This window comes from Dechloromonas sp. ZY10 (genome assembly GCF_041378895.1).
GTDB classification, from domain to species: Bacteria; Pseudomonadota; Gammaproteobacteria; order Burkholderiales; family Rhodocyclaceae; genus Azonexus; species Azonexus aquae.
In genome coordinates, this window is sequence record NZ_CP144212.1 from 671111 (window position 1) to 728781 (window position 57671).

General features: G+C 62.4%; 49 protein-coding genes, 1 tRNA gene and 1 riboswitch (2 of these 51 running past the window's edge). Of the genes, 28 read left to right on the top strand and 22 right to left on the bottom strand.

The window, feature by feature from the left end; translation table 11 throughout:
- Together VX159_RS03095 and VX159_RS03100 are read left to right on the top strand one after the other, a co-directional pair.
- Positions 1-1112, top strand: partial view of a PEP/pyruvate-binding domain-containing protein gene (locus VX159_RS03095; protein WP_371324529.1) — the end only. 1645 nt of this gene lie to the left of the window's left edge; only the last 1112 of its 2757 coding nucleotides appear in the window; its start codon lies off the left edge, out of view; its stop codon occupies positions 1110-1112.
- Positions 1113-1138: 26 nt separating this feature from the next.
- Complete coding sequence (locus VX159_RS03100) at positions 1139-2074, top strand: helix-turn-helix domain-containing protein (RefSeq protein ID WP_371324530.1); 936 nt, start codon at positions 1139-1141, stop codon at positions 2072-2074.
- 369 nt (positions 2075-2443) lie between these two features.
- On the opposite strand, the gene VX159_RS03105 is transcribed toward VX159_RS03100, so the two are convergent.
- Positions 2444-3091 (bottom strand): HNH endonuclease, encoded by a 648-nt coding sequence (locus VX159_RS03105; RefSeq protein ID WP_371324531.1) that lies wholly within the window; start codon positions 3089-3091, stop codon positions 2444-2446.
- A 1-nt stretch (position 3092) separates the two neighbouring features.
- The gene (locus VX159_RS03110) at positions 3093-4409 is read right to left on the bottom strand and encodes an ATP-binding protein (RefSeq protein WP_371324532.1); all 1317 of its coding nucleotides are present in this window, start codon (positions 4407-4409) and stop codon (positions 3093-3095) included.
- Positions 4410-5013: 604 nt separating this feature from the next.
- Between VX159_RS03110 and VX159_RS03115 the strand changes: the two genes are divergently transcribed.
- The 7 genes from VX159_RS03115 (at position 5014) to VX159_RS03145 (ending at position 10822) form a co-directional block, all read left to right on the top strand.
- Complete coding sequence (locus VX159_RS03115) at positions 5014-5394, top strand: DUF6463 family protein (protein ID WP_371324533.1); 381 nt, start codon at positions 5014-5016, stop codon at positions 5392-5394.
- An 89-nt stretch (positions 5395-5483) separates the two neighbouring features.
- Complete coding sequence (locus VX159_RS03120) at positions 5484-5951, top strand: DUF2867 domain-containing protein (protein ID WP_371324534.1); 468 nt, start codon at positions 5484-5486, stop codon at positions 5949-5951.
- Complete coding sequence (locus tag VX159_RS03125; RefSeq protein ID WP_371324535.1) at positions 5948-7447, top strand: amidase; 1500 nt, start codon at positions 5948-5950, stop codon at positions 7445-7447. The genes VX159_RS03120 and VX159_RS03125 overlap by 4 nt, the downstream gene beginning before the upstream one ends.
- A 58-nt stretch (positions 7448-7505) precedes the next feature.
- Positions 7506-8051 (top strand): peptide-methionine (S)-S-oxide reductase MsrA, encoded by a 546-nt coding sequence (msrA, locus tag VX159_RS03130; RefSeq protein ID WP_371324536.1) that lies wholly within the window; start codon positions 7506-7508, stop codon positions 8049-8051.
- Positions 8052-8150: 99 nt separating this feature from the next.
- Complete coding sequence (locus VX159_RS03135; RefSeq protein ID WP_371324537.1) at positions 8151-8891, top strand: hypothetical protein; 741 nt, start codon at positions 8151-8153, stop codon at positions 8889-8891.
- Between the two features lie 255 nt (positions 8892-9146).
- Positions 9147-9281: a hypothetical protein gene (locus VX159_RS03140; protein ID WP_371324538.1), complete on the top strand. Its 135-nt coding sequence runs from the start codon at positions 9147-9149 to the stop codon at positions 9279-9281.
- Entirely contained in the window at positions 9278-10822 is a 1545-nt protein-coding gene (locus VX159_RS03145) for a diguanylate cyclase domain-containing protein (protein WP_371324539.1), read from the top strand. Before VX159_RS03140 ends, VX159_RS03145 begins: the two co-directional genes overlap by 4 nt.
- An 85-nt stretch (positions 10823-10907) precedes the next feature.
- Here the strand turns inward: VX159_RS03145 and VX159_RS03150 are convergent, their stop codons facing one another.
- On the bottom strand, positions 10908-12488 hold the full coding sequence (locus VX159_RS03150; RefSeq protein WP_371324540.1) for a sigma 54-interacting transcriptional regulator: 1581 nt from the start codon (positions 12486-12488) through the stop codon (positions 10908-10910).
- A 273-nt stretch (positions 12489-12761) separates the two neighbouring features.
- Between VX159_RS03150 and VX159_RS03155 the strand changes: the two genes are divergently transcribed.
- The gene (locus VX159_RS03155; protein ID WP_371324541.1) at positions 12762-16355 is read left to right on the top strand and encodes an indolepyruvate ferredoxin oxidoreductase family protein; all 3594 of its coding nucleotides are present in this window, start codon (positions 12762-12764) and stop codon (positions 16353-16355) included.
- Positions 16356-16462: 107 nt separating this feature from the next.
- On the opposite strand, the gene VX159_RS03160 is transcribed toward VX159_RS03155, so the two are convergent.
- The 3 genes from VX159_RS03160 to VX159_RS03170 all read right to left on the bottom strand — a co-directional run bounded on the left by VX159_RS03160 (position 16463) and on the right by VX159_RS03170 (position 20455).
- A complete protein-coding gene (locus tag VX159_RS03160; RefSeq protein WP_371324542.1) occupies positions 16463-18325 on the bottom strand; it encodes a DUF4214 domain-containing protein in 1863 nt (620 codons plus the stop codon).
- Positions 18326-18510: 185 nt separating this feature from the next.
- A complete protein-coding gene (locus VX159_RS03165) occupies positions 18511-19488 on the bottom strand; it encodes a DUF4214 domain-containing protein (protein WP_371324543.1) in 978 nt (325 codons plus the stop codon).
- A 133-nt stretch (positions 19489-19621) separates the two neighbouring features.
- Entirely contained in the window at positions 19622-20455 is an 834-nt protein-coding gene (locus tag VX159_RS03170; protein WP_371324544.1) for an alpha/beta fold hydrolase, read from the bottom strand.
- A gap of 90 nt (positions 20456-20545) precedes the next feature.
- Here VX159_RS03170 and VX159_RS03175 point away from each other — a divergent pair, with 90 nt between their 5' ends.
- Together VX159_RS03175 and VX159_RS03180 are read left to right on the top strand one after the other, a co-directional pair.
- Entirely contained in the window at positions 20546-21490 is a 945-nt protein-coding gene (locus VX159_RS03175; RefSeq protein WP_371324545.1) for an MBL fold metallo-hydrolase, read from the top strand.
- Positions 21491-21574: 84 nt separating this feature from the next.
- Positions 21575-21709 (top strand): hypothetical protein, encoded by a 135-nt coding sequence (locus VX159_RS03180; protein ID WP_371324546.1) that lies wholly within the window; start codon positions 21575-21577, stop codon positions 21707-21709.
- 192 nt (positions 21710-21901) lie between these two features.
- Here VX159_RS03180 and VX159_RS03185 read toward each other — a convergent pair whose 3' ends face one another.
- Positions 21902-22609, bottom strand: a complete 708-nt coding sequence (locus tag VX159_RS03185) for a 2-phosphosulfolactate phosphatase (protein WP_371324547.1) — start codon at positions 22607-22609, stop codon at positions 21902-21904.
- Between the two features lie 236 nt (positions 22610-22845).
- On the opposite strand from VX159_RS03185, the gene VX159_RS03190 reads away from it, so the two are divergent.
- Together VX159_RS03190 and VX159_RS03195 are read left to right on the top strand one after the other, a co-directional pair.
- The gene (locus tag VX159_RS03190; RefSeq protein ID WP_371324548.1) at positions 22846-23967 is read left to right on the top strand and encodes an acyltransferase family protein; all 1122 of its coding nucleotides are present in this window, start codon (positions 22846-22848) and stop codon (positions 23965-23967) included.
- Between the two features lie 152 nt (positions 23968-24119).
- A complete protein-coding gene (locus VX159_RS03195) occupies positions 24120-25403 on the top strand; it encodes an HD-GYP domain-containing protein (protein ID WP_371324549.1) in 1284 nt (427 codons plus the stop codon).
- 11 nt (positions 25404-25414) lie between these two features.
- Here VX159_RS03195 and lnt read toward each other — a convergent pair whose 3' ends face one another.
- The 5 genes from lnt to miaB are packed head-to-tail and all read right to left on the bottom strand — an operon-like array spanning position 25415 to position 30573.
- On the bottom strand, positions 25415-26920 hold the full coding sequence (gene lnt / locus VX159_RS03200; protein WP_371324550.1) for an apolipoprotein N-acyltransferase: 1506 nt from the start codon (positions 26918-26920) through the stop codon (positions 25415-25417).
- Positions 26921-26933: 13 nt separating this feature from the next.
- Positions 26934-27782, bottom strand: a complete 849-nt coding sequence (locus VX159_RS03205; protein ID WP_371324551.1) for an HlyC/CorC family transporter — start codon at positions 27780-27782, stop codon at positions 26934-26936.
- Positions 27783-27817: 35 nt separating this feature from the next.
- Entirely contained in the window at positions 27818-28279 is a 462-nt protein-coding gene (ybeY, locus tag VX159_RS03210; protein ID WP_371324552.1) for an rRNA maturation RNase YbeY, read from the bottom strand.
- A complete protein-coding gene (locus VX159_RS03215) occupies positions 28254-29243 on the bottom strand; it encodes a PhoH family protein (RefSeq protein ID WP_371324553.1) in 990 nt (329 codons plus the stop codon). The genes ybeY and VX159_RS03215 overlap by 26 nt, the downstream gene beginning before the upstream one ends.
- Positions 29224-30573, bottom strand: a complete 1350-nt coding sequence (gene miaB, locus VX159_RS03220; protein WP_371324554.1) for a tRNA (N6-isopentenyl adenosine(37)-C2)-methylthiotransferase MiaB — start codon at positions 30571-30573, stop codon at positions 29224-29226. Before miaB ends, VX159_RS03215 begins: the two co-directional genes overlap by 20 nt.
- Before the next feature lie 146 nt (positions 30574-30719).
- Here miaB and VX159_RS03225 point away from each other — a divergent pair.
- From VX159_RS03225 to VX159_RS03235, 3 genes are all read left to right on the top strand, one after another.
- Positions 30720-30796, top strand: a tRNA-Met gene (locus tag VX159_RS03225).
- Positions 30797-30902: 106 nt separating this feature from the next.
- Positions 30903-31349 carry a YaiI/YqxD family protein gene (locus VX159_RS03230; RefSeq protein ID WP_371324555.1) on the top strand — a complete coding sequence of 149 codons (447 nt, stop codon included), beginning with the start codon at positions 30903-30905 and terminating at the stop codon, positions 31347-31349.
- A 102-nt stretch (positions 31350-31451) separates the two neighbouring features.
- Positions 31452-32285, top strand: coding sequence for an HDOD domain-containing protein (locus VX159_RS03235; protein ID WP_371324556.1), 834 nt, complete (start codon positions 31452-31454; stop codon positions 32283-32285).
- 1 nt (position 32286) lies between these two features.
- Here VX159_RS03235 and VX159_RS03240 read toward each other — a convergent pair whose 3' ends face one another.
- The gene (locus VX159_RS03240) at positions 32287-32529 is read right to left on the bottom strand and encodes a hypothetical protein (protein ID WP_371324557.1); all 243 of its coding nucleotides are present in this window, start codon (positions 32527-32529) and stop codon (positions 32287-32289) included.
- A 125-nt stretch (positions 32530-32654) separates the two neighbouring features.
- Here VX159_RS03240 and ydiK point away from each other — a divergent pair, with 125 nt between their 5' ends.
- Both ydiK and VX159_RS03250 read left to right on the top strand, forming a co-directional pair.
- Positions 32655-33728, top strand: a complete 1074-nt coding sequence (gene ydiK / locus VX159_RS03245) for an AI-2E family transporter YdiK (protein ID WP_371324558.1) — start codon at positions 32655-32657, stop codon at positions 33726-33728.
- A 36-nt stretch (positions 33729-33764) separates the two neighbouring features.
- Positions 33765-34220 (top strand): cytochrome c, encoded by a 456-nt coding sequence (locus VX159_RS03250; RefSeq protein WP_371324559.1) that lies wholly within the window; start codon positions 33765-33767, stop codon positions 34218-34220.
- 142 nt (positions 34221-34362) lie between these two features.
- On the opposite strand, the gene apaG is transcribed toward VX159_RS03250, so the two are convergent.
- Complete coding sequence (gene apaG, locus VX159_RS03255) at positions 34363-34746, bottom strand: Co2+/Mg2+ efflux protein ApaG (RefSeq protein WP_371324560.1); 384 nt, start codon at positions 34744-34746, stop codon at positions 34363-34365.
- 41 nt (positions 34747-34787) lie between these two features.
- On the opposite strand from apaG, the gene rpe reads away from it, so the two are divergent.
- The 6 genes from rpe to VX159_RS03285 all read left to right on the top strand — a co-directional run bounded on the left by rpe (position 34788) and on the right by VX159_RS03285 (position 42267).
- On the top strand, positions 34788-35489 hold the full coding sequence (gene rpe, locus VX159_RS03260; protein WP_371324561.1) for a ribulose-phosphate 3-epimerase: 702 nt from the start codon (positions 34788-34790) through the stop codon (positions 35487-35489).
- An 84-nt stretch (positions 35490-35573) separates the two neighbouring features.
- Positions 35574-35663, top strand: a riboswitch (cyclic di-GMP riboswitch).
- A gap of 42 nt (positions 35664-35705) precedes the next feature.
- Complete coding sequence (locus VX159_RS03265) at positions 35706-36866, top strand: HD-GYP domain-containing protein (protein WP_371324562.1); 1161 nt, start codon at positions 35706-35708, stop codon at positions 36864-36866.
- A gap of 51 nt (positions 36867-36917) precedes the next feature.
- On the top strand, positions 36918-38615 hold the full coding sequence (locus VX159_RS03270; protein ID WP_371324563.1) for a PAS domain-containing protein: 1698 nt from the start codon (positions 36918-36920) through the stop codon (positions 38613-38615).
- Between the two features lie 28 nt (positions 38616-38643).
- Positions 38644-39318, top strand: coding sequence for a phosphoglycolate phosphatase (locus VX159_RS03275; protein ID WP_371324564.1), 675 nt, complete (start codon positions 38644-38646; stop codon positions 39316-39318).
- 150 nt (positions 39319-39468) lie between these two features.
- Positions 39469-40956, top strand: coding sequence for an anthranilate synthase component I (gene trpE / locus VX159_RS03280; protein ID WP_371324565.1), 1488 nt, complete (start codon positions 39469-39471; stop codon positions 40954-40956).
- Between the two features lie 165 nt (positions 40957-41121).
- A complete protein-coding gene (locus VX159_RS03285) occupies positions 41122-42267 on the top strand; it encodes an HD-GYP domain-containing protein (protein WP_371324566.1) in 1146 nt (381 codons plus the stop codon).
- On the opposite strand, the gene VX159_RS03290 is transcribed toward VX159_RS03285, so the two are convergent.
- From VX159_RS03290 to VX159_RS03315, 6 genes are all read right to left on the bottom strand, one after another.
- Positions 42245-42961 carry a phosphatase PAP2 family protein gene (locus tag VX159_RS03290; RefSeq protein WP_371324567.1) on the bottom strand — a complete coding sequence of 239 codons (717 nt, stop codon included), beginning with the start codon at positions 42959-42961 and terminating at the stop codon, positions 42245-42247. The two genes, VX159_RS03285 and VX159_RS03290, sit on opposite strands and share 23 nt — an antisense overlap.
- The gene (locus VX159_RS03295; RefSeq protein ID WP_371324568.1) at positions 42927-44405 is read right to left on the bottom strand and encodes a glycosyltransferase family 39 protein; all 1479 of its coding nucleotides are present in this window, start codon (positions 44403-44405) and stop codon (positions 42927-42929) included. The genes VX159_RS03290 and VX159_RS03295 overlap by 35 nt, the downstream gene beginning before the upstream one ends.
- Complete coding sequence (locus VX159_RS03300; protein WP_371324569.1) at positions 44402-45394, bottom strand: glycosyltransferase family 2 protein; 993 nt, start codon at positions 45392-45394, stop codon at positions 44402-44404. Before VX159_RS03300 ends, VX159_RS03295 begins: the two co-directional genes overlap by 4 nt.
- A 167-nt stretch (positions 45395-45561) precedes the next feature.
- Positions 45562-46788 carry a bifunctional glutamate N-acetyltransferase/amino-acid acetyltransferase ArgJ gene (argJ, locus tag VX159_RS03305; RefSeq protein WP_371324570.1) on the bottom strand — a complete coding sequence of 409 codons (1227 nt, stop codon included), beginning with the start codon at positions 46786-46788 and terminating at the stop codon, positions 45562-45564.
- A 101-nt stretch (positions 46789-46889) separates the two neighbouring features.
- Entirely contained in the window at positions 46890-49601 is a 2712-nt protein-coding gene (gene secA / locus VX159_RS03310; RefSeq protein ID WP_371324571.1) for a preprotein translocase subunit SecA, read from the bottom strand.
- A gap of 108 nt (positions 49602-49709) precedes the next feature.
- Positions 49710-50624 carry a M23 family metallopeptidase gene (locus VX159_RS03315; protein WP_371324572.1) on the bottom strand — a complete coding sequence of 305 codons (915 nt, stop codon included), beginning with the start codon at positions 50622-50624 and terminating at the stop codon, positions 49710-49712.
- A gap of 18 nt (positions 50625-50642) precedes the next feature.
- Between VX159_RS03315 and VX159_RS03320 the strand changes: the two genes are divergently transcribed.
- Entirely contained in the window at positions 50643-51077 is a 435-nt protein-coding gene (locus VX159_RS03320; RefSeq protein ID WP_371324573.1) for a DciA family protein, read from the top strand.
- Positions 51078-51098: 21 nt separating this feature from the next.
- Here VX159_RS03320 and VX159_RS03325 read toward each other — a convergent pair whose 3' ends face one another.
- Complete coding sequence (locus VX159_RS03325; protein WP_371324574.1) at positions 51099-51887, bottom strand: enoyl-CoA hydratase; 789 nt, start codon at positions 51885-51887, stop codon at positions 51099-51101.
- A gap of 127 nt (positions 51888-52014) precedes the next feature.
- Here VX159_RS03325 and dnaE point away from each other — a divergent pair, with 127 nt between their 5' ends.
- A complete protein-coding gene (gene dnaE, locus VX159_RS03330; protein ID WP_371324575.1) occupies positions 52015-55458 on the top strand; it encodes a DNA polymerase III subunit alpha in 3444 nt (1147 codons plus the stop codon).
- 47 nt (positions 55459-55505) lie between these two features.
- On the opposite strand, the gene VX159_RS03335 is transcribed toward dnaE, so the two are convergent.
- The gene (locus tag VX159_RS03335) at positions 55506-57023 is read right to left on the bottom strand and encodes a methyl-accepting chemotaxis protein (RefSeq protein ID WP_371324576.1); all 1518 of its coding nucleotides are present in this window, start codon (positions 57021-57023) and stop codon (positions 55506-55508) included.
- A 252-nt stretch (positions 57024-57275) separates the two neighbouring features.
- Here VX159_RS03335 and VX159_RS03340 point away from each other — a divergent pair, with 252 nt between their 5' ends.
- Positions 57276-57671, top strand: the 5' portion of a protein-coding gene (locus VX159_RS03340) for an aminodeoxychorismate/anthranilate synthase component II (protein ID WP_371324577.1). 174 nt of this gene lie beyond the right edge of the window; the window shows 396 of its 570 coding nt (coding positions 1-396); the start codon lies at positions 57276-57278; its stop codon lies off the right edge, out of view.

Sequence of the window (57671 nt, forward strand, 5' to 3'; positions counted from 1 at the left end):
CAAAAAAGTGCCTGCGCCACGGTCGACCGTGGCCACAGGACGAAAACGGCCTGCCAGCGACCCAGGCCGAGGCCTGGCAGGCGTGGCTGGCCGATCCCGAATTCGCCGCCGCGCTGGCTGCCTTTCTCGATACCTATGGCCATCGCGGGCATTACGAAACCTATCTGCGCAGCCCACGCTGGGCCGAGGCGCCGGCCTTGCTGCTGGCGCAACTGCCGGCGCTGGCCGAGGTTGATGCCGGCGCCCTGCGCGCCCGTCAGCAGGCAGCGGCCGCCGCCGCGTGGGCGCGGGTGCGCCGCGAAGCGCCATTCTGGGCGCGCGGCCTGATCCGTGCCCAGGTCAAGGCCGCAACCCGCGACAGCAACCGCCGCGAAGCCGCGCGCAGCGCCTTGATCGCGCTGCTCGCCGCCGGTCGCCGCCTGTGGCTGCAGATCGGCGCCCGGCTGGTTGGCGAAGGCGTGCTGGCAACAGCAGACGATATTTTCCATCTGCTGCCGGCTGAAATCGAACGCTACGCCCGTGGCCTGCTCCCGGCCCACGGCGTGCAGGCGCGGCTGGCCGAGCGCCAGGCCCGCTTTGCCGAGTGGCAGGCAACGACGCCGGAAGAATGGCGGGCGCTCGCTCCCGCCGACGATTTTTCGCCGCTGCCACGGTCGACCGTGAATCCGGCCCAAAATGCCGCCGGATGCAGTCCGCTGGCGGTAGCCGCCGGCATCGGCGAGCCCATACCGTCGGTCAGCGCCGGGCTGGCGGCGGTCGCTCCGCCGAGGCATTCCGGCCAAGCCGCGAAAGCCGATGTCTGGCGCGGCGTCGCCACCGGGACCGGCGTGGTGCGCGGCCGCGTCCGCCGCCTGCGCCACCCGGCCGAGGGGCTGGCCTTGCAGCCCGGCGAAATCCTCGTCGCCCCCTCGACCGACCCCGGCTGGACGCCGCTCTTCCTCAAGGCCGGCGGGCTGGTGGTCGAAACCGGCGGCTACCTGTCGCACGCCGCCATCGTCGCCCGCGAATTCGCGCTGCCGGCAGTGATCAACCTGCCCGGCATCCTCGCCGCGCTGGCTGATGGCGAAGAGGTCGAGGTCGATGGCCTGCGCGGCGAGGTGCGGCGGCTGTAAATGCAGACGTGCTATCCTGCGCCGCCATGTCCGACCTGATCGTTCCGCCACCGCCGGGCCTCGCCGACTGCGTGCAGCATGCGCTGCTGAAAACCCTGCCGGGCGGCCCCTATCTGCTCCCGGCCGGTTTGCAGCCGCTGTTCCTGCTCATCCTGCGCGGCCGCATCACGCTCCACCACGCCGGCCGCGATACGGTGCTGGCGCCCTTCCTGCTCTGCGGTGGTACCCGTGGTATCCGCCGGGCCAGCGCCGAGCCGGGCACGCGGATACTCACCCTCTCGCTGCAGCCGGGTCGCCTGCGCCAGTTGCTGCCCTTGCCGCCGCTGGCGGTGATGGAAGAAGCGGTGCCGCTTTCCGACCTGCTCGCTGGCGAAGCGCGCGGCGAGGCGTTGCGCTTGGCCGAACTGGCGGCCGGGGCTGCCGCTTCAAGCACCTGCGAAGTGGCTGCCGGTGAAGTCGCTGTTGGTCAAGCGAGGGCTGGCGAAGCCGCGCTGCTCGCTGCCTTGTTCGCCTGCCTGCAAGGCTGGCGGATGCGCCAAGCGGCGGCGCCCGACCTGGTACTGCCGCTACCGGCCTGGGACGCGCCGGCCAGCGAACTGGCGGCCGGCCTCGGGCTCGGCCTGCGCCAGTTCGAGCGGCGCTTTTTGCAGAGCTATGGGCAGCCGCTCAAAAGTTACCGCCGGCAGGCCCGCTGCAGCCTGCTGCTGGCGCGCTTCATGGCGCGGTCGGCAGCGGCCGATGCGGCCAACGCCACCGATTCCCCCGCCTGGTCTGGCCTGGCCGATCTCGCCGCCCTCGGCGGCTACTACGACCAGGCCCACCTGCACCGCGACCTGCTCAGCTTCACCGGCTACAGCCCCAGCGCCTTGCTCGCCGGGGTCGCCAGCGACGACCCAGCCTTCTGGCCCTACCGGCTGGCGCGGGAACAGCTGCAGAGGTTGTTTGGGCCGGGTGGGTATTAGCTGCCTGGGGAGTTTCGGCTGTGTTGATCACGGCATTGCATATGGGCGGGCGATAGGGGCGTGTTGGCTGGGAGGAGTAAGGTAGCAATCGGCCACAACCGGACTGCCATCTACTCCCTCCTGTGGTACAGCTTCACTCCGAAACCGGACAGACCACCTACGCGAACTCGTCAGCCTCTGTCGATGTTCGGTGGTGGAAGCTCTTACGTCGGGTATCTTGGCTAAATCAGCCAATCACAACATACTGCCGTTTAATCTGTGACGGATGCTGAGGCTAATAACTTGCCCATTTCTATCCAACCAAACAACAGTTTGATAGTCAGGTGGCCTTCTATAACAAACAAAAAATGCTCACGAATCAATTTGTTCTTAGAAATTTGTTTTTTTTACAAATCGAAGATGTCCCAGCATTTTCTGTATTTCTTGGGCGGTTGCATCCTTGGGGCATCGATCAAGAAACTCAGAAAAATCCGAAACCAAAGCCTCGTCGAAGTCATCCCACTCTGCATACTGATAATCAAATCGACTGAGATTGCATGCGATATATGTCGCCTTCGCTTTATTGCCGTTTCGCAACCTATAAATTCGTCGGCTTTTTATTATCGTTACTTCAAAGTGGTCTGAGTAAATATCAAAATGTGGATGAACGATTGTGTATTCGCCACTGGTTTTCGGGAGTTGCTTTTGTTTTTTGCTTGGTTCGGACAGAATGTTTATATTATCCTTTGGGCCATTGCACTCTTTGCACGCGATGGCCAGATTTTCTGGCTCAAAAAGAAATTCTGGAAATAGTGATTTTGGCAAGATATGCTCAACATCCCATGTCATGCCATGCGATTCTTTTTTCTCGATTCTGCAATAAGCGCAGCAGTAATGCTGTTGAACGAGATAATGGTTTCTGATGTGTTTTCTAACTTCAACTATCTCTCCTTTGGTTTCATTCCAAATTAAGTGACTAACTTTGTCGTAGCGCTCGACAAAATCCTTAATTGTTCCACTGTATTCAACCTTTTTCATTTTATCGCGAAAGCATTTTGACTTGGTTGAGCAAATGAAGTACGGGGTCGCTGCTTTCTAGTCGATCCTTGATGTACTCTATGCTCTTTATTTTTTGTGCGTCTTCATAAGACAGTGATTGCTCTTTAGATAATTTTGCTATTAAAACCAAGAGGGTTCTTATTAGATACTCATTCTTAAAGCCAGGCTCATGAAATATTTCAGTTAATTGAAAATCTGCCGACCGCTTGGCATATTCGCTTGAGTGCGTGAGAGTGTTGCTCTCCAAGTCTGCAACGAATCCGTTATCTGAAGTAAGCCCGGCAACAACTTGGGGGGAATGGGTTGCTATCAGAAAATGACATCCGCGATGTAAGGAAAATGCTTTCTGAGCAATGCCAATAAATTCGGCTTGCCATCTGGGGTGGAGGCTTATCTCCGGCTCATCTATACATATTAATGATTCATCGGAGATAGCACTGCTTATACCTAAGAACATTAGCAGCATGCACTGTTGTCCAGAACTTGCTTCGAAAAATGTCCGCTTATCCTTCGTTGAAATATCGTAAAGATGAAAGCCAGAAACTTGTAGAATCCCGCAGCTTAGCAACGGAGCAGCGAATCGAGCAAATTCAATTGACTCATTATCAAGCCAGCTATCATGGCGGAGGTCGACTCTGAACGATAGGGTTCGCGTCTTATCACTGACTCTTTCATTTAAATAGTAAAGAGCTGGAATTATATCTTTCTCAAAATCAAATTTACGTTCGGTATCTTCCTCCATGGTGGCTGTGGCGCGTTGGTATTCATCATATAACGAATCTATAGTGCTTCCATAGCCATGAATTCTGGAGAATTTTCGCTTTAATTCGATGCTAAATATCGGCAAAAAACCTGTGTATTCGAATATCCATGACAAACTGGCCTTTTTTGACATATCGTTTCGGTAGTCAAGAAACAGAGATTGGCACCATTTTGATAATATCTTGTAGGGGCTTGAGCCAAACTGGCCCAGTCCGAGATAATGGTATTCAGTGTTGTATTTTTCCCCGTATTTTATGACCTGTTCCGCACTCGGGAATCTATCAAACCTACTGTTGGAAACAGCAATTAGGCGGCGTGGTTTATATAGTGAGCTACCTGATTCATATACAAAGTTGCTTCTGTTGTTTTTGTGGTGAGGAAATAAATAATGGTTTGCAATCTTGCTGAGCGCTCTAGATTTTCCTGAGGCATTTTTACCGACCAGCATTGTGAAGATGTTTTCTCTGCCAGGGACAGGTCGGCTTAAATGTATCGACTGCTCATTAGTAATAAGGCTTTCTATCTGGAATTTCATTGTTTAATCTCTATATATTCCATGCTCAGTATTTTGGCGGAGGAAACCATAACAACGTGGACTGTGCGTCCACCTCGTGACTCTTTGCCGTAGTACCTCCAGCCACACCGAAAGATATGTGGCGGAAAACAGAACTACGGCACGCAACCGCACGCATAAAAGACGACATTCCATCCACATTAAATCATAATGTTTATTTAGGCAAAATTATGCCGTACAGCATGAAGAGCTACTGCTGGCTATTGGTCTTGAGGGAAAGCTTTGGCCGAGCTGTTCGCATTCAGCACTTGCCACAAACGGCCGCAGCAATCAGAAACCTGCCATTCGTACTCTGAATCAGCGAATAGCCGGCTTGGGTCGATTCGAGCCGTTCAACTCCCCGCGACTTGGTGGCCTGCAGCCCGCGCTGCCGCAAGCAGCCGCTTGAGTTGATCGGCAGCCAAACGGCCGGCGACAGGCGCTGGCCGATCTTCCCTCGGTTTTGCCTTCAGCCCTCCCTGTACCCAAATTAGCCCCCGCCCCCGCCCGCGCCGTGTCGTTTCCATACAAGACGCCGCCCGCGCCGCTTCTTATCCTCCCCGGCAAATCACTACCGGGAGTTGCGATGTTCCCCCTTGAATCTTCTCCACCGCTGGCGGTACCGGCGCGCCGCTGGCGCGGCCGGGCTTTGTGCCTGATTGCGCTGGTGCATACCGGGTTTGCCTTTGGCGAATTCCCCGAGGTCTGGCAGGCACTGTTCGCCGATGGCCTGCTCGATAGTGTGGGCCGCGACCCGCTGCGCGGCGTCGTTGCCTGGTTCTTCCTGTTCGGGGTTTTGCTGTGGCTGCTGGGCATGGCGGTCGATCTGCTTGAACGGCAGGTGCCGGGCTGGCGCAGCCCGGCTTTGGGTGGCGCCTTGTTGCTGCTGCTCGGGCTGGGGGTGGGGCTGATGCCGGCCTCGGGTTTTTGGCTGGTGTTGCCGGTGGCGCTGAGCCTGTTCCGCTGAATGGAGCGCAGCCGCTGCGGCGGTTTTTGCTCCGGGCGGGCGTCGACCGTGTGTTGCGACGCCGGCTCCCTTTTTTCGAGGTCGAACCGATGATTTCACTGGCCGATTACCCCTGGCAGGATGTGCGCCGGGTGGCGCTGCCGACGGCTGCCGAATATGGCGCCGAAGCATTGTTGCTGGCGTTTTTGCAGGCGCCGGCCCCGTGGGTGCATCGCCTGATGCGCTGGCGGGATCGCCTGGTCGCCCCGTTGGGCTTGAAGGTGGCCGCGATGCCGCTGCCGCAGGCCGGGCAGCGCCTGGTGATGGGCGAGCGTTACGGGATTTTCCGGGTCATCGCGGCCAGCCGCGACGCTGTCCTGCTCGGCGAGGACGACCGCCATCTTGATTTCCGCTTGCTCCTGCGCTGGCAGCCGGGGGAGTTGCAGGTGATCACCGCCGTGCAGCCACGTAACTTTGGCGGCCGCTTGTACCTCGCGCTGGTCACGCCCTTTCATCACCTGATCGTCGCCCACTGCTTGCCGCGCATGCGCGCCCGGCTGCTGGCGCCGGCTGCATGAGCGCGGCCTCCGGCTGGCCGTCGCTGGTGGCGGCACGGGCCGCCTTTGCCAGTGGCGAGTTGTTGCCGAGCGAGTTGCTGGCGGCCTGTCGTGCGCGCATTGCTGCTCACAATCCGCAACTGAACGCGCTGGTGACGCTCGATCTGGCTGCTGCCGGAGCCGCTGCGGTTGCTGCCGACCGGGCCTATGTGGCTGCCGGTGCGCTGACCCAAGGGGGCGCAGCGGGCGACTTGCCGCCGCTGCTCGGGCTGCCGTTTTCGCTCAAGGACAGCTTTGCCACGGTGGATCTGCGCACCACCGCCGGGCATCCGCCGCTGTCGCTGCATTACCCGGCGCAGGATGCCAGCGTGGTCGCGCGCTTGCGGGCTGCAGGCGGAATTCTGGTCGGTAAAAGCAATCTGGCCGAACTGGCCGGCGACCCGCAATGCTGGAATCCGCTTTTTGGTCCGACCGGCAACCCCTGGGGGGCCGGGCTGACGCCGGGCGGCAGTTCCGGCGGTAGCGCAGTGGCGGTGGCGATGGGGTTTTCCTTGCTCGACCTGGGCAGCGACATTGGCGGCTCGATCCGCATCCCTGCTGCCTATTGCGGCGTCGCCGGGTTCAAGGCCAGTGAAAACCGGATTCCGCGCAGCGGCCATATTCCGCAGTTGCCGGGCCAGCCGCGTACCGTCCGCCATTTGCTGTCCTTTGGCGCGCTGGCTCGCAGTTGCGCTGATCTGGCGCTGGCCTTGCCGCTGCTGTGCGGGCCGGACGGACTCGATAGCGAGGTGCCGCCGCTGCCCTGGCGGGCGGTGCCGCCGCCGGTCCAGCCTTTGCGCTTGGCGTACTGGGGCGAGTGGCCGGGGCTGCCGCTGTGCCCGCGTACCCGCCAGGGGCTGGCGCAGGCGGTGGCCAGCTTGCGGGCACAGGGGCAGCGGGTTGAGGAAGTGGCGCCGCCCTGGCCGCTGGCCGAGGCCTGGCGGCTGTGGGGCGAAATCGCCGGCAGCGAAATCGGCGCCACGGCACCGGCCGGCGAACGCGGGCTGATGCGCCTGCTGGCGACCTTCTTGCCGCGTCGGGGCGGACCGTTGGCTGCCTTCGTGCGCGGCTTTGGCGCACGGCATGCAAGCTACGCCCGGGCGCTGGCAGCGCGCGAGGCAATGATCGCCGCTTTCGAGCAGCTGCTGGCCGGCTTTGATGCCTTGCTCTGCCCGGTCGCGGCGCTGGCGCCTTACCCGGCCTTCCGCGCGGCGCGCTGGCGGCCGCCGCCCAAGGTCGTGCTGGGAGGCGAGTCGGTGGGCTGGGCCGAAGCAGCCGTTGGTTGCTGCCTGCCGTTTTCACTCACCGGCAGCCCGGTGCTCAGCCTGCCGGCAGCAGTGGTCGAGGGCCTGCCGGTCGGCTTGCAGCTGGTTGGCCGGCGCTGGCAGGACGAGGCCTTGCTGGCGCTCGGTGCGGTGGTGGAAAGCCTGCTCTGGCCGGCGGGCTTGCCGTATCCTCCGTTGGCGGGCGCGGGCTGAGCCGCGCGGGTGTGGGGAACCCCGGCGGCGCCGGCGAGCCCCATCTGCGACCAAGACAATGAAAGGAACAACGATGGCGCTGGCGACCTTTGCCGGAGGCTGTTTCTGGTGCACCGAGGCGGCGTTCATGCCGCTGCAGGGGGTGCAGCGGGTGCGGCCGGGTTACATGGGCGGCCACGATCCGGCCCCGACCTACGAAAAAATCTGCCGTGGCGACAGCGGTCATGCCGAGGTGGTGCAACTCGAATACGACCCCGGGGAAATTCCCTTTGAAGTGCTGTTGACCGTGTTTTTCACGGTCCACGACCCGACCACGCGCAATCGCCAGGGCCACGATGTCGGCACCCAGTACCGCTCGGCGATTTTCTACCACTCGCCCGAGCAGCAGGCGGCGGCTGCCGCGATGATCGCCAGCCTCGACGCCGAGGGTATCTGGCCGGCGCCTGTCGTGACCGAACTGGTGCCGGCGGTCGAATTCCACGTCGCCGAGGATTACCACCACGACTATTTCCGGCGCAACCCGGAGCAAGGCTACTGCCGCGCTGTGGTTGGCCCGAAGGCGGCCAAGGTGCGGCAGACTTTTGCCGAGTGGTTGAAGGTCTGAGGAGCAAGGCGAAAAGCCGCTGCAATCAAGGCGGCTTCAGTCTTTTGGCATGAATCTTGATTGGTATCCGGCAGATTGCTCTTCTTATCGGGTGCCTGCATGCAAATCTCTGCCAAAAGCCTTTACTCCCCCTTTGCTTCCACCGTGAACCGGACCTCGTTGCCGGGCTATGCGGCAGAAGCTGCCGCAGCCAGGCCTGCCGCGACCGCTGCCGGCGGTGGTGAAACCACCGTGTCGATTTCCAGCGCCGGGCGCCAGCTGGCCGCGCGCGATGCCGCCGCTTCCCGGGTCGCCGGGAGCGGCCAGGGGGTCCCGATGCAGACCCAACTGGGCGAAATGCCGGTCGACCTCGATACCTATTTCTCGCCCGGGTTTGTCGCCGCCAACGCCGGCAAGGAGCTTCCGATCCTGCTGCCCAACTCGCAGAATCTGCAGGCCCTGAGCGATCACCTGGCGCAGTCCTTCCCGCGTGCGCTGCAGGCTCACGGCATTCCGCAGGCGCCGGCCTCGATCAGCTACGACCGCGACGGGCAAATCCAGCTGCCGGCGGATTATCCCTACGCCGAGCAACTCAAGGCCGCCCTCGCCAGCGAACCGGCGCTCGATAGCCAGCTGCGCACGCTGAATACCCTGACCGAATACGTCGGCGAGGGGCTCAAGGCCGCGCCCTTCGAGCGTGAATTGGCCGGGGTCAAGACCCAGAGCGAGCTCGAAGCGCTGATCGACAAATACCGCTACCTGTTCGACCAGAACCGGAACTGGGCTCAGGCCAGCCTGAGCTTCGACGCCAACGGCCGGCCCACCCCGCTGGCCGATGGCAAACCGGTACTGCCGGCCTGAGTGGGTCGCATGTTCACGGTCGACGCCGGTGCAGCCGGGTTTTTCTGCCCACCGGGGGGCAGAAAAAACGCTGTTGCTTAAGGTGGACCGTAAAAGGCAGAGAAAAATGAAATGGGTCGTGAGTATCGCTGGGGGGCGATTGGTGGCAGGCGGCAAGCATGCGGGTTGGCCCGGGTTTCCCGATTTGACTGATATAGGGTGGGACGCGATACTCCAAAGATCAGCATTGAAATTTCCATCCTGCTGCCTGCCTCCATGAAATTCCTGCTTGCCGCCTTGCGGCGTCCTGAAATCCTGATTGCCCTGTGGCTCTCCTGGTCCTTGTCCGTCCTGGCCTGGTTGGCGTATCGGGATGCCTGGCTTGGCACGATGTGTGTCGTGCCGCGATGATTGGCCGTCTGCTGGCGGCCGAGACCGCTTTCGATCCGCTGCTGCACCCTTACCGTGTGCGCGCCGACCGCATTATGGTGGGCATGAATGTCTTCCTGCTCTTCGTATGCCTGGTCTTGGCGCCGTTACGCGCTACCTTCCTGTCCGTCCTGCTGGTCGGTCTGCCGACATTGTCGCTGGCGTTCTGGCTCAATCGCGCCCATGCCGGCGCGCTGGCAACGCGCCTGTTCATGGCCAGTGGCTTCATGATCTTTACCGGTCTCATCATTCATCAGACCGGCGGCGATATCGAGGCGCATTTCTCCGCTTTCGGGCTGATTGGTGTCCTGCTCTACTACCGGGACTGGCGAACGATTGTCGTGGCTACCGTCGTCATCTATCTGCACCATCTGGTTCTGGGTTATGCGCAAAGTCTGGGCGCGCCGATCTATGTGTTCGACAACGACCGTTTCTGGGCCACTTTTGGCATCCACATCGCCTACTTCCTGCCCTTCATCGGCATGATGGTCTATCTGGCCATCTGGCTGCGCCGCGAAGGCTACGAAAGCCAGCATGTCATCGCACTGGCGCAGCGCATCCTCCAGGGTAATCTGGTCGAGGATGAGCAGCCCGTCAGCGATGAGGCGAACATGCCGCTGATTACCGCAGTACGCATGATGAAGGCCCGCTTGCTTGATCTGCTGCGCGTGATGCCGGTGGCGGCGGCGGTGATCCGCATCGACACCGAGACCATCGTCAGCGTCAATGAGGCCTGGGTGCGCACCATCGGCACGCTGGACGACTCGCAAACCCGTTTCGGTGCATCTCCGATTTGGGCTGACCCGGCCACCTGGGATTCGTTGATGGCGCGTATGCGCGAGGCTTCCTACAAGTTGCTCGACAAGATCGAGGTCATGCTGCGTAAGGCCGATGGCACGCCCTTTTTGTGCGAACTGTCTCTGATCTTGCACGAAGAAATTGATCCGGTGATGGCGATTCTCACCATCGAGGACATTACCCTGCGGCGCAAGACCGAACAGACCATGCAGCGACTCGCCTATCGCGACATGTTGACCGATCTGCCCAATCGGGTCAGCCTCCACGCCGCCATCGAACTGGCGTTGGAGCAGTGGCGTGAGCGCAGTATTCCCTGTGCCGTGGTGATGATGGATCTCGACGGTTTCAAGCCGGTTAATGACACCTACGGGCATGATGCCGGCGACGAAGTGTTGCGGGTGATTGGTGCCCGCCTCCAGCACGTCAATCGCGCCAGCGATGTGGCGGCCCGGCTTGGGGGGGACGAATTCGCCATTGTCCTTAATGACTGTCCGGGCGCCGCAGCGGCTGCCGAAGTGGCGAGACGCCTGATCGAAGCGGTTGCACGTCCGATTCGTTTGGCGGTCACTAATGTGACGGTCAAGGTTGGAGCCAGTGCCGGGGTCGCTCATGTTTCGGCGGGAGAGGCTGATCCCGAGGTGCTGCTGAAAAATGCCGACTGCGCTCTTTATGCGGCTAAGGCAGGGGGCAAGAATCGGGTGGCCATGTTTCCGTTAGAGAGTTAAGGCTATGGACGTCGCGCATCTTGCCGGTGTCCCTGCTCCACTGTTCTGATGGCAATCCGGGAATAAGCCCAAACTCTGAGCCGCCTCAGCCAATCCCCCATTTCTTCAGCTTGGCCGCGATTTTGCTGTGCGAGACGCCGAGGCGGGCGGCGAGTTTGCGGCTGGAGGGGTGCTGCGGGTAGAGCGCGGCGAGGATCTCGCGCTCGCGTTCGCCGATCAGGTGTTCCCAGTCGGCGTCGGCGGCAATCGCGCTTGCCGCCTGTACTGGCGGCTGCTCGCTGCCGCCCTGGGCGGCGACGGCGGTGCCGGCAAGTTCGAGGTCGGCGGCGCTAAGCCAGGCTTGGTCGCTGAGGGTGACCGCGCGGAAGATGACGTTCTGCAATTGCCGCACATTGCCCGGCCAGGTGGCCTGGCGCAGCGCCGCGACGGCGTCCGGGGTCAGCCGGCAGCGCGCCTTGCCGGCCTGCGCAGCGGCGCGCTCAATGGCCTGTTCGGCGAGCAGCAGGATGTCGTCGCCACGTTCGCGCAGCGGCGGCAGCTTGAGCGTCAGCACGTTGAGCCGGTAATAAAGGTCTTCGCGGAAACTGCGCTCGCCGACCATCTGCTCCAGCGGCCGGTGGGTGGCGCAGACGATGCGCACATCGACGCGCAATTCGCGCTCGCCGCCGACCCGGCGATAGCTGCCGTCGTTGAGAAAGCGCAGCAGCTTGGCCTGCAGGTAGAGCGACATTTCGCCGATTTCGTCGAGAAAGACGGTGCCGCCGGCGGCCAGTTCGAGCAGGCCGGGCTTGCCGCCGCGCTGGGCGCCGCTGAAGGCGCCGGGGGTGTAGCCGAAGAGTTCGCTTTCGGCCAGGTTTTCCGGCACGGCGGCGCAGTTGAGCGCAAGGAAGGGCGCGCCGGCACGGCGGCTGGCGGCGTGGCAGGCGTGCGCCAGCAACTCCTTGCCGGTGCCGGTTTCGCCGAGGATCATCAGCGGCGCCTCGACCCCGGCGACGCGTGCGGCACGCTGGCGCAGGTCGCGGATCGCCGGCGATTCGCCGAGGATGCGGTCGAAACCGGGAGCTTCGGCGTGCTGCAGGGCGAAGAACTGGCGGCTGATCCGGCTCGGCGCATGCAAGGTCAGGAGCCCGCCGGCGACCGGCGCCGGGCCGTTGTCGCGCGTTGGCTCGGCCTCGGCCAGCGGCCGCGCATCGAGCAGGAAAGTCTGGCCGCACAGCGAGACCTCGCGCGGCGGTAGCGAAAAGCCGCTGGCAACCAGTTCGCCGTGCAGTTCCGGCGCTGCATACAGTTCGCCGAAGCGGCAGCCGGCCAGCGTGCGGGCGCTGCCGCCGGCCAGCGCCGCCGCCGCCGCGTTGCCGACCACCACGCGGCCGTCGCCGTCGACCGCCAGCACCGGGTCGCTCATCCCGGCAAGCAGGGCTTCGAGGTAGAGGCGGCGACGCACGCCGGGCAGGATTTCGGCGACCGTCACCGCGAGTACGCCGGGCACGTCGCGCAGCGCTTGCGACAGTTCGTCGAAGCGCGGCTGCTCCAGTGCCGGCACGTCGATGTAGATGTGCTCCGGTTCGACCTCGATCTGGCTGACATTCAGCTGGCGGCGGGCGATCACCATCAGCACGGCTTCGCCGAGGCCGACCCGGTCCTGATAGAGCACGTCGATACGCATAGTGTAATGAATTCAATACGGTGTAATGATTTTACAACGATTGTGCGGGTGATCTGTAATGAAATTGATACGTCGGCGTCGGCAGCCACTCGCCTGATTTCCCCAAGGCCTTGTTTAAACATTGGTTTCGCTGGGTGGCACGGGCTTTGCCATAAGCCATCCCAGCGCTTATGCGCCGTTTGCCGACAATAACCAAGGAGACATCATGCCCACCGCCCTGCCGCGATCCGCCGCGCCCGGCTGTTTCAATCCCGTGCCGTGCCGAGGTGAGGCATGAAGCCGAACGAGATTCCGCTGCACGACGTCAGCCTCGACGACAAATACAAGGTCCAGAAAGGCCGCGTCTTCATGACCGGAACCCAGGCGCTGGTCCGCCTGCCGATGTTGCAACGCCTGCGCGACCGTGCGCTGGGGCTGAATACCGCCGGCTACGTCACCGGCTATCGCGGCTCGCCGCTGGGTTCGGTCGATCAGGAATACGCCCGCGCTACCAAGGTGCTGGCCGAGCATCAGGTGCAGTTCCACCCGGCGGTCAACGAAGACCTCGCCGCCACTGCCGTCTGGGGCACGCAGCAACTGGCGCTCGACCCCGAAGCCGCCTGCGACGGCGTGTTTTCGATCTGGTATGGCAAGGGGCCGGGCGTGGATCGCAGCGGCGATGTCTTCCGCCACGCCAACGCCGCCGGCACCGCCCGCCACGGTGGCGTGCTGGTGATCGCTGGCGACGACCACGCGGCCAAGTCCTCGACCTTTCCGCACCAGACCGAGCATGTGTTCAAGGCGATGATGATGCCGGTGCTGGCCCCGGCCAATATCCAGGAATACCTCGACTACGGCCTGCACGGCTTTGCCATGTCGCGCTATTCCGGCTGCTGGGTCGCCTTCAAGGCGCTGGCCGATACCGTCGAGACCGCCGGCACGGTGACGATTGACCCGTTCGCGGTCGACATCAAGATTCCCGAAGATTTCCCGCTGCCAGAAGACGGCCTCAACATCCGCTGGCCGGACCCGCCGCTGGTGCAGGAAGCGCGCCTGATCAACCACAAGCTCTACGCCGCGCTGGCTTATTGCCGTGCCAACCAGCTTGATCGCACGGTGATCGACAGCCCGGCGCCGCGCCTCGGCATCGTCACCTGCGGCAAGAGCTACCTCGACGTGCGCCAGGCCTTCGACGACCTCGGCATCGACGAGGCGCTGGCGGCGCAGATCGGCATCCGCCTGTACAAGGTCGGCATGGTCTGGCCGCTGGAGGCCGAAGGCATCCGCCGCTTTGCCGAAGGCCTGGACGAAATCCTGGTCATTGAAGAAAAGCGTCAGCTGCTCGAATATCAGATCAAGGAGGCGCTCTACAACTGGAAGGAAGAAGTCCGCCCGCGCGTGATCGGCAAGTTCGACGAAAAGGGCGAGTGGGCGCTGCCGCACGGCAACTGGCTGCTGCCGGCCGCCGCCGACCTGACCCCAGCGATGATCGCGCGGGTGATCGCCGCCCGCATCGCCCGCTTCCACACCTCCGAACGCATCGAAAAGCGCCTCGCCTTCTTGAACGACAAGGAAGCCGCGCTCGCCGCCAGCAGCGTGCCCATCGTGCGCACCCCGCATTTCTGCTCCGGCTGCCCGCACAACACCTCGACCCGCGTGCCGGAAGGCTCGCAGGCGCTGGCCGGGATCGGCTGCCATTACATGGCGACCTGGCTCTCGCCGGAGCAGACCACCGCCTTCTGCCAGATGGGCGGCGAAGGCGTCGCCTGGCTCGGCCGCGCGCCCTTCACCAAGCGCCAGCATGTCTTCGCCAATCTCGGCGACGGCACCTATTTCCACTCCGGCCTGCTCGCCATCCGCGCCGCCGTAGCGGCCAAGGCCAACATCACCTACAAGATTTTGTTCAACGACGCAGTGGCGATGACCGGCGGCCAGCCGCACGACGGCAGCTTGAGCGTGCCGATCATCAGCCGCCAGCTGCAGGCCGAAGGCGTCGGCCGGATTGTCGTGGTCAGCGACCGCCCCGAGCTATTCACCGCCGAGGTCGGCCTCGCCAGCGGCACCGAAGTCCGCCACCGCGATGAACTCGATGCCGTGCAGCGCGAATTGCGCGAGATTCCCGGCGTCACCGCGTTGATCTACGAACAGACCTGCGCCGCCGAAAAGCGCCGCCGCCGCAAGCGCGGCAAGTTTCCCGATCCGGCGGTGCGGGCGGTGATCAACGAGGCGGTGTGCGACAACTGCGGCGACTGCAGCGCGCAGTCCAACTGTTTATCGGTCACTACGGTCGACACGCCGTTCGGGCGAAAACGCCAGATCGACCAATCGAGCTGCAACAAGGATTTTTCCTGCGTCAAAGGCTTCTGCCCCAGCTTCGTCACCGTTGAAGGCGGGCAACTGCGCAAGCAGGCGGCGCTGGCCGTCGGCGACGAACTGTTCGCCACGCTGCCCGAACCGCAGCTGCCGCCGCTAGACCGGCCGTGGAACATCCTGGTCAATGGCGTCGGCGGTACCGGCGTGGTGACCATCGGCGCCTTGCTCGGCATGGCCGCCCACCTCGAAGGCAAGAACGTCAGTACCCTCGACATGGCCGGGCTGGCACAAAAGGGCGGCGCGGTCTGGTCGCACATCCGCATCGCCGCCGACGGCAGCCCGATCCACGCCGCCCGCATCGCTGCCGGCGAGGCCGACGCGCTGCTCGGCTGCGACCTGGTGGTCTCGGCCGGCGACGAAACCCTGGCCAAACTGCAGGCCGGCGTCTCGCGCGCCATCGTCAATACCGCCGAGGGGATGACCAGCGAGTTCGTGCGTGGTTTTGCCCGCCAGGCCAGAACCGGCGACGTGCAGGCCAACCCCGACCCGCAATTCGGCGCCAGCGGCATGCAGCAACGCATCGCCGCCGCGCTCGCCGCCGGCGACGGTGAATTTCTCGACGCCACGGCACTGGCCACCGCGCTGCTCGGCGACTCGATTGCCACCAACCCCTTCATGCTCGGCATGGCCTGGCAGCGCGGGCTGATCCCGCTGTCGGCCGGCGCCATCCTGCGCGCCATCGAAATCAACGGCGCCGCTGTCGCCGCCAACATCCGCGCCTTCCACTGGGGGCGGCTGGCAGCGGTCGATCTGCCGCAGGTGCTGCGCCTGGCACGCGGCGAGTCGGCGGCCGCCTCTGCCGTCGCTTCTGCCGCGACTTCCGTCGCTGCCTTGCCGCTGGCCGAACTGGTCGAGCAACGCGCCGCGCATCTGGTCGAGTATCAGGATCAGGCCTATGCCGCCCGCTACCGGCAGGCGGTCGAGCGCATCCGCGTTGCCGAACAGCGGGTTTTGCCGGGGAGCGAGGCGTTGACCGTGGCGGTGGCGCACAACTACCACAAGTTGCTGGCGATCAAGGACGAGTACGAAGTCGCCCGCCTGCACCGCGACCCGGCCTTCCAGGCCAAACTCGCGGCACAGTTTGAGGGCGACTACCGGGTGGTGCACCACTTCGCTCCGCCGGTACTCAACGGCAACAACCCGCAAAAGCGCCGCTTCGGCCCCTGGACCACGCCGCTGCTTAGCCTGCTCGCCCGCTGCCGCCGCCTGCGCAACACCGCGCTCGACCCCTTCGCCCACAGCCACGACCGCCAGCTCGACCGGCAACTGCTCGCCGACTACGAGCAACTGCTCGCCCGCGTCGAACAGGAACTCAGCCCGGCCAACCACGCCGCTGCTGTTGCCTTGGCCAGCCTGCCGGCGGACATTCGCGGCTACGGCCCGGTCCGCGAACGCTACGCCCAACGCGCCGAAGAACGCCGCCGCGACCTCTGGCAAGACTTCACCCTCGGCCGCCCGCCGGGCAAGACAGGCGGGCGCGGCAAGGCGCTGAAAATCCCGGTCGTGAGTCGTTGACCGTGATTTTTACGGTCGACCGGCTGAGATGACAAAAAGCCCGGCGGTGTGCCGGGCTTTTTTCGTTTGCCGCCGAGCGATCCCGGCGATTTCTACGCTTCCCTTGGCTACAGACTGATATCCCCAACGGCAAGAGCATTGAATCCATTCAGATCGTAAATGGTGGCCATGCCCGGGTTTACTCCGACCAGGGTAATCATTTCCGAATGGCCATCATTCCCGGATACGGTAAGAAGTACATTGGTTGAGTATTTTGAATAAATATTCAACAGGATGTGGTTACTGATCTGGATGCTGTCATCAGCACCGAAATTATTAATATTGGCCTGTCCGAAACTGCCGTCACTGTAATTGGTGATGGTGATGCCACCGATGGTCAAAGTGGCATCAACCGGGTGTGATTTGTTGATATCAACAGTGAATTTTTTCGCCCCGCCGCTGGCATCATAGGTCTGCATGGGCATGGCATCGGAGCCATTCGAGGCCGATCGGATATCGATTGTCTGACTGGGGGCCGAGCTTGTGGAGGCGGAACTGCTCGTTGTACTGGAATCGGTGGTCGTGCCTGTACCTGCCGTTGCCTGCGTCAGCTTAATGTCTCCGACCGGAAGTGCATTGAATCCATTCAGATCATAAATGGTAGCCATGTTCGGGTTGGCGCCCATCAATGTCACTGTTTCCATATGACCGTTGCTGCCGTCGATATTCAAGACGACGTTTTTCGAATCTTTCGAGAAAATATTCAGCAGACTTTGATTACTGATCTGGATGCTGTCGTCGCTTCCGAAATTGGTGATGCTGGCTTGACCGCGGCTGCCATCGTTGTAATTGGTGATGGTGATGCCTGCAATGGTGGTCGTGGCATCAACCGGATGCGATTTGTTGATGTCGATGACGAAGCTCTTTGCCCCGGTTCCGGCATCGTATGTTTTCAGCGGCATCGAGTCCGCGCCATTGGATGCAGATCTGATATCGACAACTTGACTCGACCCTGTGCTTGGGGTCGTGGTTCCGGTGCCAGTGGTGGTGCCAGTGGTGGAGGCGCTGGCATCGTCGTTGGTTATTGTCCCGGTGACGGTGATCGGTGCTGTCAGCTTGGTTCCCGAAAACTGTATGGCAACCGATTCATTGGCTTCATACGTGGTGTCGCCTTTGATCGCAACCGAGACCGAGGCGGTCTTGCTCCCGGCAGCGAAAGTCACCGTGCCGCTAGCCGAGACAAAGTCTACGTTGGGAGTTGCCGTACCTGTACTCAGTGTTTGGTAGGTAACAGAGATACTCGAACTTGCAGCGTGATCCAAGGTCAAGTCAAAGACCATATTGGTCGTACCCGAGTTTCCCTCCGAGATATTGGGGCGTGTGGCGGTTAGGGAATAAGTGCTCTGGCTACCGCTACTTCCTTGCAATGAATTGATGACGTCGCCGGCTGTATTTAGCGCAGATACCAAACCTGAACTGCTTGTTACCGTTGCCAGCCAGGACTTGATACTGTTGAGTCCCGTTGAGCTGAGCGACGCGTAGGCTGCTTGTTTGGCCGTGGTGTCTAGGTTTGAAGTGAATGTGGTAGCTGCCGTTACTTTTGAGTCAACGGCAGTTTTATCGGTGGACTGGGCGCCAGAGCAGATCGCGTTTGCAACTGTGCCAATATTCAATGTTCCCCGATTTAATTGGTCGGCCCAGTAACTCTGCCCGGCTGCCTCAGGGGCGCGGCCAAAAAGGTTTTGATAGACCGTTTGCACAATTTCTGCATTTGATTTATTTGAAAATAGAGCAGTATATTCTTGCGATTTTGAAAACGTGTTGTAAAGATCGACCAAGTTGCCTTTGTAGCCAAGCCAGTAGTTCAGGCCAGCAAAATCTGCGGGGCGGTTGAAAAAGGTGATGTATGCGTTTTCAATTTGTTTGGTTGTGATTGATCCTGTATTTTTTTCGTTTGCAAGTGCGCTGATCAAATCGCTGGTGCTGCTCATTGTGAGAATTCCCCCCGAAAATTGTGTCTGCGGTAATTCGCGTAAAATTTTTGTATGTTTTTCAAGTCGGTTAAGGATTGCCTGAACAAGTGCATCCTCGAAAAATTGGATAGATGAAAATTATTGGGTTGCAGAACGCCAAATCCAATTTTTTGCACTTATGCAGACCATCCTTAAGATGGTTTTCAGGTGATGTCGATGCCGTTCTGGATCACGCCGATCAGCGCAGCCTTGTTTTCGGTCGATTCGGAGAAATTGACCAGCAGTCCGGTCTTGTCCACGCCGCCCGACGCGAGCTGGCCTTTCCAGTAGTCGTAGCCGCCCTGGTCCGGGCTGCGGTGAAGGACGTTGCTGTAGAGCTTGGTGATCAGGATGTCGGCCGAAGGATTGTTGCCGCCGTACAGGGTGGCGAACTCCTGGCTTTCGGTAAAGGCCGATGCGGCGGCTTTGAGCGAGGCGCCGTTGTCGATGGTGGTGATCCAGTACTTGAGGCCATCCTTGTCCGGGGTGCGGTTGAAGGCGGCCTGATACAGGCGGTAGGCCTGGCCGGCGTTGCCGTCGCTGTCCATGGCCAGGGTCTTGTCGGCAAACTTGATGCGTTCGACGTTGGTCAGGTTGTCGGTGCCTTCGGCGGCGCTGCTGACATTCCAGGCCGAGCCGTTTTTCTGGATCGTGTAGGAGGACGAGTTGCCGGAATAAACGGCAGTATCCGAACCGTTGCCGCCATCGATCAGGTCGTTGCCGGCACCGCCGGTCAGGGTGTCGTTACCGCCGTAGCCGAGCAGGGTGTCGTTGCCGGAGGTTCCCGTAATCGTGTCGTTGTCGCGCAGCCAGAAAGCTTGTTCGGCTTGCGGCCCCGGTGCCTGTCCATCGTAACCCTTATCAAAGGAGTTGTCGGTTCCGGGGACTGAAAGATTGCTATAGGTCAGGAGCAGTTGCCCGTTCTTGCTGATGGTAATGCCGGTGCCGGTGCCGCCCACCCAGTCGTTGTTGCTGTCGTAGGTCATGCCAGAACCGGTGATCACCGCCGAATAGCCGTTCGACATCGAAACCGAAATTTTGCTGGCGCTCTTTTCCAGGACGGTCTGTTTGACGTTGTCGCTCATCGCCTGGTTGATGTCGTTGGACATGCTGGCGCCGCTTTGCAGAACTACGCTTGCCATTCCTTTTTCCCTCTTTTGGTTTAATCAAGACTGGCTATGCTATTCAGCCATTTCGGGGGAATCAATTGGGATTTTTGTGTTTTTGATCTGCCTTAAAAAAACAGCGGCTTTATCTGTAAAGTAGTTGGCAAAATTAGCTATTTGAAATAAACCCCAGCAGCTCCCGCACGAATCTTTCCCGCTGCCACTGGTGTGGTGAGTGGTCGGTGCCTTCGTAGATGTTGAGGATGGCGTTGGGGATGGTGTTGGCGACGTAGCGGGCGGTTTCGCTGCGGTAGAAGTTGCTTTGTCCGCCGTAGACCAGCAGGGTTGGCAGCGGGATGTTGGCCAGCACGTCGCGGTAGTCGGCGGCGGTGAGGCTTTCCCAGCAGTGGATCAGCGGTTCCGGGTTTTGTGCCTGCAGCGCGGCGCGCGAGCGTTGCCAGCCGCTGGCGTTGGCTTCGTATTTTTCGCGGGCGCGCTGGTTGAGGCCGAGCGCGGTGAGCTTGAGCACGCCTTCGGCGAAGTCCTCGCGCAGCCAGTCGATCAGCTGCCGGTTACGGTCGACGCCGAAATCGCCGTAAATTCCGTGCTCCCAGTCGTCGCCGGTGAGCAGGCGCGGCGACTGGTCGATCAGGCAGAGCTTGCCGAGGCCGTGCGTGCCGTGGTCGCGCAGGTATTGCCAGAGGGTCAGGGCGCCCATCGAGTGGCCGACGGCGGTGGCGTTTTCCAGGCCGTAGTGGTCGATCAGGTTCTTGAGGTCGCGTGCCATCCGCTCGACGGTGGCCGAGCCGGGGTGGGCCAGGGTATGGCCGCCGTGGCCGCGTGCATCCCAGCGGTAAACGCGGTGGTGGGCGTTAAGTTCGGGGAGGAAGGGAAACCATTCCTGATGGCTGGAGGTCCAGCCGTGGAGCAGGATCAGCGGCGTGCCTGTGCCGGAAATCTGGAGGTGGATTTTTTCGCCGTCGTCGGCCAGAAAATGGGTCATAAGCGGAGTCGTGAGCGGTGCTCATGCAGAAAAATCACGGGGGCGGCCAGTATAATCGCCGACGCATAACAATACGGAGGTGTATGGAGAATGTTTGACTGGAGAACTTACGAACACGGCATTCATGCTTTTGATGCCGGCTATGTCCGCCCGATCCTGGCGGCGATCCACCTGATCGTCGACGAGGGCCGGGTGGCGCTGGTCGATACCGGCAGCAACGATTCGCTGCCGAATGTGCTGGCGGCGCTGGATAAATTGGGGTTGGGCCGCGACGCGGTCGATTACATCATCCTCAGCCACATCCACCTCGACCACGCCGGCGGCGCCGGCACGCTGATGCGCGAGTTGCCGAACGCCAAGCTGGTGGTGCATCCGCGTGGTTCGCGCCACATGGCCGAGCCGTCCAAGCTGGTCGCCGGCGTTACCGCCGTCTATGGCCAGGAGTACGTGGACACGGTCTACGGCGAAATTCTGCCGATTCCGGCCGCACGCATCATCGACGCGCACGACGGGCTGGTGCTGCCGCTGGGCGGCCGCGAGTTGCTCTGCATCGACACCCCGGGGCATGCAAAACACCATATTTGCGTGGTCGACCGTAAAAGCGGCGCAATTTTTACCGGCGACATGTTCGGTTTGTCGTACCGCGAGTTCGATGTCGACGGCCGCCAGTTCATCCTGCCGACCACCTCGCCGACGCAGTTCGACCCGGCCGAGATGCATGCTTCCATCGACCGCCTGATGAGCTTTGCGCCGAGTGCGATGTACCTGACGCATTACGCGCAGGTGCACGATGTGCCGGCGCAGGCCGAGGCCCTGCGCCGCCGCCTCGACCAGCACGTGGCGATTGCCGAGCAGCATGCCGCCGCCGGCGAAGGCCGCCACGCCGCAATCAAGGACGGAATCACCGCCTACCTGCTCAGTGAACTGCGGGCGCACGGCTGCCGTTTGCCGGAGGCTGAGATCGTTGAAGTGCTGGCCACTGACCTCGAACTCAACGCCCAGGGCCTGGAATACTGGCTCGACCACCGCGCCTGAGGCGGCGCCGGTCATCGCCCGTGATGCGGGCTGGCACATTCCCTGCAGAGGAAGGTCGTCTTTTCTCTGCTGGGGAGTGTCATCATGGGTTCCGAACTGACTGAAATCGTGCTCGGCGTCACGGCTGGCAGCTTTTCGCCCTTATTCCTGATCGCCGCCGTCGGCAAGATCGCCCGCACCAAGGCTGTGCAAACCCTGGTTCGGCGGCACTACGGCTGAGCCGGCGCCTGTGGCGTGTGCCGCTACCTGGCGCTCCGTGTTTTGTGCCTGGCGCCGATCCGGCGCGTGGACCGGTTTGCCGCCCGTGTCAGGTGGCAGGAGAGGGCAGCTGGTGGCGGCCCGCGCATGCTTCTTCCGGCCGCGCCTGCCGGTCCTCGCCTTCCTTGGCTGCCGGTGCAGGAGTGGCGAGCTTCAGTCGCGGGGCAGCGGGCGGTTGTGGATCGCCAGCAGCCCGTTTTCACGGTCGACCGGCATCGCGAAGGAAAAACGGTCCACGTCGGCGGCGATTTCAAGGTCGGCTGCCGGCAGGTTGGGCCACTCCGGCCGGCCAAAGCGGATGCCGAAGTCGGAAACCCGCGCCCGTCGGGCAAATTCGCTGGGCGGCGTGACATGGCCGCAGAGCAGCGCCTCGATATAGTCGGCGCAGGCGATGTCTTCCTCGCCGTCGCGGTCCACCCATTCGCCGGTAATCACGAAACAGACTTCGTCGGCGCCGTCGCGGCGGATGGCCTCAGCGGTGGCGCGCGCGCAGACCAGGCTGGTGGCGTAGAGCCGGCGGGCATTGCGAAAGCGCTGCAGGCCGCGCACCCCGGCGGCGGTGGTGAGGACCATGTCGCGCCCGGCCAGTTCGGCGCTCAAGAGCGCCGATGGCGTGTTGCCGAAGTCGAAGCCGGCAATCGGGTCGCCACCGCCGACCGCGCCGACTGATACCGCTTCTGGCAGGCGGGCGCTCAGCGTGATTGCCTCGCTAATGCTCTCGACCGGGTAGATGCAGCGCGCACCGCGCGCCAGTGCGACGGCCGCCGAGGTGAAGGAACGCAGTACGTCGATCACCACCACGGTGTCCCGGGGCGGTGTCTGGTCGAGCAGGCGGTTGAGGAAGAGGCGGGTGAAGCGCATGGCAGGGTGGGCGAAGGCAATGCTCCGAAAAATATACGGCTGTCCTTGTGCTGGCAAGGGCCGCATCTTTCGGGGCAAGTGCATCTGCACCGCTGCCAGCCTTTTGCTGCGCTGCCGCAAATGTTAAAATTGCCGGTTTTCCGGGGCGTCCGCATCGGGCGGTGCGCTGCCTGCTGTTAGCGTTTCAGGGCTCGCGACGGGGGCGCGCGTGCCGCTTGTACTTATTGTTCGCATCGATGTCTGCCACGCTTTCACCTGTCATCCTGCCGCCGGCGCGCGGCCAGTCGCCATTCTTTCTTGCGCTGCGTGCTTTTGCCGCGTTGCTCATTGTCTGGCACCATTTTGCCCAGTATCCGCCGCTGGCGTCCTGGGCCGCCCCCTGGCTGGGCGAGGTGCTTGGCTTTTTCGAGCGGCACGCGCGTGGAACGCAAGTGTTTTTTGTCATCGGCGGCTATGCCGCAGCGTTGACCATGGCGCAGCGTGACTGGCGCGGCGCCGCTTTCGGCAGCTATCTGCTGGAGCGCTATTGCCGGCTGGGGCTGCCTTATCTGCTGACCTTGTTGCTGGTCCTGCCGGTACTGGTGCTGGCACGGGGCTGGCTGCCCGACGAAGTGCTGGGTGCGCCGCCGACGCTCGCCCAGTTTGCGGCGCATCTGCTGTTCCTGCAGGACATTCTCGGTTACGAGGCGCTTTCCGCCGGGCTGTGGTTCGTCTGCATCAATCTGCAATTCAGTCTGCTTTATGCGCTGGCCCTGACTGTGCGCGATGTGGGCGGAGCGCGCTGGCATTGGCTGGGGCGGCTGGTAGCCTGGGGTCTGGCCTTGATGGGGCTGTTCCATTTCAACCTCGATCCGGCCTGGGATGTCTGGGTGCTGTTTTTCTTCCCTTATTTCTTCCTTGGCATCCTGCTGCACCACGCTTTGCGCGGTGGCCGCAGGGAGCGCTTGGCCTTTGCCTTGTATTTGCTGGTCCTGGTGCTCGCCATCGGCTATGCCTGGCGCTGGCGGCTGGTGATCGCCGCTGTGGTGGCGCTGGCCTTGCTGCTTGCCGAGCGTTCCGGTCTGGCCCGCAACTGGCCGCAGGCAGCCTGGCTGCGGTGCCTTGGGGAATGGTCGTTCAGTCTCTTTTTGCTGCATTTCCCGGTGCTCTTGCTGGTCTCCACCTTGTGGGCGATGGCTGGCTGGTCGTCCCCCATGGCTGCCAGCCTGGGCTTGCTGGTGGCGTTTGCCGCCAGTCTGGGGGCGGCTGCGCTGTTTTACCGCTGGGTCGAATTGCCAGCGGCCGAATTGGCCCGGCGCCTGCGGCGAGGCGGTGGCAGCCGGTGGCGGCTTGCCGCAGCTTCTCCCGGGCGCGGATGAGAGAAGCATCAAACCTCTCAGGCCGGGGCTTGGCGAGGGTCAAGAGGGTGAGCGTCTTGTAGTTTTCGTTTTGCCTGAAAAGCCGCAGGGGGCGCGCGCGCGGGCTGCTAGCATGGTGCGCAGAAAAAAATACCGTCAGCCCGGAGCGCGTCGTGTGGAAAAAACCGGAAAAACCCGTCCCGATCGAAGCTTGCCAACTGGTCCCCGGACTCTATGTCTGGATTGACCTGCCATGGGACGATCATCCCTTTCTCTATAACCGGTTCAAGATTTCCGACGCCAAGCAGATCAAGGAAGTTCAGGCGCTGAAACTGGCCGGGCATTTGTATTATTACCCGGAAAAAAGCTCCGCCGAGCCCGGGCCCCCGCCGGCCCCCGAGGCTATCGCGGCGGCACCGATTACGCCGTCGCAGGCCGAGCTGGAAAACGAACTGCAGCAGGAAATGGCGCGGCAGTCGCGCGAAAAGCACGAGCGCCAGCAGCGTCTGCGCGATGCGGCTGCGCGCGCCGACCGGGCTTGGGAACAGGCAGCGCGGGTGACGCGCGAGGCGATGCTGGGAATGGGGCGGGCGCCGAAGCAGGCGGGGGCGCAATTGCGTGACCTGTCGCAGCAGACCGCGAGCCAGATTGCCCAGGGCAATGAAGTCCTGCTCCACCTGCTTGGCGACAAGGATGGAACCGGGCCGCAGTTTCATGCCCTCAACGTGATGACGCTGGCCATGCTGCTCGGCAAAAGCGTCGGCCTGACCGAGCCGCAGCTGGCCGAGGTCGCGCTCGGGGCGCTGGCGCACGATGTTGGCAAGGTCAAGATTCCGGCGCATATCTTGACCGCGAAGAACCGTGCCAGGCACGAGGAGGCTTTCTATCGCGACCACGGCATCTACGGCGTCGAGCTGGCCAAGATGTCGGATGCCTTCGGGCCGATTGCGCTGTCGGTGATCGCCGACCACCACGAATACCTCGATGGTTCCGGCTGGCCGAGCGGCAAGAAGAATGCGGGGCCGGCGGCGCGCATCGTCGCGGTGGTCGATGCCTACGACCGCCTTTGCTCGCCCGAATGCCCGCAAAGCGAGGCGCTGATGCCGGCCGAGGCCTTGGCGCGGATGTTCCGCAGCGACGCGGCGAAGTTCGATCAGCGCCTGCTCAGCCTGCTGATCAAGCTGCTCGGCGTCTACCCGCCGGGGACGCTGGTGCGGCTCAACGATGAATCCCTGGGACTGGTGGTTTCGCCCGGGCGCGACAGCTTGCGCCCGACGGTGCTGATCTACAGCCCGGAAATCGACAAACGCGATGCTCCCACGGTCGACCTCGGTTTGAGCCCGGATTTGAAAATCGAGGAGGCGCTGCGCCCGTCCAGCCTGCCGCCCGACGTGGTCGCCTGGATGAATCCGCGTCAGCGGCTGTCCTACTTCTACTCGACCGACAAGAGCCAGTAAGCGCCGGCGCTTCAGTCCCGGCCCTGAGCCCGGCCGCTGGCCAGCGCCAGCAACAGGCAGATGGCGGCGAGCGCCAGCGCCGGCAGATTGCCGTAGCGGACGTAGGGCGTCAGCCCTTGCTGCGGCTGCACTTCGCCTTGTAGCGCGGCGGTGGTGAAGGGCGGTAGTTGCGCTGCGACTTCGCCGCGCGGGGTGATGATCGCGGTCATCCCGGTATTGGTCGCCCGTAGCATCGGGCGGCTGCTTTCCAGCGCGCGCATCCGCGCGATCTGCAAGTGCTGCGGCTGCGCCAGCGAGTCGCCGAACCAGGCGGTGTTCGACAGGTTGGCGAGGATTCCGGCAGTTGGCACGGCGGCGATGATTTCCTCGCCAAAGGCGTCTTCGTAGCAGATGTTCAGCGCCACCTGCGTGCCGGCGACTTGCAGCGGCGCCTGCCGCGCGTCGCCGCGTCCGAAGGCCGACATCGGGATGTTGGCCTGGGCCATGAACCAGGCAAAGCCGGCAGGAATGAACTCGCCGAAGGGCACCAGGTGCTGCTTGCTGTAAATCTGCGTCGGCGAACTGCCGAAGCTGATCGCGCTGTTGCGGTAGTCGCTGCGGTCGCCGCTGATGCTGCCGACGATCAGGTCGCCTTGCTGGCGGCGGGCGAGTTGGCCGAACTGTTCGAGATATTCGGGTGGAACGTGGTCGATGAAGGCGGGAATTGCCGTTTCCGGCAGCAGCGTCAGCTGCGCCGGGTGGTCGGCAGTGAGTCGCGTATACAGGTTCAGGGTTTCGGCAAAGCGTTCGGGGCGGAACTTCATTTCCTGTGCGACATTGCCTTGCAGCAGCGCCACGCTGAGCGGTGGGCCGGCGGCTTCGCTCCATTCGATCTGGCGCAGCCCGGCGCCGCCGGCGAGCAGGAGCGCGAGCAGCAGCGGGCCGCGCCGTTGCGTCAGCAGCGCGGCGCAGAGCGCCACCAGCAGTGACAGGCCGTAGACGCCGAGCAAGGGGGCATAGCCGGCGAGCGGGCTGGGTGGGGTCTGGCTGTAGCCCAGGGCGAGCCAGGGAAAACCGGTGAAAATCCAGCCGCGCAGCCAGTCGACCGTGGTCAGCAGGCCGGCGAAGAGCAGGGCCTGTCGCCAGACAGCGGCCGGCAGCCAACGCCGGAACAGGTAGGCTGCCAGCGCTGGGTAGAGCGCCAGGAAGAGGCAGAAGAGCAGCGCCGCCAGGCCCGCCAGCCAGGCTGGCATGCCGCCGAAGACCGAGAGGCTGACATAGACCCAGGAAACCCCGGCGAGGAACAGCCCGCAGCCGAAGGCCCAGCCGCAGAATGCAGCCTGGCGGGTGCTCGGGGCGCTGCGCAGGAGCAGGAACAGCGCAGCCAGGGTCAGCGGCGGCAGCCAGAACCAGGCCACAGGAGCGAAGCCGGCCACCGTCAGCGCGCCGGCGGCCAGCGCCAGCAGGTGGCGGCCGGCGGCGGGCAGGGCGCTGGCCGACTGGTACCCGGCAGGCCTTGAGGCGGGGAGTGGCTTCACTGCGCGGGCGGGGTCAGGTGTCTTCGCTGCGGGCGCTGCGAGTTTCGTGCGGCGGATTGACCAGCAGCGTGTATAGCCGGCGGCTGTCTGCACGCAGGACCTGAAAGCGCAGGCCGCCAATGTCGACCACTTCGTTGCGCTTGGGCAGGCGGCCGAGGTGGCGCAGCACCAGGCCGCCAACGGTGTCGAATTCCTCGTCGGAAAACTGGGTGTGGAAGGCGGCGTTGAAATCCTCGATTTCGGTCCGTGCCTTGACCCGGTAGCGCCCGGTTGAATCGAGGCGGATGTTGTCGTGCGCCTCGTCGAAGTCGTATTCGTCCTCGATGTCGCCGACGATCTGTTCGAGCACGTCTTCGATGGTGACCAGACCGGCGACGCCGCCGTATTCGTTGACCACGATCGCCATGTGGTTGCGCGAGGCGCGGAATTCGCGCAGCAGCACGTTGAGGCGCTTGGATTCGGGGATGAACACCGCCGGGCGCAGCCAGTCGCGGAGGTCGAAGTCCTTTTCGGTCTGCAGGCGGAGCAGGTCCTTGGCGAGCAGGATGCCGAGAATCTTGTCGCGGTCGCCGTCAATCACCGGGAAGCGCGAGTGCGCGGCTTCGATCACGGTGGGGACGATTTCATCGAGCGGGTCGTCGACGTCGATTACGTCCATCTGGGCTCGCGGAATCATTACGTCAGTGACGCGGGTGTCGGCGGCGGCGAGGGCGCCTTCGATGATGGTCAGCGCATCGGCGTCCATCAGGTTGCGCTCGTAGGCCGAGTGCAGGATGTCGAGAAGCTGTTCGCGATCTTCGGGTTCGCGCAGCAGCAGGGAGGTCAGGCGTTCGATGAATCCGGGTTTACTGTCGCTGTCCATGAGAGGGGCAGAAAATGAAAGGTCGGGTGCGGGGCTCAGGCATCCTGCTTTTCGCCGGCATAGGGATCGGGGTAGCCGAGGGCGGCAAGGATGCGGGTTTCTTCCGCTTCCATTTCCTCCGCTTCGGCGTCTTCCTCATGGTCCCAGCCCTGCAAATGCAGCATACCATGCACCGTCAGATGCGCGTAATGCGCCTCCAGCGGCTTGTTTTGCTCCGTGGCTTCGCGGGCGACGACGCTCGGGCAGATGACCAGGTCACCCATGATCACCGGCTCGTACTCGTAGGGAAAGGAGAGCACGTTGGTCGCGTAATCCTTGCCCCGGTACTCGCGGTTGAGCTCCTGGCCTTCTTCGGCGTCGACCAGGCGGATCGTCACCTGGCCGCCACCCTCCAGCGCCGCGCGCGCCCAGCGCACGAAATCGGCCCGCAAGGGTAAGCCTTCGCGGTTACAGGCATATTGCACGGACAGGTTAAGCCGGCTGCTGGCGTTTTTCATAGGCGTCGACGATGCGGGCGACCAGCGGGTGGCGCACCACATCTTCCTTCTTGAATTGGGTAAAGGCGATGCCACGTACCTCGGAAAGCACTTCGATGGCTTCCTTGAGGCCGCTCTTCTGGCCGCGCGGCAGGTCGATCTGGGTGATGTCGCCGGTGACCACGGCCTTGGCGCCGATGCCGATCCGGGTCAGGAACATCTTCATCTGCTCGGGCGTGGTGTTCTGCGCTTCATCGAGGATGATGAAGGCGTGGTTGAGCGTGCGGCCGCGCATGAAGGCCAGCGGTGCGATCTCGATCGCGCGCTTTTCGTAGAGCTTGGCGACGCGGTCGGCGCCCATCAGGTCGTAGAGCGCGTCGTAGAGCGGGCGGAGATACGGATCGATCTTCTGCGTCAGGTCGCCGGGCAGGAAGCCGAGGCGTTCGCCGGCTTCGACCGCCGGCCGGGTCAGGATGATGCGCTGGACCAGGTCGCGCTCGAAGGCATCGACGGCGCTGGCCACCGCCAGGTAGGTCTTGCCGGTACCGGCCGGGCCGATGCCGAAGGTGATGTCGTGTTCCTGGATGTGCTTGAGATACTCGACCTGGCGCGGCGTGCGCCCGTGCAGCTCGGCCTTGCGGGTGACCAGTTGCGGCCCGTCGGCGGCGCTGCCCGGGGTCGAAATCCGGCGTACCGGGGCGTTCAGTACTTCGATGATGCCAAGTTGAATCTGGTCAACGTCGAGCGGGTTTTGCGCCATGGCGTAGAAGTGGCGCAGCGCATCCACGGTCAACTGGGCTTTTTCGCCCAAAACCGAAAAGCGTTCGTTGCGGCGGCGGATGACCACGTCAAAGCCGGTTTCGATCTGGCGGATGTTTTCGTCGAGCGGCCCGCACAAATTGGCGAGCAGCACGTTGTCGACCGGGGCGAGGGCGATCTCGACCGGTCGCTGCTTGGGCGCCGGCTTAGTCTTCGCGGATGACAATTTCGCCTCGCAGGCTGTGCGGCAGGGCCGACGTGATGCGGACATCGACGAAGGTGTTGATCAGGCGTGCGCTGTTGGCAGACCCGCCGACAAAATTGACCACCCGGTTGTTGTCGGTGCGGCCAGCGAGTTCTTTGGCATCCTTCTTCGACAGTCCTTCGACCAGCACCCGCTGGATGCTGCCGACCATCGCCTGGCTGATCACCTGCGCCTGCTCTTCGATCCGCTTTTGCAAGCGGGTCAAACGCGCCGACTTGACCTCGGGCGGGGTGCTGTCCTCGAGTTCCAGCGCCGGCGTGCCGGGGCGCGGGCTGTAAATGAAGGAGAACGAGGTATCAAAGCCGACCTCGTCGATCAGCTTCATCGTCTTTTCGAAGTCCTCGTCCGTCTCGCCGGGGAAGCCGACGATGAAGTCGGAGGAGAGTGAAATGTCAGGCCGCGCCGCGCGCAGCTTGCGAATGATCGACTTGTATTCGAGCGCGGTGTAGCCGCGTTTCATCGCTGCCAGCACGCGGTCGGAGCCGGCCTGCACCGGCAGGTGCAGATGCGAGACCAGCTTCGGCACCTTGGCGTAGGTGTCGAACAGGCGCTGCGTCATCTCGCGCGGGTGCGAGGTGGTGTAGCGGATGCGCTCGATGCCGGGGACTTCGGCGATATATTCGATCAGCATCGCCAGGTCAGCCTTTTCGTCGGTGCCTTCCATGTCGCCGCGATAGGCGTTCACGTTCTGGCCAAGCAGGGTGACCTCCTTGACGCCGTTGGCCGCCAGGTCGGCAACTTCGGTCAGCACGTCGGTGAACGGCCGTGAGACTTCGCCGCCACGGGTGTAAGGCACGATGCAGAAGGTGCAGAACTTGGAGCAGCCTTCCATGATCGAGACAAAGGCCGAGGCGCCCTTGACCTCGGACGGTGGCATCGCGTCGAATTTCTCGATTTCGGGGAAGGAGACATCAACCGCCGCCTTGCCCTTTTCCTTGCGCTCGGCGATCAGTTGCGGCAGGCGGTGCAGCGTCTGCGGCCCGAACACCACGTCAACATAGGGTGCCCGCGAGACGATGGCATCCCCCTCCTGGCTGGCAACGCAACCGCCGACACCGATCACCAGATTCGGATTCAGCTGCTTCAGGTGCTTGACCCGGCCGAGATCGTGGAACACCTTTTCCTGCGCCTTTTCGCGCACCGAGCAGGTGTTGAACAGGATGATGTCGGCCTCTTCCGGGTTATCGGTCTTGACGACGCCTTCAGCGGCGTTGAGCACGTCGGCCATCTTGTCCGAGTCGTACTCGTTCATCTGGCACCCGAAAGTGCGGATGAATAGTTTCTTGGGCATGGGGATACTTCGCGAAAAACGGTTTGCGATCAAAGCTGCAGACTGAGGCAAGCGGCGATCAAAGAAAGTTCGCGATTATACTCCAGCAAAAAAGGGGTTGACCGTGGAAAACCTGCTGTCTATAATTCGCGCCCTCAACACCGCGTGGTGATGTAGCTCAGACGGTTAGAGCGATGGATTCATAACCCATAGGTCGGCAGTTCGATTCTGCCCATCACCACCAGAGTTTCAAGCGAAAGCCCAGCCCTCACCGGCTGGGCTTTTTGCTTTCTGGTCCGGGGTGGCGGATCTTTGCGGGCACAATGGCTGCTGTTTCAGGGGGCGATGCAATGAAAATCTGGGTGGATGCTGATGCTTGTCCGGTGGCGGTCAAGGAAATTTTGTATCGCGCGGCGAATCGGGCCGAGGTGTTGATGACGCTGGTGGCGAATCAGTTGCTGCGGGTGCCGCCATCGCCCTGGATCAAGGTGTTGCAGGTGCCCAGCGGTTTTGATGTTGCCGATCAGCGGATCGTTGCGGAGGTCAGTGCCGGCGATCTGGTGGTCACGGCCGATATTCCGCTGGCGGCACTGGTGGTGGCCAAGGGGGCGGAGGTGATTGAGCCGCGCGGTGATTTGCTGGATCGGCGGAATATCCAGGAGCGTCTGAGCATGCGGAACTTCATGGAGGGCTTGCGTAGCAGCGGGGTCGAAACCGGTGGGCAGGCTGCATTCTCGTCGGCAGACAGGCAGGCATTTGCCAACCAGTTGGACCGCTTTCTGGCTCGGCGACGCTGAATCGTCGTGGGCGGGATGGCGCGGAGGAAAACTGCAATGCGAGTTGGGTGAGCGGCAAAAACGGCGCATAATCCCGCGTTTCACCTTTTTGGCGGTGTGGTCATGACGGTCGAACTATCCGAGGCGGCGATCAGCCAGATGCTCAGCGGCTTCAGCATTCCGGCGCGGCCCGCGTTGCTGCTGGAAATGGACAAGGAGTTGAAGCGTCCCGAACCCAGCCTGAAGGTGCTCGGTGATCTGATTGCACGCGATGTCGGGGTTTCGGCGGCAGTCCTGAAGACGCTTAATTCACCGCTTTTCGGCTTACGCCAGAAGGTGGGCAATGTCGGCCAGGCGGCGATGCTGCTGGGGGCCAATAATCTCAAGAATATTGTCACCGGCGTGATGCTGCGGCAGACGGCGCAAGGCAACGCCAGCCTGGAGCGGTTTTGGGATAGTGCGGAGAAGGTGGCATCGATCAATGCCTATCTCTGCTCGGTGCTGCCGCGTACGCCGCGTGACGAAGCTTATACTTTCGGATTGTTCCGCGATTGCGGCATTCCGATCATGATGCGCCGCTTCCCCGATTACAAGGAAACGCTGATCAAGGCGGCGGCCTACGATGGTCCGATGACCGATGTCGAGGACCAGCGGCATGGCACCAGCCATGCCACAGTCGGTTATCTGGTGGCCCGCTCATGGGGGCTGTCGGAAACCATCGGTCAGTCGATTCTCTGGCATCACCGGCCCAGCGTGCTGGAAAACGAGGGCGATGTTCCGCCGATGGCGAGAACCCTGGTGGCCATGAACATTCTGGCTGAACATTTGCACGATACGGTTTTCCGCCTGCGCGATGATCCGCGCTGGCGGCGGATTGGCGAGCGGATTCTTGATTACCTCGGTTTGCACCAGGACGATTACCTTGAAATCCGCGATGAGGTTCAGGGGCGGGCCTGATTCAAGGTCGGCGGCTTTGCCAGGCGGCCAGGTCGGTGTGGCGGATGCGGGTGGTGTGCCGGTTGAGGTTGCCCGGCAACTGCTGGCCCTCCCACTGCTCGGTGGCCCAGCGTTGGATATTGGCTGCCAACTCGCCATGTTCGATCGCGCGGGCGAGCAGGATTTCGGCGTCCTCGGTCGAAATCAGTCCGGTGGCGATCCGTTCGGCGGCTGCGTGCAGGCTAAGGCTGTCGGTCTCGGTCATTTTTTCCTCTCCTTGGCGGTGCGGCAATGGTTGCAAGATATGCCGACCCGGTGGCAAATGCCAGTTGACCGAGAGGGGGCAGGGGCAAGTTATCCTTGCCCGATTCTTTTGCTGGAGCAGCGTTTGTGAGCGACGGTATTCATCGCGATTTGGCCCGCAATACGCTGGCCATCCTCTGTGTGCTCGGACTGATCGGCCTGACTTTGTGGATTCTGCGCCCCTTCCTTGCTGCAGCAGTGTGGGCTGCGACGTTGGTGGTGGCCACCTGGCCGCTGCTGTTGGGGCTGGAGCGGCGCCTGGGCGGCAGGCGCCCGGCTGCCGTGGCAATCATGACCTTGGGGTTGTTGCTGCTCTTGATCCTGCCGCTGTGGTTGGCGGTCGACGCGGTTTTTGACCATTCGGGGGAGTTGACCGTGTTGGCTCGCGAATGGAGTGCCCGATTTGGCGCCACCGGTCTGCCCGCGTTGCCTGACTGGCTGGTCGGTTTGCCCTGGGGCGGTGAGCGCCTGGCCCACTGGTGGAACGAAGTGCGCGCCGACGGCGGCCTGGGATTGGCGGAAAAACTGGCGCCGCATCTGCTCGCTGCCGGGCGCTGGCTGCTCGCCGGAGCCGGCGGCCTCGGCGGTCTGGCATTGCACGCGTTGCTGGTGGTTGCCCTGGCGGCGGCGATGTATGCCTTCGGTGAGGCGGCTGCGCGGTTAGTCGGGCGAATCGGTCGTCGCCTTGGCGGAGCCCGTGGCGAGGCGGCGGTGGTGCTGGCCGCGCAGGCGGTGCGCGGCGTGGCGCTCGGCGTCGGCGTGACTGCCCTGGTCCAGACGTTGCTGGGCGGGCTAGGCTTGGCTCTGGCCGGTATTCCTTTTGCCGGTTTGCTCAGCGCGGTGATGCTGGTGCTCTGTATCGCCCAGGTCGGCCCGGCGCTGGTGCTGTTACCGGCCGTTGGCTGGCTCTACTGGCTGGGCGATGGTGCCTGGGCCAGCGGTCTGCTGTTATGGAGCGTCGGGGTGGTGACTCTGGATAATTTTCTGCGTCCGGCACTGATCCGGCTGGGGGCGGATTTGCCGCTGTTGCTGATTTTCGCCGGGGTGCTTGGCGGCATGCTGGCCTTCGGGCTGATCGGCCTGTTCGTCGGGCCGGTAGTACTGGCTGTAACCTGGACCTTGTTGCTGGCCTGGCTCGACGATGCTGAGCCGGCCGTATAATCGTCGCCCTTGTTCCGTCATCTTTTGTTTTTTGCCATGTCCATTCCGCTTCTGCGTCGTCTTCTGCTCCTCGGCTTGCCGTGTCTACTGATTGCCTGCGGTGAGGCGGAGGACACCCGCCCCGGCCAGCCGGTCAAGCAGCGGCAACAGGCATTCAAAGCGATGCTGCGGGCTTTTGAACCGATGGGAACGATGTTGCGCGACAAGCGTTACAACGCCGAGGCTTTTGCCAAGGGGGCCAAGGAGCTGGCGGCACTGCGCGATGCACCGTGGCCGCACTTCGGGCCAGAAACCCAGTATCCGCCAAGCAAGTCGAAGAACGCAGTGTGGGACAAGCCGGCCGAGTTTGCGCAGGCGCGCGAGGCTTTCGTCGTCGCCGTCGATGGACTGTCTGCTGCCGTGAGTGGGGCGCAGCAGCCGGTCATCGAAGTCGCCTATCAGAAGGTTTACGAGACCTGCCAGGGCTGCCACAAGCAATTTCGCGAACGCTGAGGCTGCGCCTGCGGGCTAATCCGGGCAATCCCCGTCAATTCCCCGCTGCGGCCGGCAGTCGGGCTATCTGCCACGTGCGGCAGTCGCCCGGTTTTCCCTGTTTTCGCCGGTCGACCGTGAACATGGCCGGGAGGCACTTCCGTCAGTGCAGCTTGCCGGGAATTGCGAGGACGAATTCGGGGATGGCGACTTCGAAGCGTTCGCCATCGTCGCCCAGCATCTGGTAGCTGCCGCGCATCGTTCCGAGCGGCGTTTCGAAGCTGCTGCCGCTGGTGTATTGGTAGCTTTCACCGGGTTCCAGACGCGGCTGTTCGCCAACAACGCCAAGACCGCGCACTTCCTGCACCTGCTGGTTGCCGTCGGTGATGATCCAGTGCCGGGAAATCAGCGTCGCTGCGCGCTGGCCCCGGTTGTGCAGGGTGATGGTGTAGGCAAAAACGTAGCGGCCGGCGTCCGGATCGGACTGTTCGGCGAGATAGTGAGGGACGGGCAGGACGTCGATCTGGTATGGCGGGTGGTCGGACATGGGATAATGGAGCCTGATTTCAGTTTTATTTGAGGACTGCTATGTCTGTACGTGATTTCGTCATCGCCCCGAGCATTCTTTCCGCCAATTTCGCCAAACTCGGCGAAGAAGTGGCCAATGTCATCGCTGCGGGCGCTGACTGGATTCACTTTGACGTGATGGACAACCATTATGTTCCCAACCTGACCATCGGCCCGCTGGTCTGCGAGGCAATTCGCCCGTGCACCACGGCACCGATCGATGTGCATCTGATGGTCAAGCCGGTTGACCGGATCATTCCCGACTTCATCAAGGCCGGTGCCAACATCATTACTTTTCATCCGGAAGCCTCCGAGCATATTGACCGCAGCCTGTCGCTGATCCGCGATGGCGGGGCGCAGGCTGGTCTGGTCTTCAATCCGGCCACTCCGCTTGACTACATGGACTATGTGCTCGACAAGCTTGATGTGGTGTTGCTGATGAGCGTTAATCCGGGCTTTGGCGGCCAGAAGTTCATCCCCGGAACGCTGGCCAAGGCCAGGCAGGCGCGCGCCAAGCTCGATGCCTACGAGCGCGAGAGCGGCCGCCGGATCCGACTGGAGATCGACGGTGGGGTCAACGTCGGCAATATCGCCGAGATCGCTCGTGCCGGGGTCGATGCCTTTGTGGCCGGCTCAGCAGTGTACGGCGCCGGCCGGGATGCCGATCCGCACCGCTACGACACGATTATCGGTGCCCTGCGCGGCGAACTGGCCAAGGTCTGAGCTCGACTTCTGGCATATTTATATTGACTTAATACTTTTGGCATCCTAGCATCCACGTTTTGCGCCCAGTCACAGGCGGGCGCACATCGTGAAGGGCAAACCCGTCCGAAAGGCGGGGACGCAAAATTACCTGTCTAACTGGCCGTTGCGCCACATGATCGAGGAATTGCCAAGGATGACCGAAGTTCCGGGCGGCGCACCCAGCGGGGATGGCCCATGCCGCGCCTGATCCGCAAGGCGGTGGGCGCCGACCTGCCGTTGCAGGAGCCGCTCAGATATGCGCTGTATGACGAAAATCAGCGCCTCCTGCTGAAGCGGGGCTTTGTCATCACCATGCCGGGTTTTGCCGAGCGTCTGTTGTTGCGCGGCTGCTACATCGGTGAGCCAGATCCGCAGGACGAAGCTCGCGAAGAAGAGCAGGCAGCTGCACCGGAGGCGCCCAAGCCGGTGGCCAAGGCACCGGTTTTCCTGCGTGCCAGCGATCTGGTCACGACCATTCGTCGCATCCATCGCCATTTGTCCGAGCCGCCGACCGATCGCGTCGTGCTGGAGACCTTTGTCCGTGACCGGGCCTTGCAATTGATTGCGATGCTTGATGAAGACAGCAGTGCGGTGATTGCTGCGCCGTACTTGACGGTTGATCTGCGCGATCCTCGCCCGAGCCAGCAATTGCTGGGGGCGATTGTCGTAGCCTTGCTTGCCCCGTTATGCGACTTTTCCGAAGCCGAGCGGGTGGCGCTGGTCTGCGCCGCTCTGACCCGCGATGCCGGCTTGTTTGAAATCGACCGCGACTTCGGTGCCTCGAAAACCCTACCCGATGAAGTGCGTCAGAAGTTGCGTGAACATCCGAAGCGGTCGGTCGACATGCTGATGCGGCATCGGGTCGCCGACCGGCTGTGGCTGACCTATGTGCTTGAGCACCATGAACGGCCCGACGGCCAGGGTTATCCGCTGGCACGCAAGGAGGGGGAGATCCAGGCCGGCTCACTGCTCCTCGCCTTGGCCGACTCCTATGCCGCCATGGTTCTGGCCAATCCGCGGCGTAGCGGTATCTTCCCGGCCAACTCGCTGAAGGAGTTGTTTCTCGAAAAAGGCAGTCGCTATGTCGAGAAACACATTGCAATGCTGGTCAAGACCTTCGGCCGGTTTCCCCCGGGCACCCTGGTATCACTGGCCAGTGGCGAGATCGGCGTGGTCAAGGCGCCGGCACCGGCCAGCGGCAGTCCGGTGGCACATGTCGTTTATGATCGCAGCGGGATGCCGCGCAGCGCTCCGGTTCCGCGTGATACGGCACAGAAGGAATTTGCGGTGGTCGGCTGTGTCAGCCCGGAAAAATGTCAGTCAGCCTCGCTGGTGATCCGCCGCTTGTGGCAGTAGCGAGTCTTTTTCAATCCTTTAAGCGATCCTTTCATCACGGCGAACCCGATCATGAGACAAAACCTGCCCGTCAATGCGAACGAATATGCCGTTCCTGCAGGCGTTTCGATTGTTTCAAAAACCGATCTGAACGGCATCATCACTTATGCCAACGACGCTTTTGTCGAAATCAGCGGTTTTGCCCGTCATGAACTGGTCGGTCAGCCGCACAATCTGGTACGCCATCCGGACATGCCGGAGCAGGCTTTCGCGCATCTCTGGGCCACCTTGAAGAAAGGCAGTCCGTGGAAAGGGATTGTCAAGAATCGGCGCAAGGATGGCAGCTTTTACTGGGTCAAGGCCGTTGTGGTGCCGATTCGCAAGGGGGATGCGACGGTTGGCTACATGTCGGTGCGCGAGGCTGCGACACGGAGCGAAATCAGTGCCGCCGAGGCACGCTATGCGCGAATGCGGGTGAGTGGCAGCCCGCTTAAGGAAAATCCCCTGCAGCGGCTGCTGACGATCAAAACGGGCTTTACCCTCGGCGTCCTGTTCGTGATCGGGCTGATGCTGGCCGGGGGGCTGCTCGGGATTACCGGGCTGCAGGACTCCAGTGCTGTTGCTGCGGGGCTTTATCATCAACGGATCGGTCCGATGACTCAGGCCAATCGCCTCGATTCGGCGGTGCATGAATTGCGCGGCGGGCTGGCGGCCTACTACATGCTCAACGCCCATGGCGAGCCGGAAGCGGAAGTCGAGCCGGTGCAGCGCCAGGCATTTCTTGCCCGTTTGCTGGCCGCCGAGGGCGATGTCGAGAAAATCCTGCTGCAGTTGCAGGCGCTGTCTTTGCCGGCCGAAGCCGGGGGGCAGCTTGCGGCGGTGGGCGAGCGCTACGGTGAACTGCGGGCAAAAATCCTCCTGCCTTTGCGTCAGGCGATCGAACAGGGTCACCCGGTGCCGCCGCTGCAGACTCAGGTGCCGCTCTATCTGCCTTACTTCAAGGCCTTGCATGCGGCTTTGGGCGGATTTCAGCAAGCCCTTGACGTTCAGGCCGCGAGTGAGTGGCAGGCTTTGCAGGCACACAATGACCTGATCCGCCAGATCGCGCTGTTCGGTATCGCGGTTGGGATTCTGGTGGTGGTGGTGGTTGGCCGTTTCTTCCTGCGCGACATCGTACAACCCCTGGAAAGCGCCATCGAAGGCTTTGACCGGATTGCCCAGGGCGATCTGACCGGCGAGGTCGAGGTCTTTGGCAAAGGGGAAACCGGGCACCTGATTCGGGCCAGTGCGGTGATGCAGATGCATCTGAAGGTGATTACCGACGAAATCTCGACTTACGGCCGCAATATTCACGATCACTGCATGCGCCTGAATGGGGCCTTGTTTGAAATCAGCGATCACTCCGAGATCCAGCATGACCAGTTGAGCGAGGCGCGGAATTTCCTGTCGCTCGATTTCGCCGCCGATCTCAAAAGCGGAATCGCCAACCTGCAACAGCAGCTGGTCTTGTTGCGTGTGACGGCGGGGGATCTGCCGGAACTCGATGCGGTGCAGGAGGAGCTTGATAAAATCGTCAATCTGAGCCACTTGCAGACTTTTGCGCTGGAGGATTTTGTCGGCAAGATCGACCAGATTCTCGATCTGGTGGTCGAGAACCGCCAGGATACGCAGGAGGCTTACGCGATGTCGGAGCACCTGCAAGCGGCTGCGCATCAAATGAACGAACTGGTCAGCTATTTCACCACCCGCAAGGAGGCCGGAGGGAAATAGCCGGCCGCTTTTCCGGCGGGAGCCCCTCATGCAGTTTCAGTCCGTTACTTTCGATCTTGACGGTACCTTGCTTGACACCATCGCCGATCTGGCAGAGGCCTGCCGGCGGATGTTGCAGGAAGTTGCGGCACCGCCGCGCTCGCCAGAGGAAATCCACCGCTTCGTCGGCAAGGGCATGGCGGTGCTGGTCGAGCGTTGCCTGACCTGGGAGACCTCGCCCGCGCCCGAGTACTTGGCAGCGGGGATTGAGGCATTCAAAAAACATTACGCCACGGTCAACGGTGCCCAGGCGCAAATTTACCCCGGCGTGCGCGAAGGCCTCGACTTGTGGCAGGCGCATGGCCTCAAGCTCGGCGTCGTGACCAACAAGCCGGCACAATTCACCGAGCCGTTGCTGCAGCGGAGCGGATTGGCCGGGTATTTTTCGGTGGTCGTTTCCGGTGATAGCACGGCCGAGAAGAAGCCCCACCCTGAGCCAATCCTGCACGCCTGTCGTTTGCTCGGGGTTGCGCCGCAGCGCAACCTGCACATCGGCGATTCGCTCAACGATGTGCTGGCTGCGCGGGCTGCCGGTTCGCTGGCGTATTGCGTGCCCTATGGTTACAACGAAGGGCGGCCCGTGGACAGTGCCGATTGCGATGCGCTAGTATCCGATCTTGTCGCTGCCTATCGGCAAGCGCTTTCCTCTTCTGCCCGCAAGTAACAATGACTTTTTCGCTGCTCTGGAACGATTGGCACGGTTGGCGTCGCTGGCGCCCGTAAATTCATGCCCCCGGCGCCGGCAGGCGCCCGCGCAGCAGTCTGCTGCCCCTGTTCCTGAAGTTGTTCAAGCAAGTCATTTTCGAGGCTCATCATGACCGAAACCGAATTCAACGCACTCGCGGCGCAAGGCTACAACCGCATCCCGGTTACGCTGGAAACCTTTGCCGATCTCGACACGCCGCTGTCTATCTATCTCAAGCTGACCACCGGGCCAAATGCCGGGCAATATACCTATCTGCTCGAATCGGTTCAGGGGGGCGAGCGCTTCGGGCGCTATTCGATCATCGGCCTGGCTGCCTCCACCCGGATTGTGGTCAATGGCCACCAGGTCATGGTTCTGACTGGCAACCGGATTGCCGAGCGGGAGGACGATACCAATCCGCTGGAGTTCATCGGCAAGTTCATGAGTCGTTTCCGCGCGCCGCCGAGCGCCGGCTTGCCGCGTTTCCTCGGCGGTCTGGTCGGCTGTTTCGGCTACGACACCGTGCGCTATGTCGAAACCCGGCTGACCCGCACCCAGCACCCGGACGAAATCGGCGCGCCCGACATTCACCTGCTGTTGTCCGAGGAAATCGCCGTCGTCGATAACCTCTCAGGCAAGCTGACGCTGATCGTTTACGCCGAGCCCGGTTATCCCGGTGCCTACCAGAAGGCGCGTGCCCGGCTCAAGGAACTGCTGGCCAAGCTGCGTCAGCCAGCCAACATTCCCGTCGAGCAGCCCTCGCATTCCGAGCCGGCGGTTTCGGTCTTTGGCGAGGCCCAGTTCAAGCGGGCGGTGCTCAAGGCCAAGGAATACATCACCGAAGGTGACATCATGCAGGTGGTGTTGTCGCAGCGGATGACCAAGCCTTTCCACGCCAGCCCGCTGGCACTGTACCGGACCTTGCGCAGCCTCAATCCCTCGCCCTACATGTTCTATTTCGATTTCGAGGACTACCACGTGGTCGGTGCTTCGCCCGAAATTCTGGTCCGCCTGGAGGGCGACCGGGTAACGGTGCGGCCGATTGCCGGTACTCGCAAGCGCGGGGCGTCGATCGAGGAGGATCAGGCATTGGCCGACGACCTGCTCGCCGACCAGAAGGAGTTGGCCGAGCATACCCAACTGCTTGACCTTGGGCGTAACGACTGCGGCCGGGTGGCGACGGTCGGTTCGGTCAAAGTGACTGAAAACATGAGCATCGAACGTTATTCGCATGTGATGCATATCGTGTCCAATGTGGAGGGGCGTTTGCAGCCGGGGCTGGATGCGCTCGATGTGCTCAAGGCCACCTTCCCGGCCGGAACCGTGTCCGGTGCGCCGAAGGTGCGGGCGATGGAAATCATCGACGAACTGGAACCGGTCAAGCGCGGTATCTATGCCGGTGCGGTCGGCTACGTCGGTTTCCATGGCGACATGGATCTGGCAATTGCGATCCGCACTGCCGTGGTCAAGGACGGACAACTGCATGTCCAGGCCGGGGCCGGCATCGTAGCCGACTCCAATCCTGAATCCGAATGGCAGGAAACCCAGAACAAGGCCCGCGCCGTGCTGCGTGCGGCCGAACTTGCCGAACAGGGGCTGGATACCCGTTTCGATTGAGGAAGGGCAACGGATGGCATTTCCCGATGCCATCCGTCCGTATCGCCGTTGCCCCTGGGGGGCGGATGAGCCATCGGTTGGCGGTGGTCTGTTTGGCTTATTTGTGTAAAACGTTTTACGCATAAAATGCGTGTTTTTCAGCATCAGTGCGGAAACGGGAAGAGCATGCAGGCAGCGGTCGATCAGGGATGGTTTGCGCATGAGGACAGGTTGAGCGCGCTCGACAGCAGTCGCCCTTTTGCCGACAACCTGCGGCACATGCACACCTTGCTGCGTGAGTCACTGCCCTTCGTCGAGCGGATCGCCGTGGCGGTCTATGACCCGGGCGTCGATCTGCTCAAGACCTTTGCCAGTTCGGACGTGCATCAGACCGATCTGGTGCTCTACCAGGCCCGGCTGAGCGAAAGCCGAACGCTGCAGGAAATCGTCGCCCGGCGGCGGCCACGGGTGGTCAACGACCTGGAGTTGCTGGGCGGCGAAAAACGCCATGCCCGGACCATTCGCGGCGGTTTTGCTGCCAGCTACACGCTGCCGGTGTTTCGTGCCGAAAGCCTGCTTGGCTTTATCTTCTTCAATTCGACGCAGAAGCACTGCTTTGACGAAAAAAGCCTGCACCATCTCGATCTGGTGGGGCATCTGCTGGCCTTGACCCTGAGCGAGCACCTGTCGACCAGCCGGACCCTGGTGGCCAGCGTGCGCAGCGCCTCGACCCTGGCCAGCCACCGCGATTTCGAGACCGGGGCGCATCTTGAGCGAATGGCGCATTATGCCCGCCTGATTGCGCGCAAGGTGGCGCCGATCTATGGCCTGGACGATGCCACGGTCGAACACATTTTCCTATTCTCGCCCTTGCACGACATCGGCAAGATCAGCATTCCCGACCGGATTTTGCAGAAGCCGGCCGCGCTTGACCCCGAAGAGCGTGCCGAAATGCAGCGCCACCCCGAACTGGGCGCCGGAATGATCGACACCCTGATCGGTCATTTCGGGCTATCGGACCTGCCGCATGCCGACCTGCTGCGCAATATCGCGCTCTATCATCATGAGCAGGTCAATGGTCAAGGCTATCCGGCCGGGCTGGTCGGCGAGGCGATCCCGGTCGAGGCACGGATCGCTGCGGTCGCCGACATCTTCGATGCCCTGACCAGCAGCCGGCCCTACAAGCGGGCCTGGAGCAATGACGAGGCCTTTGCCTTGTTGCAGAAACTCGCCGGCGACCAACTCGATGCGCATTGCGTCGACGCCCTGGTCGAGCAACGCAGCGAGGTCGAAAAAATCCAGAAGCTGTTCAGCGAGGATCCGCTGGGCTGAGCGGCGGTAGCCAGCGGCAGCGGCGGAAAATCCATTCGGTCAGCCACAGGCTGAAATAGGTCGCAAACCAGCCGAACAGGCAGTCGGATAAAAAGTGGCCGCCGGGGCTCATCCGCACCAGCGCCATGTAGCCGGCAAAGGTGATGCTGACGAGCAGCCAGCGGCGGCGCACGGCCGGCGCGCCGAGCCAGCCGAAGGCCATGACGAAGGCGGCGGTGGCGACATGGCCGCTGACGAAGGAGCAATTCTGCTGGCACTGGTCGGCTGGAATGAACGCCGGAGTAAAGCGCAACTGGCCGCCGAATTGCTCGATATTGACTGGCCGGGTGCGGCCCGAATGTTCCTTGAGCGTTGCATCGACCAGCAATACCGGGCCGAGCAGGGCGCCGGCGAGGAGAAAGGCAAAGTGGGCGCGACGTCTCCGCAGGCTGGCAAAGCGTGGCAGCAGACCGAGCAGCAGCAATAGCGCCAAGCCCAGCAGCAGGCCCTGGCCAAGGCGTGGCAGGCCGCGGTAGGGGATCGCCAGAATCAGGTCGTCGCGGCCGAACAGCCAGCGTCCGTCGCCCTGGTAGAACAGGCTGCTGGTCCAGAGGTCTAGCTGCGGAAAGGCGACGAAGAGAAGTGCCAGCAGCGTCGCCACGGCGAGCGCCCGGCGCAGTTCAGTAGCCCTTGAAGTCGCTGAGCAGCCAGACATGCAGGTCTCGCGTGGTGTGGGCGTCGAGCGGCGCGCGCAGCGTCGCCAGTTTTTGTTGCCCGGTGACATAAGGCAGGAATTGCTCGCCCGGTTCGTTTTCACTGATCAGCAGCAGGTCACGGCCGCGATAGGGGCGCAGGTCGGTACTTAGTTTGTAATGATCGCTGGCCTCGCCTTTGGGGTTCCAGCTGGCAGCCAGCGGTTTTTGGGCGCGCAGTTCGTAGAGCATGTGCGCAAGCAAGGTCCGGTTGTCGGCGACCAGCACCGCTTGCGGATGCGCCGTAACCAGCGGCTGCAACTGGCGACCGAGTTCGTCCCAGCCTTGCGCTCGGGTGAAGGGGCTGGATTTTGCCGGGTTTGGGGCGTGGACCGTGGAAAGCACGAGCGGCCAGTGGTAAACCAGCCCGACCAGCGCCAGGTTGAGGCTCAGTGCGATGACCAGCAGCCGTTGCCGTTCGCGTGCCAGCAGCCAGGCGACGATGGCAACCAGGGCCGGAGCGAACGCCGGTGCAGCCCAGTTGGCGTTGGCGGTACTTTTCATTGCCTGCAGCGAAACCACCGCCCATAACGGGAGCGCGAACCATAGCAGCAGCCGGCTGCGCTCGTCTTGCCAGGTCTTTTTCGCCTGCGCCAGCAGAATGAAAAAGACCGAGCCGAAAATCGGACCGAAGGACAGCCATTGCGCGGCCCAGAACTCGGCCAGCGATTTGAGGCCGCCGGCCGCCTGGCGCTTGAGGGTGATGTCGGCGGTGTGCTTGAGGGTGGGGAAATCGTGGATGACGTTCCACCACAGATTGGGCGCCAGCAGCAGGATTGCAAGCAATGCGGCCAGCCACGGACCGGCCGTTTTCAGCCGGGCCCGGTGGAAACAGAGCAGGTGCAGGAAGGCAGCGCCGAGGAAGGCGGCCATCGTGTACTTCGAGAGCAGGCCGAAGCCGCCGATCAGGCCGAGCAGCAACCAGTCGGTCGGGGCGTTGCGGTCAAGCGCACGCAGGTAGGCCCACAGCCCGAGCGTCCAGAACAGCGTCAGCAGCGCATCGGTTGAGACGAACAGGCCGAGCCAGGAAAACATCGGCAGGGTCAGCACCGCTAGTGCCGACCAGGCGGCGACGCGGGCATCGTAGAGGCGGCGGGCAATCGCCCAGCAGGCGGAGGCAGCCAGCGGATAGCAAAGCATGGCCAACGCCTTGACGCCGAGAATGCCGTCGCCGAACAGTGCCGTCGAGGCGGCGATCAGCGCGGCGATCCCGGGGGGCTTGGAGAAATAGCCCCAGTCGAGCGCCTGCGCCCAGGTCCAGTACTGCGCTTCGTCGACGTAAAGGGTGATCCCGAGTTGCGGGATCACGGCCAGGCGCCAGGCCAGCAGCAGAAACGCTGCCAGCAGCAAGGCGCTGGCGGTGGGAAAGGATTTTTCCCCGTTTTTACGGTCGACCGTGAAAATCACTCGTTTTTCAGCCAGCCGGCGTCGTCGGCGAGCGGTGCTTCCGGGCGGGCGGTGTAAGAACGCACGGCGCCCGATTCGAAGTAAGTGCGGGCCAGCAGTTCGGCGAGCACGCCGGTGGTGATGAAATGCAGGCCAGCGATCAGGCCGCCGATCCCGACGATCAGCAGCGGCCGGCCGCCGATCGATTCGCCGAGGCCGAACTTGACCCAGGCCAGCCAGGTCAGGATCAGCCCGGACAGGCCGGTCAGGCCGAGGCCGATGCCGCCGAAGAAGTGGCCGGGGCGGGCGCGGAAGCGCATGAAGAAATACACCGCGATCAGGTCGAGGATGACGCGGAAGGTGCGCGAAATGCCGTACTTGGAGACACCGGCGGTACGCGCATGGTGCGTCGTCGGCTCTTCGGCGATGCGGCGCGGGGTGGTTACCGTCGCCATCCAGGCCGGGATGAAGCGGTGCATTTCGCCGTACAGGCGCACCCGCTTGATCACGTCGGCACGGTAGGCCTTGAGGCTGCAGCCGTAGTCGCGCAGCTTGACGCCAGTGAGATGGGCAATCAGCTTGTTGGCAATCTTCGACGGAATCTTGCGCAGGAACAGGCCGTCCTGGCGATTCTTGCGCCAGCCGGCAACCAGATCGAGGTTTTCGTTGAGTAGCCGGGCAACCATGCGCGGGATGTCGATCGGATCGTTCTGCAGGTCGCCGTCCATGGTCACGATCACGTCGCCGCGCGCCGCGTCCACGCCGGCTTGCATCGCTGCGGTCTGCTTGTAATTGCGCGTCAGTTCGACGATCCGCACGTGCGCGCCGTATTCGCCGGCGGCGGCCAGGCCGCGCTCAACGGTGGCGTCGCTGCTGCCGTCGTCGACCAGGACCAGTTCCCAGGGGTGGGCATAGGCGGCCAGCGCTTCGTGCACGCGCTTGACCAGCGGGAGCACGTTGTCTTCCTCGTTATAGACGGGGACCACCACGGACAGGCGGTGGGCGGGCATGGCAGGACAAGCGGGGAGTGCGGTCATGGTCGGCAGGGGGCGTGAGGCCGGAGAAGCAAAGCGCGGATTTTACCGTGAATCGGTGTCCGGCATCGCGGCGGCGAGGCTGGGGAGGTACTACCAAAGCAAACCGCCCGGACCAGCCGGGCGGCTCAGGGGCTGCGGGTTTAGCTACGGTAGTCGGCGTTGATCTTGACGTAATCGTAGGAGAAATCGCAGCTATAGACCTTGGCGGCGGCCGCACCGCGTCCGAGGTCGACGCGGACGGTGATTTCGGCCTGCTGCATCACGCGGGCGCCGTCGGCCTCCTGATAGCTGGCGGCGCGGCCGCCCTTTTCGGCGACCAGCACATCGTCGAGCCAGACCCGGATGCTGTCGACGTCGAGGTCGCCGATGCCGGCATAGCCGATGGCGGCGAGGATCCGGCCGAGGTTGGGGTCGGAGGCGAAGAAGGCGGTCTTGACCAGCGGTGAGTGGCCGATGGCGTAGCCGACCTTGCGGCATTCCTCGGCATCCTTGCCGCCTTCAACGGCGATGGTGATGAACTTGGTCGCGCCTTCGCCGTCGCGGACGATGGCTTGTGCCAACTCGACGGACACCGCAATCAGCGCCGCCTTGACCTCGGCCCAGCCGGCTTCACTGCCATCGGCAAAAGCGAGGCCGGACTGGCCGGTGGCGATCATCACGAAGGAATCGTTGGTCGAGGTGTCGCCATCGACGGTGATGCAGTTGAACGAGGCGTCGGCGGCTTCCTTGACCAGCGCATCGAGCAGCGGCTGGGCGATGCCGGCGTCGGTGGCGAGGTAGCCGAGCATGGTTGCCATGTTCGGCTTGATCATGCCGGCACCCTTGGAGATGCCGGAAATCGTGATTTCCTGGCCGTTGACCGTGAATTTGCGCGAAGCGGCCTTGGCGACCGTGTCGGTGGTCATGATCGAGTGCGCGGCAGCATGCCAGTGGTCGGCGGCGAGGTCGGCACGGGCGGCAGGCAAACCGGCGATCAGGCGGTCGACCGGCAGCAATTCGAGAATCACGCCGGTCGAGAAGGGCAGCACTTGTTCCGGGGCGATGCCCAGCGTTTCGGCCACGGCGGCGCAGCTCGCTTGCGCTGCAGCCAGGCCGGGTTCGCCGGTGCCGGCGTTGGCGATGCCGGTGTTGATCACCAGCGCGCGGATTTCGCGGCCGCTGGCCAGGTGCTTGCGGCACAGCTGCACCGGCGCGGCGCAGAAGCGGTTCTGGGTGAACACGCCGGCCACCGTCGCTCCCGGTGCCAACTCGATCAGGGTCAGGTCGCGGCGGTTCTTTTTGCGGATTTCGGCTTCGGCGGTACCAAGACGCACCCCGGCGACCGGGAAAAGTTGCTCGGCGGAAGGCGTGGTGTAATTGACGGGCATGTGAGGATCCAGAATCGAGTGGATAGGATCGAGGCCAGCGATTGGCTGGCCTCCGGGTTGCACAACAGTTAAAGACTGATCACCGCTGGCTGAACTGCGTGCTAGTTCAGTTTACCGTGACAGTGCTTGTATTTCTTGCCGGAGCCGCAGGGGCAAGGGTCGTTGCGGCCGATTTTCGGGGTCTGCGCGGCTTCGCCGGTATCAGCCGCCGGATTGTCGTCCTGGCCCAGCGCTTCGTCGTAATCGGCGTGCTGGTACTGAACATTGTGCACATCGGCGTGCGGCGCGGTTTCCTCGACATCTTCGGCGGTACGAATCTGTACCGTGAACACGATCCGGGTAACCTCGCGGCGGATCACGTCGAGCAGGGTTTCGAATAGTTCGAAGGATTCGCGCTTGTATTCCTGCTTCGGGTTCTTCTGCGCGTAGCCACGCAGGTGGATCCCCTGGCGCAGGTGGTCCAGTGCTGCCAGATGCTCGCGCCAGTGGCTATCCAGGCTCTGCAGCATGACGTTGCGTTCGAACTGGCGGAAGGTGGTCTCGCCGACCAGTTCGACCTTGGCAGCGTAGGCCTGGTCGGCGCCTGCGATGATCCGGCCGAGAATTTCCTCGTCGGTCAGCGTCGGCTCGGCCTTGACCCACTGGGTTACCGGGGCTTCGATCTGGAGATCGGCGAGCAGGGTCTGTTCGAGGCCGGCGAGGTCCCATTGTTCCTCGACCGATTCTTCCGGAACATGGCTGCGGAAAATCTCGGCGATCACGCTCTGGCGCATCGCGGCGATGGTTTCGGCGATGTCGTCGCTTTCCAGCAGTTCGTTGCGCTGGTGATAGATCACCTTGCGCTGGTCGTTGGCGACATCGTCGTATTCGAGCAGTTGCTTGCGGATGTCGAAGTTGCGGCCTTCGACCTTGCGTTGTGCCGATTCCAGCGAGCGGGTCACCAGCGGGTGCTCGATGGCCTCGCCCTCGGGCATCTTCAGCTTGTCCATGATCGCGCGCAGGCGTTCGCCGGCGAAGATGCGCAGCAACTGGTCGTCGAGCGACAGGTAGAAGCGCGAGGAGCCGGCATCGCCCTGGCGGCCGGAGCGGCCGCGCAACTGGTTGTCGATGCGCCGCGATTCATGGCGCTCGGAGCCGATGATGTGCAGGCCGCCGGCGGCCAGCACCTGATCGTGCACCTGGCGCCACTCGGCGCGCAGGGCCGCCACTTGCGCTTCCTTGTCGGCGGGGCTGAGGGCTTCATCGGCCTCGATGGCGTCAATCTGCTTCTGGATATTGCCGCCGAGGACGATGTCGGTGCCACGACCGGCCATGTTGGTGGCGATGGTGATCATTCCCGGGCGCCCGGCCTGGGCGACGATTTCGGCTTCGCGGGCGTGCTGCTTGGCGTTGAGTACCTGGTGCGGCAGCTTTTCCCGGTCAAGTAGCTGTGACAGCAGTTCGGAGGCCTCGATCGAGGTGGTACCGACCAACACCGGCTGGCCGCGCTGATGGCAGTCGCGGATGTCGGCGACGATCGCGGCGTTCTTTTCCTCGCCGGTCTTGAACACCAGATCGTTCATGTCCTTGCGCTGCATCGGGCGATGGGTCGGAATGACGACGGTTTCGAGGCCGTAAATCTGCTGGAATTCGTAGGCTTCGGTGTCGGCGGTGCCGGTCATCCCGGACAGCTTGCCGTACATCCGGAAGTAGTTCTGGAAGGTGATCGAGGCCAGGGTCTGGTTCTCGGCCTGGATGGCGACGCCTTCCTTGGCTTCGACTGCCTGGTGCAGGCCATCGGACCAGCGGCGACCGGCCATCAGGCGGCCGGTGAATTCGTCGACGATGACCACTTCGCCCTTCTGCACGACGTAGTGCTGGTCCTTGTGGAACAGCGTTTGCGCGCGCAGGCCGGCGTTCAGATGGTGCATCAGGGTGATGTTAGCGGCGTCGTAGAGGCTGGAGCCTTCCTTGAGCAGGCCGTGTTCGGCGAGCAGGGCTTCGGCGTGCTCGTAGCCGGTTTCCGAGAGGTGGACCTGATGGCCTTTTTCGTCCACCCAGAAGTCGCCTTCGCCCTCTTCGCTCTCGGCGCGGACCAGCTTGGGAACGACCTGGCGCATTGCCAGGTAGAGGTCGGTGTGGTCGTCGGCCTGGCCGGAAATGATCAGCGGCGTCCGCGCTTCGTCGATCAAGATCGAGTCCACTTCGTCGACAATCGCAAAATTGAGGCCGCGTTGCACCCGTTCGCCGGCGCTATAGACCATGTTGTCGCGCAGGTAATCGAAGCCGAATTCGTTGTTGGTGCCGTAGGTGATGTCGGCGGCGTAAGCGGCCTGTTTCGCCTCGTGATCCATCTGCGACAGGTTGATGCCTACGGTCAACCCGAGAAAACGGTGCAAACGTCCCATCCATTCCGCGTCGCGGCTGGCCAGGTAATCGTTGACTGTGATCACATGGACGCCCTTGCCGGATATGGCGTTGAGGTAGGCGGGCAGCGTACCGACCAGGGTTTTGCCTTCGCCAGTGCGCATTTCAGCGATCTTGCCGTAGTGCAGGACCATGCCGCCGATCATCTGCACGTCGAAATGGCGCATCCCGAGCACGCGTTTGCCGGCTTCGCGCACTACCGCGAAGGCTTCCGGCAGCAGGTCGTCGAGCGATTCGCCATTACTGTGCCGCTGGCGGAATTCGTCGGTTTTGGCCCGCAGTGCTTCGTCGGACAATCCCTGGATTTGCGGTTCGAGGGCGTTGATACGCTTGACCGTCTGGGAATATTGCTTGATCAGCCGGTCGTTGCGGCTGCCGAAAATCTTTTTGAGTAGGCCGGAAATCATCGCGTGTTAAGGACAACGTGGTGCCAGAAGCGGCAAAGCGCCGATTCTAGCATGGCCCCGAGAGGCAAAAGGGCGATCCAGGTCAAGTCCGGGATCGCTGCGGTTGGCTTAGCGCAGGCTGGCGTTGGCCAATTTTGGCGGCAGCTTGAGCAGGATCGCCGGGTTTTGCGGAACCCCATGCATGCGGACTTCAAAATGCAGGTGCGGGCCGGTCGAGCGGCCGGTGCTGCCGACTTCTCCGATCGGTTCGCCGCGGCGGACCAGGCGGCCGGCCTGAATTTTGAAGCGGGAGAGATGGGCGTAGCGGCTGATCAGGCCGTCGCCGTGGTCGATGTCGATCATGTTGCCGAAATCGCTGGCGTATTCGGCGGCGATCACCACGCCGTCGGCAGCTGCCACTACCGGGGTGCCGGTCGGAGCATTGAAATCCAGTCCTTCGTGCATCGCCAGGCGGCCGGCAAAGGGGTCGCTGCGGAAGCCGAAGTGTGAGCCGAGCAGTGCGTCCTTGACTGGAATGGTGGTGGGCAACAGGCGTTCCTTGACCTTTTTTTCCAGCAGGCGCGCTTCCAGTTCGGCGAATTCGCCATTCCGGTGCTCGACCTGGCTGGCCAAGGCGCTGATTTCCCGTTGCAGTTCGCCGGCCGAAAGCGGTGCTGGTATGTAGGGGCCGCCCTGCGCCGCAGTCTTGCGCAGGGTCTCGCGCTTGACGCCGGCAAGGTCGGAGACGCGTTCGCCGACATGGTCAAGCTGCAGGACCTGGGCTTGCAGTTCGCCAAGGCGATTGGCCATCAACTCCAGATTGTTGTGGATGTACTCCTGGGTTTTGTGGATTTCCCGCTGGTGCAGGCTGACCATCAGTTCCTCGACCAGGGGGAGGCGGTAGCGTACCGACAGCCAGGAGAAGAAGGCCGAGGTGGCGAAGACCAGAACCATGAACGCCGCCAGCGCGGCGGCGAGATGCCAAGGCATAATGGTCAGTGTGCGCGCCTCTTTGAGGTGGCGCGATACCAGGATGATCTGCACTTGTAACCTCCGTAAGCAATGATTCAAAACCCCGAGCATTTCCTTGAACGCGATGGCGGCAGCGCCCAGGTTCTGGCGCACGCCCGCCTGTTGCATAAGCTTGCCCGCCGCTTCGAAGCGGTGGCGCCGCTGGCGTTTCGTCAGGCCGCCCGAGTGGCCAATTTCCGGTTGGGGGTAGTGGTTATCCTCGCCGAAAACGGCGCGGTCGCAGCCAAAATCCGGCAGATGAGCCAGCGTTTGTGCGACGAATTATCGAGGGGAGGGACGCAGTGTAGCGGCATCGAAGTCAAAGTTCAACCCCGGCAAAGTCCTTTTCAATCAAGGTCTTCGTTGCCTAAAGGCTTGTCGGGCGCGGCTTGCGACCGGGTCGGGGCCTTGGCTGCCGGCCTGCCGCCGGGGCCTTTGCGCGAGGCGCTGGCGCGGCTTGCGCAAAGGCGTCAGGGCGGCAGTTGAGGCAGCTGTGTTCCGGCTCGGTCAGCGGCCGCAATAGACTGGCGGACGCTTCTGCATGAAGGCATCGATGCCTTCGCCGGCATCTTCGGTCATCATGTTGCAGGCCATCACTTCGGCGGCGTAGTCGTAGGCTTCGACCAGGCCCATTTCGAGTTGCCGGTAGTACATTTCCTTGCCCATTTTGACGGCGACGGCGCTCTTGCTGATGATTGCCTGCGCCAGACGTTCGACCTCGCTGTCGAGCGCATCGGCCGGGACCACGCGGTTCACCAGGCCTTTGGTCCGCGCTTCCATGGCGTCGATGAATTCGCCGGTGAGCAGCATTTCGAGCGCCGCCTTGCGTCCAAGGTTACGGGCCAGGCCGACCGCCGGGGTTGAGCAAAACAGGCCGACATTGATCCCGGAGACGGCGAAGCGGGCGACATCGGCGGCGACCGCGAGGTCGCACATCGAGACCAGTTGGCAGCCAGCGGCGGTGGCGATACCGTGTACCCGGGCGATGACCGGTTGTGGCATACGGGTGATGCTGAGCATCAGCTGGCCGCACTGGCGGAATAGCGCTTGCATGAATTCCTTGCTGTGGTTGGCGCGCATTTCCTTGAGATCGTGGCCAGCACAGAAAGCCTTGCCGGCGGCGGCAATGACCACGACGCGGATCGCCGGGTTGGCGGCAATGGCATCGAGTTCGGACTGTAGCGCGGTCAGCATTTCCTGTGACAACGAGTTGAACTGGCTGGGGCGGTTCAGGGTCAGGGTGGTCAGGCCGTTTTCACGGTCAACGCGCAAAACCGGCAAATTTTCTTCGCTCATCGAGCAGTCTCCTTTTACAGTGCGCGGCACTCGGTGTATTAGCCGCTTGTTATGAAAGCGGACAATCTATCCCAGCCCGACGCAATTGAAAACCGTCGGCAGCGGCCGGCGCGGTAAAATCCCGCCGATGAATTCCCCGCGCTACGTACACCTCCGCCTGCATTCCGAGTATTCAGTCACCGATGGCATTGTCCGGGTCGGTGACGCGATCAAGAAAGCCGCTGCCGACGGCATGCCGGCCCTGGCCCTGACCGATCTCGCCAACCTCTTCGGGCTGGTCAAGTTCTACACCGGCTGCCGTGGTAAAGGGGTCAAGCCGATTGCCGGCGCCGACGCCTGGATTCATAACCCGGATGCGCCGGATAGTCCGTATCGTTTATTACTGCTGGTGCGCAACCGCAGCGGCTACCGGCAGTTGTCGGAGTTGCTGACCCGGGCTTATGTGGTCGATGCCCGGCGTGAGCATGCTGAATTGCGCCGCGAGTGGCTCTCCGAGGTTGGTTGCGATGGCTTGATCGCGCTGTCCGGGGCGCAGCATGGCGACGTTGGCGAAGCACTGAGCATGGGCAACTTCGACCTCGCCAGCGAGCGGGCGCGAACATGGGCGGCATTGTTCCCTGGAGCGTTCTATCTGGAAGTGCAGCGCTACGGGCAGCCGCAACAGGAAGCGATGGTGCAGCAGACCGCCGACCTGGCCGGTGAGACCGGGATTCCGCTGGTCGCGACCCACCCGATTCAGTTCATGGCGCGCGATGACTTTCGGGCGCACGAAGCCCGGGTCTGCATCGCCGAAGGCTATGTGCTGGGCGACAAGCGGCGGCCACGTCCCTATACCGAAGAGCAGTATTTCAAGACCCAGGGCGAAATGGCCGAATTGTTCGCCGATCTGCCAGAGGCCCTGGAAAACAGCGTCGAAATCGCCCGACGCTGCAATATCGAGCTGACTCTGGGCAAGAACTTTCTGCCCGACTTTCCAACGCCGGCCGGGATGAGCCTCGACGATTTCCTGGTCGCCGAAGCCAAGGCCGGTCTTGAACTGCGTCTGCATCAGCTCTATCCGGATGCGGTGGTGCGCGAGGAAAAGCGGCCGGAATACGAGGCCCGGCTGGAGTTCGAGTGCAATACCATCATCCAGATGGGCTTCCCCGGCTACTTCCTGATCGTGGCCGACTTCATCAATTGGGGCAAGCAGAACGGCGTCCCGGTCGGGCCCGGCCGGGGCTCCGGTGCCGGCTCGCTGGTCGCCTACTCGTTGGGGATCACCGACCTCGACCCGCTGGCCTACGCGCTGCTGTTCGAACGCTTCCTCAACCCGGAGCGGGTCTCGATGCCCGACTTCGACGTCGACTTCTGTCAGGACAACCGCTGGCGGGTGATCGAGTATGTCCGCCAGCGCTACGGTGCCGATGCGGTGTCGCAGATCGCCACCTTCGGTACCATGTCGTCGAAGGCGGTGGTGCGCGACGTCGGGCGCGTGCTCGACCTGCCGTACTCGATGTGCGACCGGATTTCCAAGCTGATCCCGGTGCAGGCCAACAAGCCGGTATCGCTGGCCGAGGCACTGGAGCAGGAACCGGCGCTCAAGGATATGCTGAGCGACGAACAGGACGGCGAGAGCATCCGCGAATTGTTCGACCTGGCTGGGCGCCTTGAGGATTTGACCCGCAACGTCGGCATGCACGCCGGCGGGGTGTTGATCGCCCCGGGGCGGATCACCGATTTCTGCCCGATCTACCAGGCCACCGGCGCCGACGCCTCGCCGGTTTCACAGTTCGACAAGGACGACGTGGAAAAGGCCGGTCTGGTCAAGTTCGACTTCCTCGGTCTGCGCAACCTGACGATTATCGAACTGGCACTCGACTACATCGAACGCATGACCGGGCAGCGCCTCGACCTGATGGCGCTCGGTTTCGAAGACCCCGGTGCCTACCAGATCCTGAAGGACGCCAACACCACCGCGATCTTCCAGGTGGAATCGGAAGGGATGAAGAAGCTGCTGAAAAAGCTGGCACCCGACCGTTTCGAAGACATCATCGCCGTGCTGGCGCTCTATCGTCCCGGCCCGCTTGGCTCAGGGATGGTGGACGACTTCATCCTGCGCAAAAAGGGCCAGCAGGCAATCGACTACTTCCACCCCGACCTGACCGCCTGCCTGTCGCCGACTTACGGCGTCATCGTGTACCAGGAGCAGGTGATGCAGATTTCGCAGATCATCGGCGGCTACACGCTCGGTGGTGCCGACATGCTGCGGCGGGCGATGGGCAAGAAAAAGCCCGAGGAAATGGCCAAGCACCGGACCACCATCGCCGAAGGGGCGAAGGAGAAGGGCTACGATCCGGCGCTGGCCGAACAGTTGTTCGACCTGATGACCAAGTTCGCGGAGTACGGCTTCAACAAGTCGCACACTGCCGCCTATGCGGTGGTGACTTATCACACCGCCTGGCTCAAGCGTTATCACTGCGCAGCCTTCATGGCGGCGACTCTGTCGTCGGACATGGACAACACCGACACGGTCAAGATCTTCTACGAAGACACCATCGCCAACAAGGTGAAGATGCTGGGGCCGGATGTCAATGCATCAAATTACCGTTTTGAGCCGGTCGACCGTGAAACCATCCGCTACGGCCTCGGCGCGGTCAAAGGAACTGGCGAGCAGGCGGTGAACGTGATTCTTGAAGCGCGGGCCAAGGGCGGTCCGTTCAAGGACCTGTTCGACTTCTGCCAGCGTTGCGACAAGCGCCAGGTCAATCGCCGCACCATCGAGGCGCTGATCCGTGCCGGCGCCTTCGATAGTATCGATGCCGATCGCCACAAGCTGCTCGCCTCGGTCGGTGTAGCGCTTGAATTCGCCGAACAATGCGAACGCAATGCCTTGCAAACCAGCCTCTTCGACCTCGCCGATGTCGCCGAAGACCATGCGCCGGAATACATCAACGTGCGTCCGTGGGCTGAAAAAGAAAAGCTGATGCAGGAAAAGACCGCGCTCGGTTTCTTTTTCTCCGGCCATCCTTACAACACCTCGAAGGCTGAACTGTCGCGCTTTGTCCGGCGGCCGCTCAATCGCCTGGAGCCGGCCAAGGAATTGACCGTGCTGGCTGGCTTGGTGGTCGGTCTGCGCACCCAGATGACCCGGCGCGGCAAAATGCTGTTCATCCAGCTCGATGACGGGACGGCAATGGTCGAGGTCTCGGTATTCAATGAACTGTACGATGCCGAGCGGCACAAGATCGTCACCGATGAGGTGCTGGTGGTCGAGGGTAAGGTCAGTTACGACGATTTTTCCGGCGGCAACCGCGTCGTGGCCGACAAGCTGCTGACCCTGGGCGAGGCTCGTGCCCGTTTTTCCAAGCATTTGCTGCTGAAAATGGTCAGCGGGCAGGACCCGCGCAAGCTGAAGGCCCTGTTGCAGCCCTTCGCACCCGGCCCGGCCGAGGTGCGAGTAAATTATTGCGGGCCGGCGGCGGAGTGTCAGTTCCGCCTGGGGCCCGGTTTACGGGTCCGGCTTGAGGATGACCTGCTGGAAGCCTTGGGGGCTTGGCTCCAGCCGGAAAACGTCAAGATCGTTTACTGAGCTTTCGGGCAACGGGCCGGGAGTCGTCAGCCGGTTGCCCGGTTTGCTTACTGCAGCATGTCGGTTTTGAAACCGATTCGCACCGCGCCCCAGTGGCGGCCGTTGATCACGATCGGCATCGACAGGTCGTTGAGGATTTCGCCGGTATCGCGAACATAGGTCTGGAACAACGAAGGCTTCTGATTCTGCGCCAGTTTGAGCCCAACCGGGTCGTTGAAAATCCGTTTGTGCCGGCACTTGACCAGGTCGACTGCCGGGTCGCCGGAGGGCTGGTTGGAAAACACGCTGTTGTGGGCCGGGGCGTAGCCTTTGTTATCGACTGCCAGGGCGTAGGTCAGTCCGGGCATTTCAGTCAGCAGGGCATCGTAAAGACGGGTCAGGTCCTTGTCGCACTGGCCGTCGTAACAGGTGGTGTAGCGCTTTGGATTGGAGCCAGGGATGTCCTTGTAGGCTTGGTCGAAAACATTGATGCCGCGGGCTTGCAGCGCTTGCAGGATCGCGCTGACGCGGTCGCGGAAGCTGGTGCAGCCGTCATGTACGGTGTCAAACTTGCTGTTCCCGGTGCGGAAGTCGGCCAGCGTGCATTGCAGGTCTTCGGTCGAGGTGCGCAGGGTCTTGCTCGAGTCGATGCACTGCTTCATCCGTCCGGAAATATCCTGTGAGTGGTCCCGGATTTCCTCGACTTCGCGGTGGATGGCCTGGTTGCTCTCGCGCAGATTATGGATGGCGTCGGCAATCGTCGTCAGCTGGCTGGCCGTTTGCTGAAATTCGCCGACCATCGTCGTCAGATCGCTGGCCGAAGTTTCGACGTATTCGTTAGCGCGGGTGACTTCCTCGACAATGGTTTGTGTCTTCGACGAAGTGTCGGCCACCAGGTTGATCATCGACTGGGTATTCTGGCCGATGACTTGGGTCGCGGTCTTGACCTTCTCGGCCAGCTTCCTCACTTCGTCAGCAACCACGGCGAAGCCGCGCCCGGCTTCACCGGCCCGGGCAGCCTCGATGGCTGCATTGAGGGCAAGCAGGTTGGTCTGGTCGGAAATGTCGTTGATCAGCGAAACGATCTCGTTGATCTTCATCGAACTGGTGTGCAGTTCGCCAACCGTCGACGAGAAATGCTCGATGTGCTGGTTGGTCGAGCGCATCGTGGTTGCCACGGTCTCCATCTGGCTCAGCGAGCGCTGTGCAAGCTCCAGATTGCTCTGGGTCGAGCCTCGAATGGCCTCGGCGTTGCTTGCGACGTCGCCAACTGCCTGGTTGACCCGGTTGCTCAGTTCAAAAACTTCGCCGGCCAGTTGTTCCTGGCGCCTGACCGCATCGTCGGTCTGTTGTACCAGATGATTCATGCGCGCAGCGTCAGCAGCGATACTGACGCTGCGCTCACGGGCATGAGAAATCAGGTCGCGGACCTTGGCGAAAAAGCGGTTGATGTTGGCCGAGATGCGGCCGGCAGCGTCATTGCCAGTGGCGCCAACAGCGAGTGAGAGATCGGCGCGCCCTTCGGCGATGGCCGTAATGTCGCGGTCAATCTTGTTGATTGCCGCGTTGTTGCCAAACAGCCCCATGGATAAGTCTCCTGCCTCTGCGATTTTGTATTTTTGGGGAATTCGTCGTTGCCGGATCATACCTTGCCGGCCGATGCCTTGCTACAGGCGCAGACTTATCCCTTTACCACTACTTGCAGCAAACTTGAACGGGACGTGCGCCTGCTGGATAATCGGCGCCCTTAAGGTGCCGTCAGCACCCGGCCGCGATCGGCGTTTTCAGGGACGGCAGCAAGGGCGCGCGTGCCCGCTACTCCATAAAGGAAACGATTCATGCTGCTCATGATCGACAACTACGATAGCTTCACCTACAACCTGGTCCAGTATTTCGGCGAGTTGGGGCAGGAGGTCAGGGTGTTTCGCAACGATGCGATCACGGTGGCTGAAATCGCCCGTTTGGCGCCTCGATATCTGGTGATTTCTCCCGGGCCCTGCGCGCCGGCACAGGCTGGTATTTCGCTGGCAGCGATTCGCGAATTTGCTGGCAAGATTCCGCTGCTTGGCGTTTGCCTGGGGCATCAGTCAATTGGTGAGGCCTTCGGCGGCCGCATCGTGCATGCGCAGCAGTTGATGCATGGCAAGGTCTCTCCGGTGCATCACAAGGACGTTGGTGTCTTTCGTGGCTTGCCGAATCCTCTGACCTGTACCCGCTACCATTCGCTGGCGATC

Coding starts and splice junctions, on each gene's coding strand:
- VX159_RS03320 (WP_371324573.1), top strand. CDS start 50,643: ATGATTCAAAACCCCGAGCATTTCCTTGAACGCGATGGCGGCAGCGCC.
- VX159_RS03235 (WP_371324556.1), top strand. CDS start 31,452: ATGACGGTCGAACTATCCGAGGCGGCGATCAGCCAGATGCTCAGCGGC.
- VX159_RS03230 (WP_371324555.1), top strand. CDS start 30,903: ATGAAAATCTGGGTGGATGCTGATGCTTGTCCGGTGGCGGTCAAGGAA.
- VX159_RS03175 (WP_371324545.1), top strand. CDS start 20,546: ATGTTTGACTGGAGAACTTACGAACACGGCATTCATGCTTTTGATGCC.
- VX159_RS03155 (WP_371324541.1), top strand. CDS start 12,762: ATGAAGCCGAACGAGATTCCGCTGCACGACGTCAGCCTCGACGACAAA.
- VX159_RS03115 (WP_371324533.1), top strand. CDS start 5,014: ATGTTCCCCCTTGAATCTTCTCCACCGCTGGCGGTACCGGCGCGCCGC.
- VX159_RS03185 (WP_371324547.1), bottom strand. CDS start 22,609: ATGCGCTTCACCCGCCTCTTCCTCAACCGCCTGCTCGACCAGACACCG.
- VX159_RS03160 (WP_371324542.1), bottom strand. CDS start 18,325: ATGAGCAGCACCAGCGATTTGATCAGCGCACTTGCAAACGAAAAAAAT.
- ybeY (WP_371324552.1), bottom strand. CDS start 28,279: ATGAAAAACGCCAGCAGCCGGCTTAACCTGTCCGTGCAATATGCCTGT.
- rpe (WP_371324561.1), top strand. CDS start 34,788: ATGTCTGTACGTGATTTCGTCATCGCCCCGAGCATTCTTTCCGCCAAT.
- argJ (WP_371324570.1), bottom strand. CDS start 46,788: ATGCCCGTCAATTACACCACGCCTTCCGCCGAGCAACTTTTCCCGGTC.
- VX159_RS03100 (WP_371324530.1), top strand. CDS start 1,139: ATGTCCGACCTGATCGTTCCGCCACCGCCGGGCCTCGCCGACTGCGTG.
- VX159_RS03170 (WP_371324544.1), bottom strand. CDS start 20,455: ATGACCCATTTTCTGGCCGACGACGGCGAAAAAATCCACCTCCAGATT.
- VX159_RS03265 (WP_371324562.1), top strand. CDS start 35,706: ATGCCGCGCCTGATCCGCAAGGCGGTGGGCGCCGACCTGCCGTTGCAG.
- VX159_RS03325 (WP_371324574.1), bottom strand. CDS start 51,887: ATGAGCGAAGAAAATTTGCCGGTTTTGCGCGTTGACCGTGAAAACGGC.
- VX159_RS03145 (WP_371324539.1), top strand. CDS start 9,278: ATGATTGGCCGTCTGCTGGCGGCCGAGACCGCTTTCGATCCGCTGCTG.
- VX159_RS03240 (WP_371324557.1), bottom strand. CDS start 32,529: ATGACCGAGACCGACAGCCTTAGCCTGCACGCAGCCGCCGAACGGATC.
- VX159_RS03135 (WP_371324537.1), top strand. CDS start 8,151: ATGCAAATCTCTGCCAAAAGCCTTTACTCCCCCTTTGCTTCCACCGTG.
- VX159_RS03205 (WP_371324551.1), bottom strand. CDS start 27,782: ATGGACAGCGACAGTAAACCCGGATTCATCGAACGCCTGACCTCCCTG.
- VX159_RS03165 (WP_371324543.1), bottom strand. CDS start 19,488: ATGGCAAGCGTAGTTCTGCAAAGCGGCGCCAGCATGTCCAACGACATC.
- msrA (WP_371324536.1), top strand. CDS start 7,506: ATGAAAGGAACAACGATGGCGCTGGCGACCTTTGCCGGAGGCTGTTTC.
- VX159_RS03190 (WP_371324548.1), top strand. CDS start 22,846: ATGTCTGCCACGCTTTCACCTGTCATCCTGCCGCCGGCGCGCGGCCAG.
- VX159_RS03110 (WP_371324532.1), bottom strand. CDS start 4,409: ATGAAATTCCAGATAGAAAGCCTTATTACTAATGAGCAGTCGATACAT.
- VX159_RS03275 (WP_371324564.1), top strand. CDS start 38,644: ATGCAGTTTCAGTCCGTTACTTTCGATCTTGACGGTACCTTGCTTGAC.
- miaB (WP_371324554.1), bottom strand. CDS start 30,573: ATGCCCAAGAAACTATTCATCCGCACTTTCGGGTGCCAGATGAACGAG.
- apaG (WP_371324560.1), bottom strand. CDS start 34,746: ATGTCCGACCACCCGCCATACCAGATCGACGTCCTGCCCGTCCCTCAC.
- VX159_RS03150 (WP_371324540.1), bottom strand. CDS start 12,488: ATGCGTATCGACGTGCTCTATCAGGACCGGGTCGGCCTCGGCGAAGCC.
- VX159_RS03270 (WP_371324563.1), top strand. CDS start 36,918: ATGAGACAAAACCTGCCCGTCAATGCGAACGAATATGCCGTTCCTGCA.
- VX159_RS03250 (WP_371324559.1), top strand. CDS start 33,765: ATGTCCATTCCGCTTCTGCGTCGTCTTCTGCTCCTCGGCTTGCCGTGT.
- VX159_RS03335 (WP_371324576.1), bottom strand. CDS start 57,023: ATGGGGCTGTTTGGCAACAACGCGGCAATCAACAAGATTGACCGCGAC.
- VX159_RS03300 (WP_371324569.1), bottom strand. CDS start 45,394: ATGCCCGCCCACCGCCTGTCCGTGGTGGTCCCCGTCTATAACGAGGAA.
- VX159_RS03140 (WP_371324538.1), top strand. CDS start 9,147: ATGAAATTCCTGCTTGCCGCCTTGCGGCGTCCTGAAATCCTGATTGCC.
- dnaE (WP_371324575.1), top strand. CDS start 52,015: ATGAATTCCCCGCGCTACGTACACCTCCGCCTGCATTCCGAGTATTCA.
- secA (WP_371324571.1), bottom strand. CDS start 49,601: ATGATTTCCGGCCTACTCAAAAAGATTTTCGGCAGCCGCAACGACCGG.
- VX159_RS03290 (WP_371324567.1), bottom strand. CDS start 42,961: ATGTCTGGCTGCTCAGCGACTTCAAGGGCTACTGAACTGCGCCGGGCG.
- VX159_RS03285 (WP_371324566.1), top strand. CDS start 41,122: ATGCAGGCAGCGGTCGATCAGGGATGGTTTGCGCATGAGGACAGGTTG.
- VX159_RS03105 (WP_371324531.1), bottom strand. CDS start 3,091: ATGAAAAAGGTTGAATACAGTGGAACAATTAAGGATTTTGTCGAGCGC.
- trpE (WP_371324565.1), top strand. CDS start 39,469: ATGACCGAAACCGAATTCAACGCACTCGCGGCGCAAGGCTACAACCGC.
- VX159_RS03125 (WP_371324535.1), top strand. CDS start 5,948: ATGAGCGCGGCCTCCGGCTGGCCGTCGCTGGTGGCGGCACGGGCCGCC.
- VX159_RS03120 (WP_371324534.1), top strand. CDS start 5,484: ATGATTTCACTGGCCGATTACCCCTGGCAGGATGTGCGCCGGGTGGCG.
- VX159_RS03180 (WP_371324546.1), top strand. CDS start 21,575: ATGGGTTCCGAACTGACTGAAATCGTGCTCGGCGTCACGGCTGGCAGC.